53 protein-coding genes, 1 other RNA gene, 2 pseudogenes and 1 riboswitch (1 of these 57 only partly in view) are annotated in these 55,074 nt (G+C 73.5%); of the genes and pseudogenes, 27 read left to right on the forward strand and 29 right to left on the reverse strand.

The window, feature by feature from the left end; genetic code table 11:
* From AB0M92_RS25990 to AB0M92_RS26020, 7 genes and pseudogenes are all read right to left on the reverse strand, one after another.
* Window positions 1–269: pseudogene (locus AB0M92_RS25990) on the reverse strand (lytic transglycosylase domain-containing protein); the annotation flags it as partial.
* 388 nt (window positions 270–657) lie between these two features.
* A complete protein-coding gene (locus tag AB0M92_RS25995) occupies window positions 658–1,461 on the reverse strand; it encodes an ECF transporter S component (protein WP_366104699.1) in 804 nt (267 codons plus the stop codon).
* Window positions 1,458–3,353, reverse strand: coding sequence for an ATP-binding cassette domain-containing protein (locus tag AB0M92_RS26000; protein ID WP_366104700.1), 1,896 nt, complete (start codon window positions 3,351–3,353; stop codon window positions 1,458–1,460). The genes AB0M92_RS25995 and AB0M92_RS26000 overlap by 4 nt, the downstream gene beginning before the upstream one ends.
* Complete coding sequence (locus tag AB0M92_RS26005) at window positions 3,350–4,609, reverse strand: energy-coupling factor transporter transmembrane protein EcfT (protein WP_366104701.1); 1,260 nt, start codon at window positions 4,607–4,609, stop codon at window positions 3,350–3,352. Before AB0M92_RS26005 ends, AB0M92_RS26000 begins: the two co-directional genes overlap by 4 nt.
* A complete protein-coding gene (locus tag AB0M92_RS26010; protein ID WP_366104702.1) occupies window positions 4,606–5,316 on the reverse strand; it encodes an SCO2322 family protein in 711 nt (236 codons plus the stop codon). Before AB0M92_RS26010 ends, AB0M92_RS26005 begins: the two co-directional genes overlap by 4 nt.
* A complete protein-coding gene (locus AB0M92_RS26015) occupies window positions 5,316–6,566 on the reverse strand; it encodes a prenyltransferase/squalene oxidase repeat-containing protein (RefSeq protein WP_366104703.1) in 1,251 nt (416 codons plus the stop codon). The genes AB0M92_RS26010 and AB0M92_RS26015 overlap by 1 nt, the downstream gene beginning before the upstream one ends.
* Window positions 6,567–6,696: 130 nt before the next feature.
* Window positions 6,697–6,776: riboswitch (cobalamin riboswitch) on the reverse strand.
* 100 nt (window positions 6,777–6,876) lie between these two features.
* Complete coding sequence (locus AB0M92_RS26020; protein WP_366104704.1) at window positions 6,877–8,067, reverse strand: MBL fold metallo-hydrolase; 1,191 nt, start codon at window positions 8,065–8,067, stop codon at window positions 6,877–6,879.
* 219 nt (window positions 8,068–8,286) lie between these two features.
* Here AB0M92_RS26020 and AB0M92_RS26025 point away from each other — a divergent pair, with 219 nt between their 5' ends.
* Complete coding sequence (locus AB0M92_RS26025) at window positions 8,287–9,750, forward strand: aldehyde dehydrogenase (RefSeq protein WP_366104705.1); 1,464 nt, start codon at window positions 8,287–8,289, stop codon at window positions 9,748–9,750.
* Complete coding sequence (locus AB0M92_RS26030; protein ID WP_366104706.1) at window positions 9,750–9,983, forward strand: ferredoxin; 234 nt, start codon at window positions 9,750–9,752, stop codon at window positions 9,981–9,983. Before AB0M92_RS26025 ends, AB0M92_RS26030 begins: the two co-directional genes overlap by 1 nt.
* A gap of 49 nt (window positions 9,984–10,032) precedes the next feature.
* Here the strand turns inward: AB0M92_RS26030 and AB0M92_RS26035 are convergent, their stop codons facing one another.
* A complete protein-coding gene (locus AB0M92_RS26035; RefSeq protein ID WP_366104707.1) occupies window positions 10,033–10,671 on the reverse strand; it encodes a TetR family transcriptional regulator in 639 nt (212 codons plus the stop codon).
* 260 nt (window positions 10,672–10,931) lie between these two features.
* Here AB0M92_RS26035 and AB0M92_RS26040 point away from each other — a divergent pair, with 260 nt between their 5' ends.
* The 3 genes from AB0M92_RS26040 to AB0M92_RS26050 all read left to right on the forward strand — a co-directional run bounded on the left by AB0M92_RS26040 (window position 10,932) and on the right by AB0M92_RS26050 (window position 14,129).
* On the forward strand, window positions 10,932–12,245 hold the full coding sequence (locus AB0M92_RS26040; protein ID WP_366104708.1) for a glycosyltransferase family 4 protein: 1,314 nt from the start codon (window positions 10,932–10,934) through the stop codon (window positions 12,243–12,245).
* 61 nt (window positions 12,246–12,306) lie between these two features.
* On the forward strand, window positions 12,307–13,041 hold the full coding sequence (locus AB0M92_RS26045) for a class I SAM-dependent methyltransferase (RefSeq protein WP_030156375.1): 735 nt from the start codon (window positions 12,307–12,309) through the stop codon (window positions 13,039–13,041).
* The gene (locus tag AB0M92_RS26050) at window positions 13,038–14,129 is read left to right on the forward strand and encodes a prenyltransferase (RefSeq protein WP_366104709.1); all 1,092 of its coding nucleotides are present in this window, start codon (window positions 13,038–13,040) and stop codon (window positions 14,127–14,129) included. The genes AB0M92_RS26045 and AB0M92_RS26050 overlap by 4 nt, the downstream gene beginning before the upstream one ends.
* A 67-nt stretch (window positions 14,130–14,196) precedes the next feature.
* On the opposite strand, the gene AB0M92_RS26055 is transcribed toward AB0M92_RS26050, so the two are convergent.
* A complete protein-coding gene (locus AB0M92_RS26055; RefSeq protein WP_366104710.1) occupies window positions 14,197–14,499 on the reverse strand; it encodes a hypothetical protein in 303 nt (100 codons plus the stop codon).
* A gap of 311 nt (window positions 14,500–14,810) precedes the next feature.
* Between AB0M92_RS26055 and AB0M92_RS26060 the strand changes: the two genes are divergently transcribed.
* Together AB0M92_RS26060 and AB0M92_RS26065 are read left to right on the forward strand one after the other, a co-directional pair.
* Window positions 14,811–15,320, forward strand: a complete 510-nt coding sequence (locus AB0M92_RS26060) for a hypothetical protein (RefSeq protein ID WP_366104823.1) — start codon at window positions 14,811–14,813, stop codon at window positions 15,318–15,320.
* A gap of 75 nt (window positions 15,321–15,395) precedes the next feature.
* Window positions 15,396–15,767, forward strand: coding sequence for a hypothetical protein (locus tag AB0M92_RS26065; RefSeq protein ID WP_366104712.1), 372 nt, complete (start codon window positions 15,396–15,398; stop codon window positions 15,765–15,767).
* 79 nt (window positions 15,768–15,846) lie between these two features.
* Here the strand turns inward: AB0M92_RS26065 and AB0M92_RS26070 are convergent, their stop codons facing one another.
* The 5 genes from AB0M92_RS26070 to AB0M92_RS26090 all read right to left on the reverse strand — a co-directional run bounded on the left by AB0M92_RS26070 (window position 15,847) and on the right by AB0M92_RS26090 (window position 22,474).
* A complete protein-coding gene (locus AB0M92_RS26070) occupies window positions 15,847–18,603 on the reverse strand; it encodes a PKD domain-containing protein (RefSeq protein ID WP_366104713.1) in 2,757 nt (918 codons plus the stop codon).
* Between the two features lie 95 nt (window positions 18,604–18,698).
* Complete coding sequence (locus AB0M92_RS26075) at window positions 18,699–19,709, reverse strand: LLM class F420-dependent oxidoreductase (RefSeq protein ID WP_366104714.1); 1,011 nt, start codon at window positions 19,707–19,709, stop codon at window positions 18,699–18,701.
* 103 nt (window positions 19,710–19,812) lie between these two features.
* Window positions 19,813–20,643, reverse strand: coding sequence for a hypothetical protein (locus tag AB0M92_RS26080; RefSeq protein ID WP_366104715.1), 831 nt, complete (start codon window positions 20,641–20,643; stop codon window positions 19,813–19,815).
* A gap of 136 nt (window positions 20,644–20,779) precedes the next feature.
* Window positions 20,780–21,718 carry an N-acetylmuramoyl-L-alanine amidase gene (locus tag AB0M92_RS26085; RefSeq protein ID WP_366104716.1) on the reverse strand — a complete coding sequence of 313 codons (939 nt, stop codon included), beginning with the start codon at window positions 21,716–21,718 and terminating at the stop codon, window positions 20,780–20,782.
* Window positions 21,719–21,826: 108 nt separating this feature from the next.
* Window positions 21,827–22,474, reverse strand: a complete 648-nt coding sequence (locus AB0M92_RS26090; RefSeq protein WP_366104717.1) for a class I SAM-dependent methyltransferase — start codon at window positions 22,472–22,474, stop codon at window positions 21,827–21,829.
* 233 nt (window positions 22,475–22,707) lie between these two features.
* Here AB0M92_RS26090 and AB0M92_RS26095 point away from each other — a divergent pair, with 233 nt between their 5' ends.
* On the forward strand, window positions 22,708–23,763 hold the full coding sequence (locus AB0M92_RS26095) for a right-handed parallel beta-helix repeat-containing protein (RefSeq protein ID WP_366104718.1): 1,056 nt from the start codon (window positions 22,708–22,710) through the stop codon (window positions 23,761–23,763).
* 6 nt (window positions 23,764–23,769) lie between these two features.
* Here the strand turns inward: AB0M92_RS26095 and AB0M92_RS26100 are convergent, their stop codons facing one another.
* Both AB0M92_RS26100 and AB0M92_RS26105 read right to left on the reverse strand, forming a co-directional pair.
* The gene (locus tag AB0M92_RS26100; RefSeq protein ID WP_366104719.1) at window positions 23,770–24,633 is read right to left on the reverse strand and encodes a polyprenyl synthetase family protein; all 864 of its coding nucleotides are present in this window, start codon (window positions 24,631–24,633) and stop codon (window positions 23,770–23,772) included.
* A 219-nt stretch (window positions 24,634–24,852) separates the two neighbouring features.
* Window positions 24,853–25,239, reverse strand: a complete 387-nt coding sequence (locus AB0M92_RS26105; RefSeq protein ID WP_366104824.1) for an ATP-binding protein — start codon at window positions 25,237–25,239, stop codon at window positions 24,853–24,855.
* 135 nt (window positions 25,240–25,374) lie between these two features.
* Between AB0M92_RS26105 and AB0M92_RS26110 the strand changes: the two genes are divergently transcribed.
* From AB0M92_RS26110 to AB0M92_RS26130, 5 genes are all read left to right on the forward strand, one after another.
* On the forward strand, window positions 25,375–26,223 hold the full coding sequence (locus AB0M92_RS26110) for a helix-turn-helix transcriptional regulator (RefSeq protein WP_366104720.1): 849 nt from the start codon (window positions 25,375–25,377) through the stop codon (window positions 26,221–26,223).
* Entirely contained in the window at window positions 26,183–26,443 is a 261-nt protein-coding gene (locus AB0M92_RS26115; RefSeq protein ID WP_366104721.1) for a DUF397 domain-containing protein, read from the forward strand. The genes AB0M92_RS26110 and AB0M92_RS26115 overlap by 41 nt, the downstream gene beginning before the upstream one ends.
* A 113-nt stretch (window positions 26,444–26,556) precedes the next feature.
* Entirely contained in the window at window positions 26,557–28,479 is a 1,923-nt protein-coding gene (locus AB0M92_RS26120; RefSeq protein ID WP_366104722.1) for a serine/threonine-protein kinase, read from the forward strand.
* An 81-nt stretch (window positions 28,480–28,560) separates the two neighbouring features.
* Window positions 28,561–30,717, forward strand: a complete 2,157-nt coding sequence (locus tag AB0M92_RS26125; RefSeq protein ID WP_366104723.1) for an acyl-CoA dehydrogenase family protein — start codon at window positions 28,561–28,563, stop codon at window positions 30,715–30,717.
* A 12-nt stretch (window positions 30,718–30,729) separates the two neighbouring features.
* Window positions 30,730–31,920, forward strand: coding sequence for a lipid-transfer protein (locus AB0M92_RS26130; RefSeq protein WP_366104724.1), 1,191 nt, complete (start codon window positions 30,730–30,732; stop codon window positions 31,918–31,920).
* 58 nt (window positions 31,921–31,978) lie between these two features.
* Here the strand turns inward: AB0M92_RS26130 and AB0M92_RS26135 are convergent, their stop codons facing one another.
* Window positions 31,979–32,407: a hypothetical protein gene (locus tag AB0M92_RS26135; RefSeq protein WP_366104725.1), complete on the reverse strand. Its 429-nt coding sequence runs from the start codon at window positions 32,405–32,407 to the stop codon at window positions 31,979–31,981.
* A 113-nt stretch (window positions 32,408–32,520) separates the two neighbouring features.
* Window positions 32,521–32,937 carry a DNA-binding response regulator gene (locus AB0M92_RS26140; protein ID WP_366104825.1) on the reverse strand — a complete coding sequence of 139 codons (417 nt, stop codon included), beginning with the start codon at window positions 32,935–32,937 and terminating at the stop codon, window positions 32,521–32,523.
* A gap of 262 nt (window positions 32,938–33,199) precedes the next feature.
* On the opposite strand from AB0M92_RS26140, the gene AB0M92_RS26145 reads away from it, so the two are divergent.
* Genes AB0M92_RS26145 through AB0M92_RS26155 form a run of 3 tightly spaced genes read left to right on the forward strand, consistent with a single transcriptional unit; the run spans window position 33,200 to window position 36,124 of the window.
* The gene (locus AB0M92_RS26145) at window positions 33,200–34,054 is read left to right on the forward strand and encodes a MaoC/PaaZ C-terminal domain-containing protein (protein ID WP_366104726.1); all 855 of its coding nucleotides are present in this window, start codon (window positions 33,200–33,202) and stop codon (window positions 34,052–34,054) included.
* Between the two features lie 34 nt (window positions 34,055–34,088).
* The gene (locus tag AB0M92_RS26150) at window positions 34,089–35,168 is read left to right on the forward strand and encodes a Zn-dependent alcohol dehydrogenase (protein ID WP_366104727.1); all 1,080 of its coding nucleotides are present in this window, start codon (window positions 34,089–34,091) and stop codon (window positions 35,166–35,168) included.
* 14 nt (window positions 35,169–35,182) lie between these two features.
* Window positions 35,183–36,124, forward strand: coding sequence for a 3-oxoacyl-ACP reductase (locus tag AB0M92_RS26155; protein WP_366104728.1), 942 nt, complete (start codon window positions 35,183–35,185; stop codon window positions 36,122–36,124).
* Here AB0M92_RS26155 and AB0M92_RS26160 read toward each other — a convergent pair.
* The 4 genes and pseudogenes from AB0M92_RS26160 to AB0M92_RS26175 all read right to left on the reverse strand — a co-directional run bounded on the left by AB0M92_RS26160 (window position 36,121) and on the right by AB0M92_RS26175 (window position 38,624).
* Window positions 36,121–36,732 (reverse strand): hypothetical protein, encoded by a 612-nt coding sequence (locus tag AB0M92_RS26160; protein WP_366104729.1) that lies wholly within the window; start codon window positions 36,730–36,732, stop codon window positions 36,121–36,123. The two genes, AB0M92_RS26155 and AB0M92_RS26160, sit on opposite strands and share 4 nt — an antisense overlap.
* Window positions 36,729–37,010, reverse strand: coding sequence for a hypothetical protein (locus tag AB0M92_RS26165; RefSeq protein WP_366104730.1), 282 nt, complete (start codon window positions 37,008–37,010; stop codon window positions 36,729–36,731). The genes AB0M92_RS26160 and AB0M92_RS26165 overlap by 4 nt, the downstream gene beginning before the upstream one ends.
* A gap of 56 nt (window positions 37,011–37,066) precedes the next feature.
* Window positions 37,067–37,540 (reverse strand): annotated as a pseudogene (locus AB0M92_RS26170) (HAD-IA family hydrolase); the annotation flags it as partial.
* Between the two features lie 16 nt (window positions 37,541–37,556).
* A complete protein-coding gene (locus tag AB0M92_RS26175; RefSeq protein ID WP_366104731.1) occupies window positions 37,557–38,624 on the reverse strand; it encodes a hypothetical protein in 1,068 nt (355 codons plus the stop codon).
* Between the two features lie 208 nt (window positions 38,625–38,832).
* Here AB0M92_RS26175 and AB0M92_RS26180 point away from each other — a divergent pair, with 208 nt between their 5' ends.
* The 4 genes from AB0M92_RS26180 to AB0M92_RS26195 all read left to right on the forward strand — a co-directional run bounded on the left by AB0M92_RS26180 (window position 38,833) and on the right by AB0M92_RS26195 (window position 42,926).
* Window positions 38,833–39,879: an iron-siderophore ABC transporter substrate-binding protein gene (locus AB0M92_RS26180; protein WP_366104732.1), complete on the forward strand. Its 1,047-nt coding sequence runs from the start codon at window positions 38,833–38,835 to the stop codon at window positions 39,877–39,879.
* Window positions 39,880–39,985: 106 nt separating this feature from the next.
* Window positions 39,986–40,852, forward strand: a complete 867-nt coding sequence (locus AB0M92_RS26185) for a Nif3-like dinuclear metal center hexameric protein (protein WP_366104733.1) — start codon at window positions 39,986–39,988, stop codon at window positions 40,850–40,852.
* Entirely contained in the window at window positions 40,849–41,592 is a 744-nt protein-coding gene (locus AB0M92_RS26190) for a C4-type zinc ribbon domain-containing protein (protein ID WP_366104826.1), read from the forward strand. Before AB0M92_RS26185 ends, AB0M92_RS26190 begins: the two co-directional genes overlap by 4 nt.
* Window positions 41,592–42,926, forward strand: coding sequence for a bifunctional RNase H/acid phosphatase (locus AB0M92_RS26195; RefSeq protein ID WP_366104734.1), 1,335 nt, complete (start codon window positions 41,592–41,594; stop codon window positions 42,924–42,926). Before AB0M92_RS26190 ends, AB0M92_RS26195 begins: the two co-directional genes overlap by 1 nt.
* A 64-nt stretch (window positions 42,927–42,990) precedes the next feature.
* On the opposite strand, the gene rnpB is transcribed toward AB0M92_RS26195, so the two are convergent.
* Window positions 42,991–43,391: RNase P RNA component class A (gene rnpB / locus AB0M92_RS26200), an RNA gene on the reverse strand.
* Window positions 43,392–43,483: 92 nt separating this feature from the next.
* Here rnpB and AB0M92_RS26205 point away from each other — a divergent pair.
* Both AB0M92_RS26205 and AB0M92_RS26210 read left to right on the forward strand, forming a co-directional pair.
* Window positions 43,484–43,762, forward strand: a complete 279-nt coding sequence (locus AB0M92_RS26205) for a hypothetical protein (RefSeq protein ID WP_366104735.1) — start codon at window positions 43,484–43,486, stop codon at window positions 43,760–43,762.
* Window positions 43,759–44,388 (forward strand): hypothetical protein, encoded by a 630-nt coding sequence (locus AB0M92_RS26210; RefSeq protein WP_366104736.1) that lies wholly within the window; start codon window positions 43,759–43,761, stop codon window positions 44,386–44,388. Before AB0M92_RS26205 ends, AB0M92_RS26210 begins: the two co-directional genes overlap by 4 nt.
* Before the next feature lie 172 nt (window positions 44,389–44,560).
* On the opposite strand, the gene AB0M92_RS26215 is transcribed toward AB0M92_RS26210, so the two are convergent.
* Entirely contained in the window at window positions 44,561–45,496 is a 936-nt protein-coding gene (locus AB0M92_RS26215) for a helix-turn-helix domain-containing protein (RefSeq protein ID WP_366104737.1), read from the reverse strand.
* Between the two features lie 87 nt (window positions 45,497–45,583).
* Complete coding sequence (locus AB0M92_RS26220; protein WP_366104738.1) at window positions 45,584–47,035, reverse strand: RNB domain-containing ribonuclease; 1,452 nt, start codon at window positions 47,033–47,035, stop codon at window positions 45,584–45,586.
* Window positions 47,036–47,137: 102 nt separating this feature from the next.
* Between AB0M92_RS26220 and yaaA the strand changes: the two genes are divergently transcribed.
* Window positions 47,138–47,938 (forward strand): peroxide stress protein YaaA, encoded by an 801-nt coding sequence (gene yaaA, locus AB0M92_RS26225; RefSeq protein ID WP_366104739.1) that lies wholly within the window; start codon window positions 47,138–47,140, stop codon window positions 47,936–47,938.
* A gap of 48 nt (window positions 47,939–47,986) precedes the next feature.
* Here yaaA and AB0M92_RS26230 read toward each other — a convergent pair whose 3' ends face one another.
* Window positions 47,987–48,733 (reverse strand): bifunctional DNA primase/polymerase, encoded by a 747-nt coding sequence (locus tag AB0M92_RS26230; RefSeq protein ID WP_366104741.1) that lies wholly within the window; start codon window positions 48,731–48,733, stop codon window positions 47,987–47,989.
* A 185-nt stretch (window positions 48,734–48,918) separates the two neighbouring features.
* Window positions 48,919–49,563, reverse strand: coding sequence for a TetR/AcrR family transcriptional regulator (locus AB0M92_RS26235; protein WP_366104742.1), 645 nt, complete (start codon window positions 49,561–49,563; stop codon window positions 48,919–48,921).
* Between the two features lie 111 nt (window positions 49,564–49,674).
* On the opposite strand from AB0M92_RS26235, the gene ddaH reads away from it, so the two are divergent.
* Window positions 49,675–50,505: a dimethylargininase gene (gene ddaH, locus AB0M92_RS26240; RefSeq protein WP_366104743.1), complete on the forward strand. Its 831-nt coding sequence runs from the start codon at window positions 49,675–49,677 to the stop codon at window positions 50,503–50,505.
* Between the two features lie 14 nt (window positions 50,506–50,519).
* Here the strand turns inward: ddaH and AB0M92_RS26245 are convergent, their stop codons facing one another.
* Window positions 50,520–51,545: a small ribosomal subunit Rsm22 family protein gene (locus AB0M92_RS26245; RefSeq protein WP_366104744.1), complete on the reverse strand. Its 1,026-nt coding sequence runs from the start codon at window positions 51,543–51,545 to the stop codon at window positions 50,520–50,522.
* A 60-nt stretch (window positions 51,546–51,605) separates the two neighbouring features.
* Complete coding sequence (locus AB0M92_RS26250; protein WP_366104745.1) at window positions 51,606–52,946, reverse strand: Bcr/CflA family multidrug efflux MFS transporter; 1,341 nt, start codon at window positions 52,944–52,946, stop codon at window positions 51,606–51,608.
* Between the two features lie 108 nt (window positions 52,947–53,054).
* Here AB0M92_RS26250 and AB0M92_RS26255 point away from each other — a divergent pair, with 108 nt between their 5' ends.
* The 3 genes from AB0M92_RS26255 to AB0M92_RS26265 all read left to right on the forward strand — a co-directional run.
* Window positions 53,055–53,816: an SDR family oxidoreductase gene (locus AB0M92_RS26255; protein WP_366104746.1), complete on the forward strand. Its 762-nt coding sequence runs from the start codon at window positions 53,055–53,057 to the stop codon at window positions 53,814–53,816.
* 69 nt (window positions 53,817–53,885) lie between these two features.
* Window positions 53,886–54,749 (forward strand): PhzF family phenazine biosynthesis protein, encoded by an 864-nt coding sequence (locus AB0M92_RS26260; RefSeq protein ID WP_366104747.1) that lies wholly within the window; start codon window positions 53,886–53,888, stop codon window positions 54,747–54,749.
* A 28-nt stretch (window positions 54,750–54,777) separates the two neighbouring features.
* Window positions 54,778–55,074, forward strand: partial view of a GNAT family N-acetyltransferase gene (locus AB0M92_RS26265; RefSeq protein WP_366104748.1) — the 5' portion only. The gene runs 264 nt beyond the window's last position; 297 of the gene's 561 nt are visible here — the first part of the coding sequence; its start codon is at window positions 54,778–54,780; the stop codon falls past the right edge of the window.

Consider the following 55,074-nt stretch of genomic DNA (forward strand, 5'->3'; position numbering starts at 1 on the left):
GAGGCCGGCAGGGCCTGGACCAGGCCGTAGGCGCCCGAGGAGGCGTTCGTGGCGGTGTGGTTCCAGCCGCTCTCGCGGGAAACGATGTTGTTGAAGGCCGCGAACTGCGCCGGGTCCTTGATCATCTGCTGGGCGATCGCCTTGGCGCTCGTGGGAGCCGCCTGGGCGGGAACCGTGGCGAGCATCGAACCGGCGACGCCCAGGGCGACGATCGAGCCGGCGAGGGTCTTCTTGGAAGCGGCGATACGGCGGATGACGGACTTCGACACGGAGGAAACCTTCCGACGGGGACAAGGGCGGTCGCCGCATACCCGGGGGCATGCGTGAGCCACTCACGCGGTGGAGAGGGGTTCGTCGGGCGGGGGGCGAAGGCCCCGCCGCCGTGGCGACATCACCAGTTAGCCAGGCCGGCGGGGCGCTGGCAACGGCCCCCGGTACTAGCCGTCCTCGCAGCGGAGGGCCATCGGGCCCCGGCTGCTTACGTCGGTGTTGGTGCAGGTCGGTGCGGGTTTTGTGGGCGCGGCCTGGGGGTGGTGGGGCCTACTACCGCGGGCCGTATGTGACGTGGGTCCTGTGGGGCGGGTCACCGGGCGGCGGCCTGAATGTCACGTTCTGTCGTGATCCGCTACACGAAATGGTGTGTGCGCCGGGCCACTTTCAACGCGAACCGAAGGAAACGGGTGCCTCGAACGCCGCTTTCCGCACCGCCCGCCGCAACGCCTTCAGCAGCGTGCCGCCGATCGTGAGGGTCAGTACGACGGTCAGCACGGCCCGGCCCAGGTCCCAGCCCAGCGAGGTCGCCGCGCAGTACGCGGCGAAGCGCGCCAGGTTGGCGGGGACCGGATCGCCGGGGTGGAACGAGATGCCCTGGCCCATGCCCTGCAAGAGCACCCAGCCCTGGAGGTTCATGATCGTGCCGTACGCGAACGAGCCGGCGAACCCGTACGCCGCCAGCATCAGCAGCTCCGCCCGGCCCCGGAGCCGCTGGGCGCCGGGCAGCAGGCCGGCGCCCAGCGAGAACCAGCCCATCGCCAGCATCTGGAACGGCATCCACGGGCCGACCCCGCCCGTGAGCAGCGCGGACGCGAACATCGTGACCGAGCCGAGGACGAAGCCGAAGCCCGGGCCGAGGACGCGGCCGCTGAGCACCATCAGGAAGAACATCGGCTCCAGGCCGGCCGTGCCGGCGCCCAGGGGGCGCAGGGCCGCCCCGACCGCGGCGAGCACGCCGAGCATCGCCACGGCCTTGGCGTCCATGCCCTGGTCGGCGATGGTCGCGACGACGACGGCGACGAGGAGGGGGAGCAGCCCCGCGAAGAGCCAGGGGGCGTCCTGGGAGTGGGCGAGGCCGGACTGGCGGTCGGCGAGGAGGGGCCAGCCGAAGGCCGCGATGCCGATGAGGGTGACGAGGAGCAGCGCGGCGGCGGCACGAGGACCGATGCGCAGGGGGCGGGCGCTCATCCGGCGTCCTCGGCCCGGGGGTCGGGGGTGGGAGCCGGTGCCGGTGCCGACGCCGGTTCGGGCTCGGGCCTCTGTTCGGGTGCCGGTTCGGTCAGGGCCTTGGCGACCTGGGTCACCGTGAGCCAGTGGGCCGGGGCCAGGATCTTGGCCACCTGCGGTGCGAAGGCGGGGGACGAGACGACGACCTCGGCGGTCGGGCCGTCCGCGACGATCTCGCCGCCCGCCAGGATCACGACCCGGTGGGCCAGCTCGGCGGCGAGCTCCACGTCGTGGGTGGCGAGGACGATGGCGTGCCCGTCGGCGGCGAGGCGGCGCAGGACCTCGATCAGGCGGGCCTTGGCCGCGTAGTCCAGACCGCGGGTCGGTTCGTCGAGGAGGAGCAGGGCGGGCCGGCCGGTGAGTACGAGCGCCAGGGCCAGGGCCAGGCGCTGGCCCTCGGAGAGGTCCCGGGGATGGGTGTCGTCGGGGACGCCGGGGAGCAGGGAGGAGACGAGTGCCCGGCAGGTGCCGGGGGCCGCGCCGGCGTCGGAGTCGGCGGCAGCGCACTCGGCGGCCACGGTGTCGGCGTAGAGGAGGTCGCGCGGTTCCTGCGGCACGAGGCCCACGCGGCGGACCATCTCCTGCGGGGCGGTGCGGTGGGGGGTGCGGCCGCGGACGGTGACGGTGCCGGTGGTGGGGGCCAGCGTGCCGACGAGGGTGGCGAGGAAGGTGGATTTGCCGGCGCCGTTGCGGCCCATGAGGGCGATGGTCTCGCCGGGGGCGACGCGGAGGTCGATGCCGTGGAGGACCTCGGCGCGGCCGCGGCGCAGGGAGAGGCCGGTGACCTGGGCCACGTGCTCCGCCGGGGTGGTCGGGGGTGCGGTCCGGCCGTCGGCGCCGGCCGCGCCGCGCGCCGGGCCGGTGGTGGGCCCGCTCCGGCGGAGCAGGCGGGCCAGGAGGCCGGGGCGGGCTGCGGGGCCGCTGTGCGGGGCTTCGTCCCCACCCCGCCCTTTCCCGGAACCGAGGGCTCCGCCCCCGGCCCCCGGTGCCGGTGCCAGTGCCGGTACCAGTGCCGGTTCCGATGTCGATGCCGGTGCCGTCGGCAGGCGGGTCAGGAAGGAAGCGGCATGGCGGCGGGCATCGCGGATCGAGAGGGGGAGGGGGGACCAGCCCGCCAGCCGGCCCAGGGCCACCACCGGGGGGTGGACCGGGGAGACCGCCATGATCGAGGAGGGGCTGCCGAGGACCGGCGGCGCGCCCGGGGACGGGAGGAGGAGGACCTGGTCGGCGTACTGGACCACCCGCTCCAGGCGGTGTTCCGCCAGCAGGACCGTCGTGCCCAGGTCGTGCACCAGGCGCTGGAGCACCGCGAGCACCTCTTCGGCAGCCGCCGGGTCCAGCGCCGAGGTGGGCTCGTCCAGGACCAGGACCTTCGGGTGCGGGGTCAGGACCGAGCCGATCGCGACCCGCTGCTGCTGGCCGCCGGAGAGGGTGGCGAGGGGCCGGTCGCGCAGTTCGTTCAGGCCGAGCAGGTCGAGCGTCTCCTCGACCCGGCGGCGCATGACGGCCGGAGCCAGGCCCAGCGACTCCATCCCGTACGCGAGCTCGTCCTCGACCACGTCCGTCACGAAGTGCGCGAGCGGGTCCTGGCCGACCGTGCCCACGAGGTCGGCGAGCTCGCGCGGCTTGTGGGTGCGGGTGTCGCGGCCCGCGACCGTGACGCGGCCGCGCAGCGTGCCCCCGGTGAAGTGCGGGACCAGGCCGGACACGGCGCCGAGGAGGGTGGACTTGCCGACGCCGGACGGGCCGACCAGGAGCGTGAGCTCGCCCTCCGGGATCACCAGATCCACATCACGGAGGGTGGGGCGTGCGGCGCCGTCGTACGTGACCGACACCTGCTCGAAGCGGATCACTGCGATGCCTCCTTCGGAGGTACGGGGGCCGCGAACGCCGGGACCAGGCCGATCAGGATCGCCGCCGCCGGCCACAGCGGGAGCGTCGGCGCGACCAGCGGGACGACGCCGGGCTGGAGGGCGGCCGGATCGAGCGTCCCGGCGCGGATCAGGACGGCGGCGACCGCCGCACCCGAACCGGCGACCACCCACGCGCGCCACCCCCACCGGTCGGGCCGGTAACGGGTCCGGATGCTGCGCCGCCCGCCCAGGCGCAGGCCCGCGAGCGCCAGGCCGAGGCCGATCACGAGGACCGGCAGCCCGTACGCGGCACCCTCGGCGGCGAGCAGCCCGTACGTGCCGGCGCACATGCCGAGCAGGCCGCCGAGCGTGAGGACGTTGGTGGTGTGCCGGACGGCGGGCGGGACCTGCGCGCTGCGCCCGTAGCCGCGCGCGTCCATCGAGGCGGCGACGGCGACGGAACGCTCCAGCGCCCCCTCAAGGACGGGCAGGCCGATCTGGAGGACGGCCTTGACGCCGCCGGTGGGGCGTCCGCGCAGCCGGCGGGCGGTCCGCAGCCGGGCCACGTCGGCGACCATGTTCGGCGCGAAGGTCATCGCGACGACCACGGCGACCCCCGCCTCGTACAGGGCGGCCGGGAGGGACTTCAGCAGCCGCGCCGGATTGGCGAGGGCGTTGGCGGCGCCGACGCAGACGAGGAGGGTGGCCAGCTTGGCGCCGTCGTAGAAGGCGAAGACGAGCTGCTCGGCGGTGACGCGTCCGCCGATGCGGATCCCCTGGGCCGCCCAGTCGGGCAGCGGCGCTTCGGGGAGGGTGAAGAGGAGGTGCGCACCGGGGATCGGGGAGCCGAGGAGCACGGAGAAGAGGAGCCGGAGCCCGATGACGAACAGGCCCAGCTTGAGGAAGGCACTGTAGGAGCGGGCCCAGGGGGCGGCGGTGCGGCGGGCCGCGACGACGTAGCCGGCCACGCCGGTGATCAGGCCGAGGAGCAGCGGATTGGTGGTGCGCGAGGCGGCGGTGGCGAGCCCGAGGGCCCACAGCCACCACGCCCCCGCGTGCAGGGCGTTGCCGCGCCGGGCCCGCGGGGCCGAGATCTTTTCGTACGAAGCGCGGAACCCGGGACCACCCGCCCCGGCCCGCCCGGGCCCGGCCGGGGTCAGGTCGCCGGGTGCGGGACGGCGGGTCCGGGCCGTACCCGCACCTGCCGTGCGGGTGGCCCGGAGTGCCGGGCCGTCCGGGGTGGTCGGCGGTGTCATCGGCGGCGGCGGGACTGCCAGACCGCGGCCGCGGCCAGGGCGGCCACCGCCACCAGGCCGACCAGCAGGGAGGTCGACGGGCCGCCGTCCTCGGCCTCCGGCTCCGCCGACGGCTTCGGATTCGCGCTCGTTTCCGTGCTCGGGTCCGTGCTCCGCTTCGCGCTCGGATCCGCGCTCGGCTCTTGCGCCGTGTCCGCGATCGGTTCGCCGCAGCCCTGCTTCGGGTAGCCCGACACCGCGCACAGCAGCGCCGCGCTGTTGTAGCGCAGCGGCTTGGCGGCCTGGGCCAGGGCCTCGGCCGCCGTGGCGTCCGGGGCGACCTGGGCGCAGGCCGTGCGCGGGGCGTCCTGCGGCGGGGCGTCGCCGGCCGGGGCGTCCGCCGGGACGCCGAAGTCGACGACCAGCGCGATCCGCTTGCGGCCCTCCACCGCCGGAGTGCCCGCGCAGACCGCCGCGAAATCGGCCGCCGCACGCGGCTTCGCCGCCTCGGCCGCCGCGTCCTTGCTCACCGAGAAGCGGAAGCCCAGGACCGAGCCGTCGGCCGGACGGGCCGTCGAGGGGCCCTGCGTGGCGTACTGCCACTGGCCGCCGGTTCCCTCCCAGAACGACCAGTAGCGGTAGCCCGCCGCCAGCGCCGGGGCGGACGCCAGGAGGGTGAGCAGGACGCCGAACGCGAGGACCAGCGGGGTCAGGCCGCGGCGGCGCATCAGAGCTGGTTCTTCTTCCGGCGGCCGCTCAGCAGGACGCCGATGCCCATGCCGGCGGCCAGGCCCGCGCCCACGATCCACCAGACGTTCGAGACCGGCTTCTCCGACTTCTCCGACCGCTTCGACTCGTCAGCCTTGGCTTCCGCCGCCTTCGACGCCGGGCCCGTCGCGTTCAGGGCCGACACCAGGTCCGTGCCGCCGAACGCCTTCGGGTCCGTGCCGGTCGCGTGCGCGGCCAGGACCAGCGTGCCGAGGGCCGCCGGGCTGTCCTTGGCCCACTCCGCCGAGTTCGTCTTCAGCCACTCCAGCGCGCCCGCCGCCGACTGCTCGTGCCCGGCCGCGGCCAGGGCGATCACCGCGTCGGCGGTGTTGCCGATGTCCGCGGTCGGCTGGTCCGCGCCCGGGGTGACGGCCATGAGGTGGCCGTCCTTCTTCAGCGTCTCGGCCAGGTTGCCGGCCGCACCCTGGGCCGCGGCCGCCGGGTCGGCTGCGTCCGTCGCCGGGCAGGTCAGTGCGGCCGCGGGGGTGTCCGCGGCGGCGGGGGACACGACCGCGCCCTGCCCGAGGCCGGCCAGGACCGCGGCGGCCGTGGCGTCGGCGTTGGCCGGCAGCTTGCCGTCCGGCCCCGGCTGGTACCCGAAGGCGCCGCGGTCGGCGGCCGGCTCGGCGGCGCAGCCCAGCTGGAAGGCCAGCAGGCCCTCGTACGCGGACTTGCCCGCCTTCGACTTCACGTCGGCCGGCTTCTCGCCCGCCACCGCCAGCGCACTGATCACGATGGAGGTGGAGTTGCCCTCGCTCGGGGTGCCGGGGACGAAGGCCCAGCCGCCGTCCTCGTTCTGGACGGACTTCAGCCAGTCCACGCCCTTCTTCACCGCCGCGTCCTGCCCGCCCAGCGCCTTCAGCGCCTGCACGGCCATCGCGGTGGCGTTGGTGTCGAACATCGTCTTGTCGTCGCAGGCAGCGGCGGAGTCCGCGCGGAAGGAGGCGAAGCCGCCGCCCGCGCACTGCTGGCCGACCAGCCAGTCGACGGCCTCCTTGGCCGGCTTCACGCCGACCGTGTGCTGGGCCAGCAGCGCGAAGGACTGCCGCCACACGCCGTCGTACGTCGGGTCCTTCTTGCCGAACAGCCCGGACGGGATCACCGGGGCCGGCGGGGCGGACGGGGAGGGCGCTGCGAGGGCTGCGGGGGCGGCGCCCACGCAGAGCACGGCGGAGGCGGCGAGCGCGGCTGCGCTGCGGCGGACGTTCATGGGGGGCGGGTGCCTCTCGTACCGGGGAGCAGGAGGCAGGCCCGTACAGGGCACCGGGCTCCGGCTCCGTTTACCTCGACGGTGCCGGCCGCCGGGGCTCCGGCGGCGCGAGCCGCGCACCTCGCGTACGGGGCAGTCCGGCTCCCCGCCCGGCAAGGGCCTGGGCGGGTCACGGTTGCGGGTCAGCGCCGGAATCGCACCGGCTTCCCCCCGTACGGAAGGGTGGACGACGGGTCAACTGTACCGGCCCGTAACAGCCCGGAAGGGTGGCGTCCCGGCGTAGCACCCCTTACCCCGGTGCCCGCCGCCGTCACAGTGCGCGGTACGTGAGCGGGTCGCTGCCCGGGACCGCCTCCGCCCGCCCCTGCTTCACCAGCCGCCGCAGATGGGCTTCCGCTTCCGAGACGGCGATGTTGCGGGAGCCGTACGGGATCTGCTCCCAGGGCCGGTTCCACTCCATGCGCTCCGCCAGCCCCCACGGGGTCAGCGGCTCGGCGAGCAGCTCCCACAGGCCGGTCAGCCGCTCCTCGTGGTGGTCCAGCAGCTCGCGCACCCGGGCCGGGGCGTCGGTGAAGGCGTGCTGGTGGGCCGGGAGCACCTCGGCCGGGTGGAGGCGCCCGATGCGTTCGAGGGAGTCGAGGTAGTCGCCGAGGGGGTCGGTGACCCGGGTGTCCTCCGGGGCCTCGTAGAGGCCGATGTGCGGGGAGATCCCGGGCAGCAGGTGGTCCCCGGAGAAGAGGCGGCCGTTGCCGGGGAGGTTCGCCGGGTGCCGTTCCTCCAGGTGCAGGCAGACGTGGCCGGGGGTGTGCCCGGGGGTCCAGATGGCGCGCAGCCTGCGCCCGGCGAGGGGGAGCAGCTCGCCGGGGACGATCTCCCGGTCGGGGACGGCGGCCCGCAGCCCGGGCAGCGTGCGCAGGCGGCCGCTCTCGCGGGCGGCCCGCAGCGGGGCGATGTGCTCCTCGGGGGCTCCGGCGACGGCCAGCTTCTCGCTCATGTAGTCGAACCAGGTGCCGGGCTCGGCGGAGCGGGTCCGTACGACGATCTCGGTGTCGGCGGCGTGCATGGCGATCCAGGCCCCGGAGGCCTCCCGGACCCGGCCGGACAGGCCGTGGTGGTCGGGGTGGTGGTGGGTGATGACCACGCCGTGGACGTCGGCGACGGCGATGCCGAGGGCGCCGAGGCCGGCGGTGAGGGTGTCCCAGGATTCCGGGTCGTCCCAGCCGGTGTCGATGAGGACGGGGCCGCGGTCGGTGTCGAGGACGTGGACGAGGGTGTGGCCGAGCGGGTTGTCGGGGATCGGGACCTTGATGCCGAGGACGCCGCCGCCGTGGTCGGTGACGTGCGGGGCGGCGTGCGGGGCGGCGGGCGGGGTGGCGGCGGGGGCGGCGGGCCCGGCCCCGGGCGCGGTCGGCGGTACTGCCCGCGGTGCGGCCTGCGGCGGTGTGCCGGGTGACGGCGTGTCCTGCGACGGCGTGTCCTGTGACGGCGTGTCCTGCGGCATGAGGGCTCCCTGTCTGCGCTGCGCCCGGCCGCGTCTGCGCCGCCCGGCTCACTCTCACGAGAACGTGTTTCAGTAGTCGCCCAAGTCGACCATCTGCGGCCGGTTCTGACTAGTCGCAACCCCCGTCTGGATCTTCCCGCCCGTTCCGTCCTGGCCGTGGACTCCTGGAACTAGAACTGGTATCAGTTCGGGAACGCCAAGCCGCAGGAGGCATCAGCCATGACCGAGCTCGTGGAACACGGACACCTGTTCATCGGCGGTGAGTGGACGGATCCGCTGGGCACCGACACGATCGAGATCGTCTCCCCCCACACCGAGCAGGTCATCGGCAGCGTCCCGCACGCCTCCCGCGCGGACGTGGACCGCGCCGTCGCGGTCGCGCGCAAGGCCTTCGACGAGGGGCCCTGGCCCCGGATGTCCCTGGACGAGCGGATCGCCGTCGTCACCCGGATCAAGGACGCGATCGCCGTCCGGCACGAGGAAATCGCCCGCTCGATCAGCTCGCAGAACGGATCCCCGTACTCCTGGAGCGTCCTCGCGCAGGCGCTCGGCCCGATGATGGTCTACGACGCCGCGATCCAGGTCGCGCGCGCCTATCCGTACGAGGAGCACCGCCAGGGCGCGCTCGGGCCGATCCTGGTGCGCCGGGAGCCGGTGGGCGTGGTCGCGGCCGTCATCCCCTGGAACGTGCCGCAGTTCGTGGCCGCCGCGAAGCTGGCGCCCGCGCTGCTCACGGGGTCGACGGTGATCCTCAAGCCGTCCCCCGAGTCGCCGCTCGACTCGTACATCCTCGCCGACATCACCCGCGAGGCAGGGCTGCCGGAGGGCGTGCTGTCGATCCTGCCCGCGGACCGGGAGGTCAGCGAGTACCTGGTCGGCCACCCCGGCGTGGACAAGGTGGCCTTCACCGGCTCGGTGGCGGCAGGCCGGCGCGTGATGGAGGTCGCCGCCCGCAACCTGACGCGGGTCACGCTCGAACTCGGCGGCAAGTCCGCCGCCGTGATCCTGCCGGACGCCGATCTCGACTCCACCATCGCCGGGATCGTCCCGGCGGCCTGGATGAACAACGGGCAGGCGTGCGTGGCCCAGACCCGCGTGCTCGCGCCGCGCAGCCGGTACGAGGAGGTCGCCGAGGCCCTCGCGGCCGCGGCCGGCGCGCTGGTGGTCGGCGACCCGCTGGACCCGGCGACGCAGCTCGGACCGCTGGTGGCCAGGCGCCAGCAGCAGCGGTCGCTGGACTACATCCGGATCGGGCAGGAGGAGGGCGCGAAGGTCCTGGCGGGCGGCGGCCGCCCGGCCGGGCTGGAGCAGGGCTGGTACGTGGAGCCGACGCTCTTCGGAGACGTCGACAACTCGATGCGGATCGCCCGCGAGGAGATCTTCGGACCGGTCGTGTGCCTGATCCCGTACGGGGACGAGGCGGAGGCGGTACGGGTCGCCAACGACTCGGAGTTCGGCCTGAGCGGCAGCGTCTGGACGGGGGACGTGGAGCACGGCGTCGACTTCGCCCGGCAGGTGCGCACGGGCACCTTCAACGTGAACACCTTCAGCCTGGACATGCTGGGGCCGTTCGGCGGCTACAAGAACAGCGGTGTGGGCCGGGAGTTCGGGCCCGAGGGGCTGAGCGAGTACCTGGAGCACAAGATGATCCACCTGCCGGCGGGCTACGCGGCGGGTGCCTGATGGGCGACCGCTGGGTGGTGGAGGTGGACCGGGGGGTCTGCATCGGCTCGGGGATGTGCGTGAACCACGCGCCGGAGGGCTTCGCCCTGGACTCGGCGCGCCAGTCGCATCCCCGGGACCCGGAGACGGACGCGAACGAGCCGGTCCTGACGGCGGCGGAGGGCTGCCCGGTGGAGGCGATCCTGATCACGCTGGCGGGAACCGGCGAGGCGGTGTTCCCCCCGGAGGAGTAGGGGCACGGCGGGGGCCCGGCCCGGGTCCCCGCCGGTCCGCCCGGTGCCTTCAGGCCGAATCCGGGGATCCCGCGCCCGCCCCCGTCAGTGTGATCAGGCGGCAGACCGTTTCGATGTCGATCTTGACCTGGGCGATCGAGGCGCGGCCCGAGAGCCAGGTGATCAGCGCCGAGTGCCAGGTGTGCTCGATGACCCGGACCGCCGAGAGCTGCTCCGCCGTCGGCGGGGCGTCCAGACCCATCGCGTCCAGGATGATCGCCGTGGTCAGCCGGGACACCGTGTCCACCTCGGGGCTCACGCTGCGGTCCGCGAACGTCAGGGCGCGGACCATCGCGTCCGCGAGGTGCGGTTCCCGCTGGAGGGCGCGGAACGCGCGCATCAGCGTCTCCGCGACCCGGGCCGCCGGATCGTCACCCGCCGGGGGGCGTTTGCGGAGCGTCGTGTGCATGTGCTGGAGCTGGTCCTGCATCGTGGCCACCAGCAGGTGCACCTTCGACGGGAAGTACCGGTACAGAGTGCCCAGAGCGACCCCGGCCGCCTCGGCGACCTCCCGCATCTGGACGGCGTCGAAGCCGCCCCGGCTGGCCAGCTGCGCGCTGGCGTGCAGGATCCGGCGGCGGCGCGCCTCCTGGCGCTCCGTCAGGGGAGGGGACGCCGTCGTGGCGACGGCTTTCGCGTCCGCTGTCATCTGTCCCGTTCCATGGCGTTCCGTGTCGTTGCGGTGCTGTCTTCCGGGCTGTGCGCGTCCTGTTCGGCCGGTGGCCGACCGGTGATCGGCAGCCAGCATCGCAGGCGTCCGGGCCGTGGCGCGAATCACCTGCTCCGCCTCTTACGGTGTGGTTTCCGGCCGGTAGATTCAATGGTCTTCGACGGATCAAGTCTGAAACTTGTTCTACATTATGCGAGCGGTTACGCTCCGGCGAAAGTGCAGGGAGAAGGGGGCCGAGAGTGACCGCTGAGGCCATGGTGGAGAGCCCTTTCGCGGGTTCCGCCACCGACGGCGACCGCCCGTTGCGCATCGCACTCCTCACCTATAAGGGGAACCCGTTCTGCGGCGGCCAGGGCGTCTACGTGCGGCACCTCTCGCGGGAGCTCGTGAAGCTCGGCCACAGCGTCGAAGTCATCGGCGCGCAGCCGTACCCGGTCCTCGACACCGGTGCCACGCTCACCGAGCTGCCGAGCCTCGACCTCTACCGGTCCCCCGACCCGTTCCGTACGCCGAAGCGCGACGAGTACCGGGACTGGATCGACGCCGTCGAGGTCGCCACCATGTGGACCGGCGGATTCCCCGAGCCGCTGACCTTCTCGCTGCGGGCCCGGCGCCACCTCGCCGCCCGCGCGGGCGAGTTCGACGTCATCCACGACAACCAGACGCTCGGCTACGGCCTCCTCGCCGACCTCGGAGCGCCGCTCGTCACCACCATCCACCACCCCATCACCGTCGACCGCGCGCTCGACCTGGCCGCCGCCAAGAGCCGCCGCAAGCGGGCCTCCGTGCGGCGCTGGTACGGCTTCACGCGCATGCAGGGGCGCGTCGCCCGCCGGCTGCCCTCCGTGCTGACCGTCTCCGGCTCCTCCCGGCAGGAGATCGCCGAGCACCTGGGCGTGCGCGACGAGCGCATCCACGTCGTCCACATCGGCGCCGACACGGACCTGTGGTCGCCCGACGCGTCCGTCGCCGAGGTACCGGGGCGGATCGTCACCACCTCCAGCGCCGACGTCCCGCTCAAGGGCCTCGTCCACCTCGTCGAGGCGCTCGCGAAGCTGCGCACCGAGCAGCCCGAGGCGCACCTCGTCGTCGTCGGCAAGCGTGCCGAGCAGGGCCCGGTCGCCCGCGCGATCGAAACGTACGGACTCCAGGACGCGGTCCGCTTCGTCAAGGGCATCACCGACGCCGAGCTCGTCGACCTGGTGCGCAGCGCGCAGATCTCCTGCGTGCCCTCGCTGTACGAGGGCTTCTCGCTGCCCGCCGCCGAGGCGATGGCCACCGGTACCCCGCTGGTCGCCACCACCGGCGGTGCGATCCCCGAGGTCACGGGCCCGGACGGCGAGACCTGCCTCGCGGTGCCGCCCGGTGACGCGGGCGCGCTGGCCTCCGCGCTGGGCCGGCTGCTGGGCGACGCGCAGCTGCGGACCCGCCTCGGCGCCGCCGGGCGCGAGCGGGTGCTGGCCCGGTTCACGTGGGCCAGAGCCGCCGAGGGGACCGCCGCGCACTACCGCGCCGCCATCGAGCAGGCGGCCCGCAGCCGCCGCGCGCGGTGACCTTCCGCCCTTTCCACACCACCACCCCCGTACACCCCCGCGACCGCGAAGGCAGGACCCCGTGCTGACCGTCGATTTCTCCCGGTTCCCGCTCGCCGCAGGCGACCGCGTGCTCGATCTGGGCTGCGGCGCCGGCCGGCACGCCTTCGAGTGCTACCGGCGCGGCGCCCAGGTGGTCGCAGTCGACCGCAACGGCGAGGAGATCCGCGAGGTCGCCAAGTGGTTCGCCGCCATGAAGGAGGCCGGTGAGGCCCCGGCTGGCGCCACCGCCACCGCCATGGAGGGCGACGCGCTGGCCCTGCCGTTCCCCGACGAGTCCTTCGACGTCGTCATCATCTCCGAGGTGATGGAGCACATCCCCGACGACAAGGGCGTGCTCGCCGAGATGGTCCGCGTCCTCAAGCCCGGCGGCCGCATCGCCATCACCGTCCCGCGCTACGGCCCGGAGAAGATCTGCTGGGCGCTGAGCGACGCGTACCACGAGGTCGAGGGCGGCCACATCCGCATCTACAAGGCCGACGAGCTGCTCGGGAAGATGGAGGCCGCCGGCCTCAAGCCGTACGGCACCCACCACGCCCACGGGCTGCACTCCCCGTACTGGTGGCTCAAGTGCGCGTTCGGCGTCGACAACGACAAGGCGCTGCCGGTGAAGGCGTACCACAAGCTGCTGGTCTGGGACATCATGAAGAAGCCGCTGGCCACGCGCCTCGCGGAGCAGGCGCTCAACCCGGTCATCGGCAAGAGCTTCGTGGCCTACGCGACGAAGCCGCACCTTCCCGTCGGCGCGGCGAAGTGAGCTCGCCCGGGCGCACCGAACGTCTCGCCCTGGACGGGGTGCTGACCGCCGAGGAGGCCGCCGCGACGGTGGCCGGGATCCTCGCCGCGCAGCGCTCCGACGGGGCCATCCCCTGGTTCCGGGGCCACCACCTGGACCCGTGGGACCACACCGAGGCCGCGATGGCCCTCGACGTCGCCGGCGAACACGAGGCCGCGGAGCGGGCGTACGACTGGCTGGCCCGGCACCAGAACGCCGACGGCTCCTGGTACGCGGCGTACGCCGACCGGCCCGACGGGGTGGACACCGCCGAGCCGCAGGACGCGAGCCTGGAATCCAACTTCGTCGCGTACATAGCCGTCGGGGTCTGGCACCACTACCTGGCCACCGGCGACGACCCGTTCCTGGACCGCATGTGGCCGGTGGTCTGCGCGGCGACCGGGTTCGTCCTCGCGCTCCAGCAGCCGGGCGGGGAGATCGGCTGGAAGCGGGAGGCCGACGGCGCCGCCGTCACGGACGCGCTGCTCACCGGCTCCTCCTCGATCCACCAGGCGCTGCGCTGCGCGCTGGCGATCGCCGAGCACCGCGAGGAGCCGCAGCCCGACTGGGAGCTGGCGGCGGGGGCCCTCGGGCACGCGATCCGGCTCCACCCGGAGCGGTTCCTGGACAAGTCCCGTTACTCGATGGACTGGTACTACCCGGTGCTGGGCGGCGCGCTCGCAGGCGCCGAGGCGAAGGCGCGGATCGAGGAGCGCTGGGACGAGTTCGTGGTGCCCGGGCTCGGAGTGCGCTGTGTCCTGCCGAACCCGTGGGTGACGGGCGGGGAGTCCTGCGAACTCGCGCTGGCCCTGTGGGCGATGGGCGAGTCGGACCGGGCGCTGGAGATCCTGCGCTCGATCACGCACCTGCGCGCGGACAACGGCATGTACTGGACGGGCTACGTCTTCGAGGACAAGGCCGTGTGGCCGGTCGAACAGACGACCTGGACGGCCGGGTCGCTGCTGCTCGCCGTGGCGGCGCTGGGCGGGGACGAGGCCACCGGCGCGGTGTTCGGGGGGCTGGAGCTGCCGTCCGGACTGGAGCCCGACTGCTGCCGCCAGTGCCGCTAGCCGGCGCTGCGGGCAGGGAGGGGGCAGGCCGCCGCGGACGGGGGCCTGCCCGTACCCGAACGCGCGGTCAGCGGCGGTAGAGCCGGCCCGCGATGAGGTGGCCGATGACGAGGTAGGCCACGGCCGCCACGCCGTAGCCGACCACGACCTGGACCCACTCCCGGTCGAAGGTGAACAGGTCGTAGGACCATCCGGCCAGCCAGGTGGCGGCGTCGTGGATGAACTCCACCAGGCCGTTGCCCCGGTTGGCGTCGAGGAAGTAGAGAAGGACCCACAAGCCGATCGTGAAGGCCATCACGTCCGCCACCGCGGCGACGACCCGGCCGGCTTGAACGCCTCCTCGGGCGTGTACTCCGGTGTGTGTGCGCATGCAGCGCGTCTTGCCCCGTCCGGGTGAACCAAACCCGAACGGGTCATCCAAGTGGCGCAGCACCGGGGCCCGGGTGACGCTGCGGGAGACACCTCACTCCCCGGAGGTCCACCGTGTCGAAACCCAGCGAGTCCATATCCACCAGCACCCGGTTCCGCCGCGCCGTCACGGCCCTGCTCGTGTCCGGCGCGCTGCTCGCGGGCGCCACCGCCTGCGGCAGCGGCTCCGCCAGTGGATCCGGCGGCGGTGAGCCCGCGCGCGCGGGCATCGCGCTGTCCGTGGCCGCGCAGCAGGAGGCGACCGACGAGGCGCTGGCGGTGCAGGCGCTGACCGCGCAGGCGGCCGCCTGGCAGGAGACGGCCGACGAGGCGGCGGCCGCAGCCTCGCCCACGCCCAGCACCCCTGTGGAAAAGCAGAAGTTCGCGAAGACGCGCTTCGTCGCCAACGCGGGGCTCGCGGCCGGTGCCACCTACCAGTGGATCATCAAGCCGTACCGCGAGGGCAAGTTCAAGAAGGGCGCCAAGGGCCGTACCTTCGCCCTCGTGAAGGCGGGCCTGGCGGGCGCCTTCGCGTACAACCGGCTGAAGGCCGCGGCGGACAACGCCAAGGGCGACCCGCTGCTGTCGAAGGCGGTGGCCCCGCTGACGGCGAGCATCGAGTCCCTCAAGGGGCTGGGCTCCAAGCTGCGCAAGGGCAACGCGAGCGACGCCGACGTGACCTCCCTCCAGAACGTCATCAACGGAGTCAAGGGCGCGGGTGCGGGCGCCGGTGCCACGGTGACCGACAAGGTCCCGAGCCTGTCCCAGCTGAGCGGCGGATAGCCGCCGCCCCCTCGTACGCCGCGGGACGGCCGGGCAGCGTCGCCCGGCCGTCCCGCGGCCTGTTTCAATGGACGGATGATCGATTTTCTCCGGCGCAAGCGGCGCGAGCGGCTCGACGCCCCGACTCCGGACGGGATCCCCTGCATGGCCCGGCACCCGGCCGGCGCCGGCCGCTGGCGGATGGGCCGGGTGCGCACCGGCCCCGGCGGGGCGCGCTGGGTGCCCCGGCGCGGTGAGCCCGTACCGCTGCCCGGCGGGCGCGCGACCGGCGTACGGGTGCCCTCCGTGAAGGAGGGCATCTCCATCAACCCGGGCTCGCGCATCGTGGCCTGTACGTACGGGACCGGCACGGCGGGCGAAACCATCGAGATCGCCGTCATGCCGCTGGACCTGAGGGAACTGCTGGAAGCCGTCCCCCAGGCCGGGTCGGACACGGACACGCCCTGACACGCCCTGACACGCCGGGAGCCCCGGTCACCGCGCGCACGACGCGGTGACCGGGGCTCCCGGTGTGCTGCGGGCGGGGTCAGCCCTGGGTGAAGTAGCCGAACAGGTCGGTGATCGCGTGGGTGCTGCCGCCCCAGCTGTTGGCGACGGTGACGCGGCCGCCGTCGCCCACCGGGGTGGTGACGTGGTTGGGGACGGTGTCACCGGGACGGGTGTTGAGGCTGCTGGCGTCCGGGCGGGCGGTGCCGAACCCGTGGACGGTGAGGAAGCCGGGGCCGGTGGAGTCGGTCGCGGTGACGTTAAGCGCCGCGCCGATCGCGTTCACCGGGATCCCGGAGACGGTGGTCGTCGCGCCGGGGGCCAGCTTCCCGGTGCTGCGGGTGTCGGCGAGGCGCTGGGGGACGACGGGGGTGAACAGGCCCTTGCCGTCCTTCGCGTAGTAGCCGACGGCGTCCAGGACCAGGTGGGTGGAGCCGGTGTTGGTGTAGAGGGTGATGGTGCCGTTCGGGCCGACGGGGACGATGGCCTGGTTGGACTTGTCCTTGCCCCGTTCCAGGTTGAGGTTCGAGGTGGCCGGGCGCGTGTCCGCCTCCGCGTAGGCGATGACGTGGGCGTTCTCCGTCGCGCCGGTGCCGGTGAGGTTGAGGGTGACGGCCGTGGCGTCGGCGGGGATGCCGTTCACGCCGGCGACCTTCACCGTACGGGTCTGGCCGCCGCCCAGGGCGCCGCCCGCGGTACGGGTGTCGAGGACGCGGGCCGGGGCGAGCGGGGTGAACCGCTGCCCGGCGTTCGGCTGGTAGTGGCCGACGTAGTCCACGATGATCGCGGCCTTGCCGGAGTTGAGCTGCGCGGAGACCTTGCCGTCGGCGCCGACGGGCACGGTGACGGTGTTGGAGGAGGTGCCGCCCGCCTTGACGTTGACGTTCGAGGTGACCGGGCGGGACTGGCCCGAGGGCCAGACGCCGAGGTGGGTGTCCTCGGTGGCGCCGGTGACGGTCACGTTCAGGACCACGGCGGAGGCGCCGGCCGTGTGGTGCGGGCCGGAGCTGTAGTAGTGGACGGGAACGTCGATCGGGGTGGCGCTGCCGCCCTCGACGGGGGAGCCGGTCGTCCGGGTGTCCAGGATGCGGGTCGGGCGGACGGCGGTGTAGCCGGCCGGGGTGTAGGCGACCTGCACGGTCCGCTCGGCGCTGGAGGTGGCCCCCTTGACGTCCGTGAGGGTCACGGTGACCTTGTACGCGCCGGGCTGCTTGTAGGCGTGCTGGGCCGGGCCGAACGGGATGCCGGTCTCCTTCGCCCCGTCGCCGTAGTCCACGTCCATCCGTGCGATCGGCCACGGGGCGGTGTCGCTCTGCGGGTCGACCTGGACGGACAGCGGCTTCACGAGCCGGTTCGGGTCGCTCGCGCTCGGCAGGTACGGCTGCGCGGTGAAGGCCGTGGCCAGCGGGGTGGCCGCGGTCACCTTGATCTGCTGCTGGTGCTCGGTCTTCATGTCGGCGGCGTTGACCGCCACCACCTTGACGGTGCATGCGCACGGCGTCTGGTAGACGTGTTCGGCGGCGGGTGTCGTGCTGACGACCGGAGCCGTCCCGTCACCGAAGTCGAAGCGGTAGGTGAGGGCGCTGAGCCGCCAAGAATGGTCCGCGGTGGCCTTCGCCTGGACGGTGGTTCCGACCGGAGCCCAGTTCTGGGCGACCTCCAGTCGGACGGTGCGCAGCTCGTCCTGGGTCTCGCGCGCGCCGCGGTCGATGAAGCCGCCGTCCTTGCCCGTGTTGGGCACGCGCGGGTCGTCCGTCACCGGGTACCCGTTGTAGTCGGTGGGCAGGGCGCCCGGAGCCGTCGGGTCGCCGGAGTCGATGGTGGGGGAGTCGTCCGTCGGGCCGACGCCGAAGGGGGTCGGAGCCAGGAGGTCGTGCGCGCCCTGGCCGGTCGCGGCCGCGAGCGCCGACGGGGTGGCGTAACCGGTCTCGGCCCACGTGTAGGCGGTCAGCCGGTCCGCCGGGAAGCCGGCCAGCATGTTGTAGTCGACGCGGGTGCCGGCCGCCGCGCCCTGCCCGACCAGGATGCCGCTGCGGGGAGCGGCGGGGTCGGTGCACTCGCGGGTGGTGGCGGTGAGGATCAGGTTGTTGAACGCCCCGGAGCCGGTGGAGGCGCCGCGGAAGGAGACGGCCGCTTCACAGTTGAGGCGGAGCGTGTTGTTGGTGACGACGGTGCCGGGCGCGTCGGTCGCGTCGACGGAGGCGGCGATGCGGCCGTCGATCTCGTTGCGGCTCAGCACGGTCCCCCGGGAGCCGCCCTCGATCCGGACGGGGGCGACGAGCCGGCTCCTGGTCACGCGGACGTCGGCGCTGCCCTGGTCGACGACGAGAGCGGCGGAGGCGGCCACGGCGCTGTTGATCCGGTCCAGCTCGACGTCGGTGGAACCGCTCACCTGGACCCCGCCGGCGCGCATCGCGCGCACCACCACGTGGGAGGCCCCGGACACCTTCAGGGCCTTGCCGGGGGTCAGCTGTACGAGGCTGGCGGCCGTCGGCCCGTCGGCGACGAAGGTGATGGGCTTGCCCGGCTCGCCGGAGCGGTCGATGGTGACGGCTTCGGCGTACGGGGTGGCCGCCTTGATGCGGACGGTCTGACCCGGCTGCACCACCTTGGCGGCCGCCGAGATGGTGCAGAACGGGAGGTCTTTCGAACCGGGGCCGTCATCGGAGCAGTCGATCACGTTGCGGTTGTTGTCCACGTACAGAGTGGACGGGGTGTCCGCCGCGAAGGCGGTCGGTACCCCGAGAAGGGTGACCAGGCCCGCGGTCAGCAGGACGGTCGCACGAGTGGGACGCACCAGGGAGTTCTTTCCGGCAGAAGACGAATGGCGACGATCATCATCTACTTTCGGACAGTGGCTGTCACATGTGATTAGTTGCCGAGCTCGTGTGCTCAGTCGTTGAGCTCCGCGAGCACGCGCAGGGTGTGGGGGTCCGGCGCCGTCAGGAGGAGGTCGGTGACCGGGCCCTTGCGCCACAGGTCGAGGCGTTCGGCGATCCGCTCGCGCGGGCCGACCAGCGAGATCTCGTCGGCGAACGCGTCCGGGACGGCGAGCACCGCCTCTTCCCTTCGCCCCGCCAGGAACAGTTCCTGGATGCGTCGGGCCTCCTCCTCGTAGCCCATCCGCGCCATCAGGTCCGCGTGGAAGTTGCGGGCCGCGTGGCCCATCCCGCCGATGTAGAAGCCGAGCATCGCCTTGACCGGGAGCAGGCCCTCGGCGACGTCGTCGCAGACCTTCGCCCGGGCCATCGGGGCGATCATGAACCCTTCGGGGAGCTCGGCCAGCGAGGCCTGGTAGACGTCGGTGCGGGTCGGCGACCAGTAGAGGGGGAGCCAGCCGTCCGCGATGCGCGTGGTCTGGGCGATGTTCTTCGGACCCTCCGCGCCCAGCAGGAGCGGCAGGTCCGCGCGCAGCGGGTGGGTGATGGGTTTCAGCGGTTTGCCGATGCCGGTGCCGTCCTCCCCGCGGTACGGGTGCTGGTGGAAGCGGCCGTCGAGCGCGACGGGCCCCTCGCGGCGCAGCACCTGGCGGATGACGTCGACGTACTCGCGGGTGGCGGTCAGCGGGCTCGCGGGGAAGGGGCGCCCGTACCAGCCCTCGACCACCTGGGGGCCGGACAGGCCCAGGCCCAGCATCATCCGGCCGCCGGAGAGGTGGTCCAGGGTGAGGGCGTGCATGGCGGTGGCGGTGGGGGTGCGGGCGGCCATCTGGGCGATGGCGGTGCCGAGGCGGATCCGCGAGGTGTGCGCGGCGATCCAGGTGAGCGGGGTGAAGGCGTCCGAGCCCCAGGCCTCGGCGGTCCACACCGAGTCGTAGCCGAGGTTCTCGGCCTCGGCGGCGAGGTCGAGGTGGGTCCGGTCGGGGCCGCGGCCCCAGTAGCCGAGTGCGAGTCCGAGGCGCATGGTCGTCCCCTCCAGCCGTATCTGACGATGCGTCAGGCGACTGTAGGGCAACGGCCCCCCACCCGGAAGGGCGGGGGCCGTCGGCCGTACGGACGGGTCGGGCTCAGCCGCGCTGGATGCCCGAGGTGTCGTTGAGGACGCCGCGGCGGCCGTCCTGGGTCTGGGCGATCAGCGTGGCCGGGCCGCGCTGGTCCACGGCCAGGTACCAGGTGCCCGGCGCGAGCTCGGCGATCGGGGTGGGGGAGCCGTCCTCCGGGAAGAGGGGGCGGGCCACCGGGACCGCGAACCAGAACGGGGTGAAGTCCGCCGCCGGGGCGGCCGCCGCGTCCTGGGGACCCGGGCCCGGCGCCGGGTTCGGGTTCGGGTTCGGGGTGCCGCCGTACGGAGGGACCGGCTGGGGGGTGGACCCGTACGGCTGCTGGCCCTGCGGGGCGCCGGCGCCCGGGTAGCCGTACCCGGTGCCGGGCTGGGGCTGGGCCCCGTACGGCGCGGGGGCGACGGGCTTCGGCTCGGGCACCAGGCCGCCGGCCAGCGCGGGGATCTTCGCGCCGGCGACGGCCACGCCGGCCAGCGCGAGGGTGGCGAGGAAGGCGATGATGCAGCCCGCGCCGAGGTCCGCCCGGCTCGGGCTGGTGATCAGGGACCAGAGGGCGGACCAGGCGGCCGCGACCGCGAGTACCGTCCCCCACGCGGCCAGCGGGAGGCCCGCCGGCTTGAAGGTCTCGGGCTGGAAGCGGGCCGCGATGAGGAGGCCGGCCGCGATGAAGCCGAGCAGGAAGATCGTGGGCAGCACCAGGCCGTACACGTCGGTGTCCCACGCGCTCGGCATGTCGAGGCCGGTGGCGGAATAGAAGTCGAGGAACGAGGCGATGAACAGCAGCGCCGCTGCTCCGATCACCACGCCGTCGCCTCGAGTGAGGGAGCGGATGTTCACGTGTTAGGTGTCCTTCTCGGTCTCGGTCGTCTCGTGGTGCCGCGGTCGCGCACGTGCAGGAGCGGGGCGGGCGGGACCATGGTACGGAGGTTCCCGGCAACCGAGAGGATCGGGGCGGCAGGCTGTCCCGGGGGGATTACCCGCCCAAGAAGCCGACGATGCCGTCCGCGATGCCCTGGGCAGCCTTCTGCCGCCACTCCGGACTCGTCAGCAGCGCCGCGTCCTTGGCGTCACGCATGTTGCCGCATTCGATGAACACCTTGGGCCGGGTCGAGAGATTGAGTCCGCCCAGATCGTCGCGGACGACCAAGCCGGTGCCGCTGCCGAGGTAGTTGGCGGGGGCGGAGCCGGTGGTCCGGGCGAAGTTCGAGCCGATCCGCTCGCCGAGGTCCCGCGAGGGGCCGACGATCTTGGCGGTGTCCGCGGCACCGCTCTTGACCGTTGCCGGAAGGATGATGTGGTAGCCGCGGTTGCCCGAGGACACCCCGTCCGCGTGGACCGAGACCACGGCGTCGGCGGCGGCCTCGTTGCCGATGCGGGCGCGCTCGTTGATGCAGGGGCCCCAGGGGCGGGCGGTGCCGGCCTCGTGGGTGAGGACCACCTTGAGGCCCTTGGCCTCCAGTACGGTGCGCAGCCTGCGCGACACGTCGAGGGTGAACTCGGCCTCCATGTAGCCGGAGTTCGTGGTGGTGCCGGTGGTATCGCATTCCTTGCGGTTGGTCCCGATATCGACCTTCTGGTCGATCTCGGAGGTGTGCTTGAAGTTGCCGGTGTTGTGGCCGGGGTCGATGACCACCGTCTTGCCGGCGAGCGGGCCCTTGGCCTGTGGGGCGGCCGCGGAGGGGGAGGAGGCCGGGGTGGGCGAGGAGGCGGCGGCCGGCATCACGATCCGGGGCGGGCGGGCGTCGTCCGCCCCCGCTCCGGTGGTCAGCTGGACCAGGACCCACCCCGCCATGAGGGTCGGGGCGAGTACGGCGGCCCCGACGGCCAGACCGGAGCGGCGCGTGAACCACCGCCGGTCCGGGCTGACCGAGGAGGCGGACTCGGGGGAGGGGGGACTGTCGTCGTAGCGCACGTTCGCGATGCTAGACCGGCGGCCCGATGTCGGCGCGGACCGTGGGCCATCCGGGGGCGTGGTGCGCTTATCCGGTTATACGTGCGCCGTCGGGCGTGTGCCCGCGCGTCAGATGCCCGGGGCCGTGCGGCGCAGGATACGGAGGGAGTCGGTCACCGAGACCTCCTCGAAGGCGCCGGAGGCCAGGGCGCGCAGGTAGATCCGGTACGGGGCCTGCCCGCCGTCGGCCGGGTCGGGGAACACGTCGTGGATGGCGAGCGTGCCGCCCTCGGCCACGTGCGGGGCCCAGCCCTCGTAGTCGCCGGCGGCGTGCTCGTCGGTGTGGCCGCCGTCGATGAAGACGAAGCCGAGCTTGCCGCCCCAGGCCGCCGCCACCTGCGGGGAGCGGCCCACGATCGCGATGACGTGGTCTTCCAGGCCCGCCTTGTGGAGGGTGCGGCGGAAGGTCGGCAGGGTGTCCATCAGCCCGACCTCCGGGTCCACGACGCTCGGGTCGTGGTACTCCCAGCCCGGCTGCTGCTCCTCGCTGCCCCGGTGGTGGTCGACGGTGATCGCGGCCACCCCGGCCTCGCGGGCGGCGTCGGCCAGCAGGATGGTGGAGCGCCCGCAGTACGTGCCGACCTCCAGGAGCGGCAGCCCCAGCGCCGCCGCGGTGGCGGCCGCCTCGTACAGGGCGAGCCCCTCGCGTACGGGCATGAACCCCTTGGCGGCCTCGAAGGCGGCCAGGATCTCCGGCTTGGGGGTGGCGGGCGCCATGGGGTTCCTCCGGCTGTGCTGTGGTCTGGCTTCGGGTGGCTGGGCGCCCATGGTGCCTTACCGGCCGGTAGCGCACCATGGCGGGGCCGTACGGGTCGGCGCGGCCGTACGGACCGGCCGGGCCGTGCCCCGCCCGAGTGGCGGGTGGGGGCTCCCTCCTCAGGGGGACCGGCCGCGGCGCGTCCCCCTTCCGCGTCGCAGTCCGCCTATCCGATATGCGTACTTTGGCGGTCATGTTCCGACTCGGAGTCTTCGCCGCCGCGGCGGCCGCCCTCGCGACCGCGGTCGCCCTGCCCGCCGCCGAGGCCCGTGCCCAGCAGTTCGTGCCGTGCACCGCCGCCGCCCTGAAGAGCGCCATCACCACGGCCAACAACGTCGCCGGGCCCGCGCACCTCTTCCTCTCGCCCGGCTGCACGTACACGCTGACGGCCCCCGACAACCCGGGCAACGGTCTCCCGCAGGTGAACAGCGACATCACCCTCGTGGGCAGTGGCAGCACGATCCGCCGCCAGTCGGCGACCGGGTTCCGGATCTTCGAGGTCACCGCCCCCGCCGGCAGGCTCACCCTGAACAACCTGACGATCCGGGGCGGCCGGTCGGAGAGCGGCGGCACGGGCGGCGGCGGGATCGCCAACCAGGGCGAGCTCACCCTCGACTCCGTCACGGTGACCGGGAACGTCTCGGCGATCTCCGGAGCCGGCGGCGGCATCGTCAGCTCCGGCAAGCTCAACCTCCGCAACAGCACCGTGAGCCACAACGTCTCCACGAACAACGGCGGCGGCGTCTACAGCTCCGGCACCGCGAACATCGCGAACACCACCATCGCCGGCAACACCGCCAAGGACACCGGCGGCGGGCTGGACGCGCGCGGCAGCCTGACCCTCGCCGGCAGCCGGGTGACCGACAACGCGGCCCGGCTCGACGGCGGCGGCATCGCCGCCTTCATGCTGACGGGGACCGTCACGGACACCCTCGTCCAGGGCAACGACACGGCCTCGGACAACGACGGCGGCGGCGGGATCCTCAACCGGCAGTCGACCCTGACCCTGGAGCGGACCACGGTCACCGCCAACCGGGTCATCGAGACCGGAGCCACGGGCGGCGGCATCTCCAACATCTCCGGCGCCTCCCTCGTCCTGCGGAACAGCGCGGTGACGAACAACTACGCCGGCGGGGCCCCGGGCGGGATCTTCAACCACGCGAGCACCGTCTCGCTGACCGCCACCACCGTGGCGGACAACTACCCGACCAACTGCGCCCCCGGTGTGTTCGCCGGCTGCGCCGACTGACGCCTCCTACACGGCGGCCGCGGCCGGGACGGGGCGTGCCCGCAGGAGCATCCGCGCCGAGTGGTCCACGAGGTGCCGCATGACCGGCAGGTGGCGCTCGTCGCCGCCGAGTACGGAAAGCAGGCGGTGGGCCTCGCCGCGGAAGGCGTCGAGGTCCGCGGCGTACCGGTCGAGCACGTCCGGCGCGAGGAGGACGCGGCCGAGCTCCGCGCGGGCCTGCGCGCAGCGGCGGGCCGCGGTGCTCCGGCCCAGAATGTCCTCCCGGGCCTCCGGTGTGGTGGTGTCGTCGAGGGCGCAGGTGAGCAGATAGGTGACCGTCCCGTTGTGGAGGTCTTCATTGCGCCCGGTCAGGATGTCTTCCTGATCGTTGAACAACTGCCACAGAATGCCGAATATGTAACCGAACTCCCGCCACAGTTCTACTCTTTCGTCACTCGCGCCCGCGAGTAATGCCGCCATCGCCGTGATCATCGAGTAGGGCCCGCCGGATTTCCCGCGATAGGTCTCGATCACCGAGTTTCTGGTGGCGTGCGCGGCGTCGGCTTCGAGATCGATCAGCTGCCCCTCGGCGCCCACGGCCCAGCCGGTGGCGATCTCGGCCGTGAGCGCGACCTGGAGCGCGGCCGGCACCGGGAGCGAGCGGACGATCCGGATCGGCAGCACCGTGCCGCTGAGCACCGAGGCGAGCATGGCCTCGTCCTGGCTGAAGCTGTCGGACGAGGTCGTTCCGTGTCCGTCGGTGAGATCGTCGAGGTAGCAGGCGGAGGTCCACCAGAGCAGGTGCACGGCGGCCAGCGGGGCGGCCGGTCCGGGATCCCCCGTCTCGATGGCGTGCACCATCATCGGGAGCACGGAGAGGGGATGCCGCATTTTTTGATGCCTGAGGAGTCTGCTCACGGCGTTACCGGCGGCACCCGCCCCGGAGGCTGGAGTGAGGGTCGAGACGGCTGCCTCCAATTCCGCCTGGATGTCCTGGGCTACGTGCCGGTGGAGATCCACATACGTGATGCAATTCACGGTCATTTCCTTCCTGAAATGAATTGGGCTCCGCGTCAACGCCCCAGATTCGGTCATTTGGCGCGGAGGGATCTAGAGCGATTTCAGGACATGACCGGTTCGGGTCCCGTGGCACTCGAACCACACCGTCTTGCCGGTGGCCGTCGGCTCCACGCCCCAGCGGTCGGTCACGGCCTCGACCAGCAGCAGCCCCCGCCCGCCGTCGGAGAGCTCCCCGCCGCGCGCCGGGCGGACCGGCCCCGGGCAGCCGTCCGACACCTCGACCCGCAGCCCGTCCGGCCCGCACAGGATGAGCACCGAACAGCCCCGCCCGGGCACGTGCCGCACCACGTTGGAGACCAGCTCGGTCAGCGCCAGCTCGGCTGAGTGGGACAGCCCGGTCAGGCCCCAACTGGCCAGGTAGATCCGCAGGACGCGCCGCATGTGCCGGGCCGAATGCTCACTGACGGTGAAGGCCATGCGGTAGCTCTCGCCGAGTTCGGCCGCTGAAGGCTCAGTTACGTGATTCACGGCACCAGGCTGCGGTGGCGTGGTTACGCTCGGCTACAGACCGAAACGAACGCCGCAGGGCGTGTACTTGGGGGTGACCGCCTCATGGTCAACATCCGCGACCTCGACCCCAGCGCCTCCCCGCTGGACTACTACGGCTCGGAGCTCCGTCGGCTGCGGGAGGAAGCCAAGCTGAAACAGGGGGACCTCGGGAACATCGTGTACTGCACGGCCTCACTGATCGGCCAGATCGAAACGGCGAGGAAGGTCCCGACGCGGGAGTTCTCGGAGCGGGTGGACGCGGCGCTGGGGACGGACGGGGCGTTCTCGCGGCTGGTGGGGCTGGTGTTGCGGAGTCAGCTGCCGACGTGGTTCCAGCCGTATGCGGAGATGGAGGCGAAGGCGGAGTACATCTCGACCTTCCAGTCGCAGGTGGTCTACGGCCTGTTGCAGACGGAAGAGTATGCGCGGGCCCTACTGAGGGGCGGCTATCCGGATGGTGAGGATGAGCAACTGGCGGCCCGGATGGAACGGCAACGCATTCTGGCGCGTGCGCAGCCCCCAGTGCTGTGTGTGGTGCTGGATGAGGCGCTCCTCCACCGGCAGGTCGGCAGCCGAGAGATCATGCGGAACCAACTGACTCACCTGTTGGGCTTCGGGTACCAGCCATGGGTCCAGGTCCAGATCCTGCCCTTCTCGGCGGGCGAGCACACGGGGATGATGGGGTCGTTCACCCTTCTCCGCTTCGATGACGATCCTGATCTCTTCTATGCGGAGAGGTATGACTCGGGCCATATGACGGCCAATCCGCAAGTGATCAGGGAGCGTTCGGTCGGATACGCTCGCTTGCAGGCCACGGCCTTGTCCCCTAAGGACTCGGCGGCGCTGATTGCTCGCGTAATGGAGGAACGTTATGGGGACCAGCCTGCAGCTGGCGGACGTGCAGTGGCGTAAGTCGTCCTACAGCGGCACCAACGGCGGCGAGTGCGTCGAGTGCGCCCCCCTCGGCGCCGTTGCCTGGCGCAGGGCTTCGTACAGCGGTGGCACAGGCGGCGACTGCGTCGAGGTCGCCGCCCAGCCCTGCCGGATCGCCGTCCGGGACTCCAAGAACCCCGACGGCCCCGTCTTCACCGTCGGCCCCGCCGCCTTCTCCGCCTTCGTGCGCGGTCTCTGACCCCTCCCCCCTTGCCTTCGTCCTGCATCCAAATCCCCCTACCCTGTCCTGAGTTCGAACGGCCGGACGGCCATCCGGGCTTGCCGTAGGGGACCAACGGGGGACGGGGCGATATGAGCAGTGCGTTGGACGACGACGACAACGTCGACGGGGGGATCAAGCCGCTCGCGGCCCAGGATCCGGCCCGGATCGGGCCGTACCTGCTGCTCGGGCGGCTCGGGGCCGGGGGCATGGGGCGGGTGTTCCTGGCCCGGTCCGAGAGCGGGCGCACCGTCGCGGTGAAGGTGGTGCACGAGGAGCACGTGTCGGACTCGCAGTTCCGGGCCCGGTTCCGGCGCGAGATCGACGCCGCCCGCCGGGTCGGTGAGCGGTACACCGCGCCCGTCCTCGAAGCGGATCCCGATGCCGACCGGCCCTGGGTGGCCACGGGGTACGTGCCCGGGCTCTCGCTGGAGCAGATCGTGCGGCGCCACGGTCCGCTGCCCGTGGACTCCGTGCACGCCCTCGCCGAGGGGCTGCTGCGCGCCCTCCAGGACATCCACACGGCCGGGATCGTGCACCGCGACCTCAAGCCGTCGAACGTGATGCTGACCGTCGAGGGCGTCCGCGTCATCGACTTCGGCATCTCGCGCGCCCTGGAGACCTCCGTCGAGTCGCTCATCACCAGCACCGGCATGGCCGTCGGTTCGCCCGGGTTCATGTCGCCCGAGCAGGTGCGCGGGCAGCGCGTCGGGGCGAAGAGTGACGTGTTCACGCTCGGCTGCGTCCTGATGTACGCGGCCACGGGCGAGCTGCCGTTCGGGCAGGGCGCCGGCAACCAGCACGCCGTGATGTTCCAGATCGTCGAGGGCGAGCCCGCGCTGGAGAAGGTCGAGGACGAGGCGATGCGCGCGTTCATCGGCCGCTGCCTGACCAAGGGCGTCGACGAGCGGCCCGGTGTGGACGAGCTGCTGGCGGATCCCAAGCGGGTCCGTCCGGCGAAGCGGGCCGGGGCCTGGCTGCCGCCCAAGGTGGTGGCGCGCCTCGCCCAGCAGGCGGCGCGGCTGCTCGACGCGGAGGCGCTGCCGCAGCGGGAGAGTGCGCCGGAGGGGGACTCCGGGGCCGTCGACCGGGCGACGCTCGATCTGCGGAAGGGGACCGGGGCGTCCGGCGAACCGGGGGCCGGGCCGCTCGTGGGTCCGGTGGTCGGCGGGACGACTTCCGGAGGCGGGCGGCGCGAGCGGCGGTGGCGGATCGGGGTGCCGGTGGTCCTCGTGTTCGCGGTCGGCGGCGGGACGGTGGCGCTGATCGAGCCGTTCGGCAACGGTGCCGGTGATGACGCGAAGGCGGCGCCCCCGGCCGCGAGCGGGCCCGTGACCCCCGGCGCCGGGACCCCGTCCGGGGCGGCAGGCGCTTCCGCGTCCCCGGGGGCGCCGGGTTCCCCGAGCCCGTCGGTCCCGGGCGAGCAGCCCGGCCAGGTCGGCGGGGCCGTACCGGGTGGCGCGGCCGCGGGCGGAGCGGCCCCGGGCGGCGCGGGCTCCCCCGGGGGAGGGCAGGGCGGGGGCGGCAATCCCGGCGGGGCCGGGGGTACGGGGACGGACCCGGCCAAGGGGTCGGGTGCTGCGGCCGGGGGAGGGGCAGCCGCCGGGGGAGCCCAGGGCGGCGGCTCGGGCTCGACTCCCGGCGGATCGGGTACGCCGGGCGGCGGGGGTTCCAGCGGGGGTGACGCGGTCCCCTCGTACTTCGTCGGCTCCTGGAACTACGCGGCCCAGTTCAACATCGACCAGCCGGTCACGGTGACCATCGCGCGGTCCGGGGCGGTCCGGCTGATCAGCGATTCCAACATGGGCCATTGCGAGAACATCGCCAAGGTGGTCTCGGTGGCCTCCGGAGGCAGCCGGATCAACATCGGTTCGGCGGCCGTGGACAAGAGCAAGTCGAACAGCCAGTTCTGCGGGGTGCTCGACGCGTCGTTCTTCACGAAGAGCGAGCCGAGCGGAGTCCAGCACAACGTGGGGCCCGCGCACGGCGACGGCTACTACTACCAGCGGTCCTGATCACGCGCCGCCGGTAGCCGGGCGAAGGAACACATTCACCTGACCTTCCGTCAGATTGGAACGTGTTCTAGTCTGCCGCGCATGGGCATCGGAATCACGCAAGTGCAGCGGGAGTTGGCCGGGGCCGTGCGCGGCTGGGTGGCGCGCGCCGTGCCGCCCGAGGAGGTGCGCAAGCTGCTCGACACCCCGCCGCAGACCGGGGTGCGGCCCGCCTACTGGGACGCGATGGCCGCGCAGGGGCTGCTGGAGCCGCACTTGGAGGGCGGCACCCTGCTCGACCTGGCCGTGGTCGTCGAGGAGGCCGCCCGGGCCGCGCTGCCCGGGGCGTTCCTGCCGAGCGCGCTGGCCTCCGTACTGCTGGACCGGGCCGGGGCCGAGCCCCTCGCGGGACGGGTCGGCGCCGTCGCCCTCGGCCCCGGCAGCCTGACCGCCGTCGCCGTCGAGGGCGGCGGGCACCTCCTCGACGGGCTCGCGCCCCCGGTGCTCGGCGCCGGCGAGGCCGACCTGGTCCTCCTCGCCGCCGAAGCCGCGCACGGCACCTGCTGGTTCGCCGTGGACGCGGCCGCGCTGGACATCCGTACGCACGAGAGCGCCGACCCGACCCGGCCCACCGCCGAGGTGCGCGCCCGCGGGGTCACCGTCACCGCCGACCGGGCCCTCGACCTCGACGCGGCCCTCGTCCGGGACCTGGCCTGCGCGCTGTTCGCCGCCGATGCCTGCGGCACCGCCGACCGGGCGCTGCACACCGCCGCCGAGTACGCCAAGGTCCGCGAGCAGTTCGGCCGCCCCATCGGGCGGTTCCAGGGCGTCAAGCACCTGTGCGCCGACATGCTCGTACGCCTCGAACAGGCCCGGGCCCTGGCCTGGGACGCCGCCCGGGCGGCCGACGGACCGGCCGGCGAACCGGCCCACGAACCGGCCGACGTGCGCTCGCTCGTCGCCGCGCTCGCCGCCGGGACCGCCCTCGACGCCGCCTACTCCTGCGCCAAGGACTGCATCCAGATCCTCGGCGGGATCGGCTTCACCTGGGAGCACGACGCCCACATCCACCTGCGGCGCGCGATCGTCGCCCGCCAGCTGCTCGGCGCCGGGGACGGGCACCGCGTACGGGCGGTGCGGCTCGCGGCCGGCGGCGCGCGGCGGGAGCTGCGCCTCGAACTCCCCGCACAGGCCGAGAAGTACCGGGAGCGGGCGAAGGCCGTCATCGAGGACGCGCGCGGCCTCGATCCGGCCGCCGCCCGCCGGATCCTGGCGCCCACGGGCTACGCGGCCCCCTACCTGCCACCCCCGTACGGGATCGGCGCCGGACCGATCGAACAGCTCGTCGTCCAGCAGGAGCTGGCGGCGGCCGGGGTCTTGGTCGCCGACCTCGGGATCGCCACCTGGGTCGTGCCCTCGCTGCTCGCCTTCGGGACCGAGGCGCAGCGGGAGGCGTACGTCCTGCCCACGCTGCGCGGGGACGTCACCTGGTGCCAGCTCTTCTCCGAACCGGGGGCGGGCTCGGACCTGGCCTCGCTGCGGACCAGGGCGGAGCGGACGGCGGACGGGTCCTGGAAGGTCAACGGACAGAAGGTGTGGACGAGTTCCGCGCACAGCGCCGACTTCGGGATCCTGCTGGCCCGGACCGACCCGGCGGCCCCCAAGCACAAGGGGCTCGGCTACTTCGTGGTCGACATGCGGCGCACCCCCGGCATCGACGTGCGCCCGCTCAAGGAGATCACCGGCGAGGCCCTGTTCAACGAGGTCTGGTTCGACGACGCCGAACTACCCGCGGACGCCCTCGTCGGGGCGGCCGACGGCGGATGGAAGGTCGCCCGCAACACCCTCGGCAACGAGCGGGTCCACATGGCCGACCAGATGACCTTCGACACGGGGCTGGAGGCGCTGATCGCCCGCTCGGCCGAGCTCGACGGGGCATACCGGGCGCGGATCGGGGCGCTCGCCGCCGAGGCGCACGCCCTGGCCTGCATCGGGCTGCGCACCACGCTCCAGCAGGTGTCGGGGCTGGAGCCGGGCGCCGGTGCCTCCGTACGCAAGCTCGTCCAGACCCCGCACCAGCAGCGGACCGCCGAGCTCGCACTCGAACTGCTGGGCCCTGCGGGCTCGGTGCGGGAGGGGGCGGGGGAGCGGGCGGTGCACGGGATGCTCATGTCCCGCTGCCTGACCATCGCCGGGGGCACCACGCAGGTCCAGCTCAACGTCGTCGCCGAGCGGATCCTCGGCCTTCCCAGGGACTGAAGGGCAGCAGTGATGAAGTCGTACATCGTGGGCGTCGGCATGACCAAGTTCGAGAAGCCGCAGTCGCGGGACTGGCAGTACTGGGACATGGCCAAGGAGGCCGGGACGGCGGCGCTGGCGGACGCGGGGATCGCGTACGACCAGGTGGAACAGGTCCCGGTGGGGTACTGCTTCCAGGCCTCCACGGCCGGCCAGCGGGCCGCGTACGAGCTGGGGCTGAGCGGGGTCCCGGTCTACAACGTGAACAACAACTGCGCGACGGGCTCGACCGCGCTGATGATGGCGCGGCAGTTCGTCGAGGGCGGGATCAGCGACTGCGTACTGGCGCTGGGCTTCGAGAAGATGAAGAGGGGCGCGCTGGGCGGCGGAGCCGACGGGGGAGACTTCAAGACCTCGCCGGTGGCCCGGCACTACGGGATCATGGCCGCCGGGCACGGCTTCGAGATGTCCCCGCCCACCGCGCAGATCTTCGGGAACGCGGCCCGCGAGCACATGGAGCGGTACGGGACCACGGCGGCGCAGCTGGCGATGGTGGGGGCGAAGAACCACCGGCACTCCGCGAACAACCCGAACGCGCAGTTCCAGGACGTGTACACGGTGGACGAGATCCTGGCCGCGAAGCCGATCCACACGCCGCTGACGAAGCTCCAGTGCTCGCCGACCTCGGACGGGGCGGCGGCCGCGGTCGTGGTCTCGGAGCGGTTCGTGGTGCGGCACGGGCTGCACGACAAGGCGGTGGAGATCGTCGCGCAGGCGATGACGACGGACACGGAGGCCTCGTTCGCCTCCGGCTCCTGCATCGACGTGGTCGGCAAGCCGATGACGGAGGCGGCGGGGCGGCAGGTCTTCGAGTCCTCCGGGCTGGGGATCGAGGACGTGGACGTGATCGAGCTGCACGACTGCTTCTCGATCAACGAGCTGCTGACGTACGAGGCGCTGGGCATGTGCGCGGAGGGCGCCGCCGGGAAGCTGGTGGAGTCGGGCGCGACCACGTACGGCGGGCGGTGGGTGGTGAACCCCTCCGGGGGGCTGATCTCCAAGGGCCACCCGCTGGGCGCGACGGGCCTGGCGCAGGCGGCGGAACTGGTCTGGCAGCTGCGCGGCGCAGCGGGCCCGCGCCAGGTCGCCGACGCCCGCGTCGGCCTGGCCCACAACATAGGCCTGGGCGGCGCGGCGGTGGTGACGCTGCTGCGCCGGGGCTGACGCGCTCGGCCGCGTGCGGGCCGGCGGTGGGCGGGCACCCACCGCCGGCCCGCCCGGGTCAGAGCTTCTCGATGTCCTTGTGCACGATGTCGCCGAGGTGGTCGCCGGCCAGACGCACCTTGAGGGGGTGGCCGGCCGGTGCCTTGATGATCTCGTTGTGCGACTCGAACAGGCCGGTGCCGTTGCAGGAGGGCTCGCTGGTCAGGTTGGACCAGCCGTTCACGTTGTGCGGGTCGTTCCACGACACCCAGGCGCAGTCGCGCTCGCCGCTGACGATCTCCACCGAGATGATCCTGACCGAGTTCACCGCGCCGTCGACGCGCTCGTAGGTCACCCTCGCGGTGTTGTGGTGGAGGGTGGCGGTGCCGGCCTCCAGGTCGAGCGTGAGGACCGGGCCGGCCGGGGCGTCGGCAGCGGCCGGAGCCGCTCCTCCGGCGAGCGCGGCGGCCACCAGTGCGAGGGTGGCGGGCAGGACGGACACGCGCATGTTTCCTCCACGAAGCCGGGATGCGGGAGCCTCATCCTGGCGCGGCGCGCGCCGGGGGCGCTGCGGCGGAATCCGTCAATCGGTGGCCGGGAACGGAGGTCCCACCCGGCCCGTCACGGCTCGAACGTCGGGTCCGTGACGGCTTCTCCCGCCACGGCGCGGCGGACGGCGTCGGCCAGCGCTCCGGGAGGGCCGTCCCGCACCACCACCCCCGCAGCCCCCGCCGCGAGCGCTCCCTCGACGAGGCCGGGCCTGGCCGACCCGGCCAGCAGCAGCACCCGGCACTCCGGGGCCTCGCGGCACACCGCCGTCACCTCCGCGAACACGTCCGGCCGGTCGGCGTCCACCAGCGCCACTGCCGGACAGGCCGTCAGCGCCGCCGCTCCCACATCCGCGCCGGGTGCGACCCGGGCGACCACGTCGAGGTCCGGCTCCAGCCCGAGCAGGACCGCCAGCGCTCCGGCCGAGGTCCCCGGCCCCTCGGCCAGCAGGACCCGCAGAGACCTCGCCGTACGGTAATTCCGGGGCATCTCGTCCACCCGGCCAGCCTAGGGCGGCCGCGCCTCGCCCACTCGGCAACACGCCTCGGCCAAGCTCATTCTGACGTGGAGTCAGGAGTCTTCCCAACTGCTGGGGCGTGCGTTATACATTCCTCACCGCTCGATCCTAGAACGCGTTCTAGAACCGAACCGGTCCCGCAAACGACCTCGGTGCGGCCGACGGTGCGGACGGCCGCACCGAGGTCTTCCACGCAATGGGAACCGAAGAACCGAACAAGGAGCAGCATCCTCAATGCCGATCGATGCCGCCAGGGCCCTCGCCGCAGAACCCCGCCGGGGGACCATCGCCTGGGACCACAAGGACATCCAGCTCTACCACCTCGGCCTCGGGGCCGGCCGCCCCGCCACCGACCCCGACGAACTGCGCTACACCCTGGAGTCCAAACTCCACGTACTGCCCAGCTTCGCGACCGTCGCCGGCGCCGGCATGGCCATGATGGGCGGCCTCGCCGCCCCCGGCATCGAGGTCAACCTGGCCAACGTCCTGCACGGCGGCCAGACCATCGAGCTGCACCGGCCCATCCCGGTCAAGGGCAGCGCCACCTCCTCCGCCAAGGTCGCCGCCCTCTACGACAAGGGCAAGGCCGCCGTCATCGTGCTGCGCACGGAGGTCGCCGACGCCGACGGGCCGCTGTGGACCAGCGACGCGCAGATCTTCGTCCGCGGCGAGGGCGGCTTCGGCGGCGACCGCGGCCCCTCCGTCGGCTCCGAGCTGCCCGAGCGGGCGCCCGACCGGGTCGAGGAGCGGCACATCCGCGAGGAGCAGGCGCTCCTGTACCGGCTGTCCGGCGACTGGAACCCCCTGCACGCCGACCCCGAGTTCGCCAAGATGGCCGGCTTCGACCGGCCGATCCTGCACGGCCTGTGCTCGTACGGGATGACCCTCAAGGCCGTCGTCGACACGGCGCTCGGCGGGGACGTCTCGCGGGTGCGCGCCTACCGCACGCGCTTCGCCGGGATCGTCTTCCCGGGCGAGACCCTGCGGATCCGGATGTGGGAGGAGCCCGGACGGGTCCGGGTCGCGGTGAGCGCCATCGAACGGGACGACGCGCCGGTCCTCGCCGACACCGTCGTCGAACACGCGTAACGCCCGACCTTCGCGACACACAAGGAGCCGCACCGTGCGCGCAGCACTGCAGAGCGAGATAGGCCAGGACAAGCTCGAAGTCGTCGACGACATGGAGACCGCGGGTTTCGGTCCCGGCAAGGTCAGGATCCGCATCAGGGCCACCGGCCTGTGCCACTCGGACCTCTCCGCGATGAGCGGCGTGCTGCCGCAGCCCGCCCCCTTCATACCCGGCCACGAGGGCTCGGGCGAGATCGTCGACGTCGGCGACGGGGTCACCACGCACGCCATCGGCGACCGGGTCCTCGTCTGCTGGCTGCCGCCGTGCGGACACTGCCCCGCCTGCAAGCGCGGCCAGGGCCACCTGTGCCTGGAGTCCTTCGCGAACGTGGCCACGCCCAACTTCCGCCGCACCGGCGGCGGGGACGTCTTCGGCTTCGCCGGCACCGGCACCTTCTCCGAGGAGATGGTGGTGCCCGCCGCGTGCGCCGTGCCGATCCCCGACGACCTGCCGTACGACATCGCCGCGCTGATCGGCTGCGGGGTGACCACCGGACTCGGAGCCGCCATCAACACCGCCAAGGTGGAGGCCGGGTCCTCGGTGGCCGTCATCGGCTGCGGCGGGGTGGGCATCTCCGTCATCCAGGGCGCCAAGGTGCAGGGCGCGGCGCAGATCATCGCCGTGGACCCGGTGGCCTCCCGGCGCGAGGCGGCGCTGCGCTTCGGCGCCACCGAGGCGGTCGCGCCGGAGGCCTTCGCCGACGCCAGGAACCGGATCACGGCCGGCGAGGGCTTCGACTACGTCTTCGAGGTCGTCGGCAAGTCCGCCACCACGCAGACCGCGTACGAGATGACCCGGCGCGGCGGCTCCGTCGTCGTGGTCGGCGCGGGCGCGCTCGACGACAACTACTCGGTCAACATGTTCTCGCTGTTCTTCGACGAGAAGAAGATCCTGCCGTCGATGTACGGGGGCGGGGACGTGCTCCGTTCGTACGAGCGCACCATCGCGCTGTGGCGGGCGGGCCGGGTGGACCTGGCGGGCCTGATCACGCACCGGGTGCACCTCGCCGAGATCAACGACGCCCTCGACCAGATGCGCACGGGCGTGGCCCTGCGCACGTGCATCGAACTCTGAGAGGAATCCGGTAGATGTCACTCCCACTTGAGGGGCTGTCCGCCATCGTCACCGGCGCCGGCCGCGGGCTCGGACGGGCCGAGGCGGTCGAACTCGCGCGGCTCGGCGCGAGCGTGGTCGTCAACGACTTCGGGCAGCCGGGCCGGGACGGTTCCGGGGAGGCCTCGGCCGCCCCGGCGGAGGAAGTGGCCGCGGAGATCCGCGCCGCGGGCGGGCGGGCGGTGGCGCACCTCGGTGACGTGGCCGACTTCGAGCAGGCGCGGGAGCTGGTCGAGCTGGCGGTGTCCAGCTTCGGGAAGCTGGACGTCCTGGTCAACAACGCGGGCATCCTGCGCGACCGGATGGTCTTCTCCATGTCGGAGGAGGAGTGGGACTCGGTGATCCGGGTGCACCTCAAGGGTCACTTCAACACCACCCACTTCGCCTCCGTGCACTGGCGCGAGCGCTCGAAGGCGGCGGGCGGCCCGGTCTACGGCCGGATCGTCAACACCTCCTCCGAGGCCTTCCTCGGCGGCTCGGCCGGCCAGCCGAACTACGCGGCGGCCAAGGGCGGCATCGTGGGCCTGACCACCTCGACCGCCCTGGCGCTGGGCAAGTACGGGGTGACGGCCAACGCCATCTGCCCGCGCGCCCGGACCCGGATGACGGAGGACGTCTTCGCGGGCTTCCAGCTCCCGGAGGACGGCAAGCTGGACCCGCTGGCCCCCGAGCACGTCGCCCCGCTCGTCGGCTACCTGGCCTCGCCGGCGTCGGCGAAGGCCAACGGGCAGCTGTTCGTCGTGCACGGCGGGATCGTGGTCGTGATGGAACGCCCGAAGGTGGCCGCGAAGTTCGACACGGCGAAGGAGGCCTTCTCCTACGAGGAGCTGGACGGACTGCTCACCCCGCACTACGACTCCCGCCCGGCGGGAGAGACGTTCGCCGCGGCGGAGGTCCTGGGCCTCAAGCACGGCTAGGGGGACGTCCTGACGCCCTCCTGGGCGCCGGGGGTGACGGGACGCTTGTAGTACCGCCAAGGGAACCAGCCGGCGCCGACCGGGATCCAGCCTTCCGATTCCATCCGCCGGTGCCGCGCGAGGGAGGGGAGCGGCACCCGGCAGTGCTCCCACGGGTGGCCGGACGCCTCCACCTCGTGGAAGAAGGGGCCGTAGCCGACCACGTGCCAGCCGTCGCGGCCGGCCTCGTCCAGGGCGGCCATCTCGTTGAACGCGGTCAACCCGGCGAGGGTGCGGCGCTTCGGGGCGTCCGGTCCCTCGGCGGGCTGCGGTGCCGAGCCCGCGCCCTTGCTCGCGAAGCGCTGCTGGGCGGCCTGGCGGCTCACCCCCAGGACGCGGCCCACCGTGTCCCAGCTGTGGCCGGCGGCCCGGGCGCCCTGGACGGCCTCGCGCAGCAGCCGGCTCGCCTCCTCGGCGCCGACGCGCGAGGCGTCCACCAGGCGCAGGTATCCGTGCGGGTCGTGTTCGAGCGAGTCGGCGAGCCCCTCGGGGGCGCCGAGGACGGCCGCGGCGATCCCTTCCCGGATCCGGTCCATCTCCGCGGGGTGGAGCAGGGGTCCGTCGTTCATCGGCGCAGCCCCGCCGGCGGTTCGAGGGCGCCCAGGACTTCCTCGTCGCGGCGCATCCGCTCGGTTTCGAGGGCCGCCGTCCGGGCGGCCAGGCCTGCCGTGCAGGCGATGAGCACGAGGCTCACGGCGATCACGGCGACGGTGGCGAAGGTGCCGAGGCGGTCGCCGAACACCACCGTCATGGCGAGCAGGCTCATGGCGAGGGGCAGTGCGGCGGCCACGGGCGGGGCGGCGGGAAGCGCGCCCCGCTGCCGGACCTTCAGGTTCAAGATCGACATGCGTCAAGAAAACATTGACGCGGCCGAGTTGTCAAGAATTCATTGACGCGCTGGGATCAGGCGCCCAGCAGGGAGCCCAGCGGCCCGTGCAGATCGGCGGGCCGCCGGTAGTGCACGCCCGTCATCCCGAGCGCGACGGCGGCCTCGACGTTCTCCAGCCGGTCGTCCACGAACAGGCAGCGACCGGGAGCGGCACCCGCACGCTCCGCGGCGATCTCGTAGATCCGCCGGTCGGGCTCGGCCACGCCCACCCGGGCACTGCTGACCACGTGGTCCGCCAGGTCGTCGAGGCCCAGGGCCGCCAAGTCCTCCTCCAGGTCCAGGGTCGCGTTCGTGACCAGGACCAGGGGCGTCCCCGCCGCCCGCACCCGGCGCAGCAGCGACACCACCTCCTCGTCGACGGAGGCCGGGGACCCGGCGAACGCGGTGGCCAGTTCGTGCGCCCGGGGGCGCGGCAGGCGCCCGCCGGCGCAGAGCCCGTCCGCGATGGACTCCACCCACCGGCTCCGGGTGATCCGGCCGAGCACCAGGAGCCGCCGGGTCCCGCTACAGCGGAGCCTGTTGCAGGGGTACGGGTCGCGGTGCGGCCGGCGCCGGCGGCGGGTCCAGGCGGACCGGGGGCGGCGGGGCCACCGGCAGGGTCAACCCCGCGACCCCGCAAGGGGTTTCGGGGGTGGCGTACGGGAGGTGCAGGCGGCCCTGCGGGCTCCACAGCCCGGTACCGAGCCAGCCGTCGGGCGCCGCGAGCCGGAACACGTGCCGGTCGGCGGGACGCCACAGGCCGATCCCGCCCTCCTCCAGCCGGAGCGCGACCCCGCAGGTCTCCGGCATCAGGGCCTGGCCCGGCTGCACCGCGAACGGGGTCCCCGCCTCCCCGCGCAGGCACTCTGGGAAGCGCACCGGCAGCGAGCTGCCCAGCACCCCCCAGCCCAGGCGCGCTTCGCCCGGAGCGTCCGAGCGGATCAAAAGCAGCCCGCTGTCGGGGTCGGCCAGCAGCAGGCGGTCGTCGCTGCCCTCCGCGATCTGGAGCAGCGGGGAGACCTCGCCGCCGCGGCCCAGGTCCACCGCGACGGCCTTGGTGGTGCCGTCCAGCTCGCGGTCCAGCGCCAGCATCCGGCCGGTCCGGTCCAGCCAGACGCCGCCGGAGCACCGCCCCGGGATCCGGGCGACCGGCCCGAAGGGCCCCCCGGCCACCCGCCAGACCGTGGTCCCGGTGGCCGAGGCGGCCAGGGCGAAGGCCCCGTACCCGTCCGGGGACGGGGGCAGCAGACAGATCCGCATCCCGTCGTCCCCGGGCGCCACCGAGCCCAGCGGGAGCTCCCCGGTCCGGGGCCCGTCCGCGGCCCCGCCCGTCGGGTACAGCAGCGCGAAGGCGTGCCGCCGCTCGACCCGGCGGTGGATCAGCACCCGCCCGTCGGCCAGCGCCAGCACCTCGCTGTCGGCCTCCTCGGGCTGCGCCAGCGGCAGCGGCACCGCGTACGGCTCGGGCCCGGCCAGCGTCCAGCGCTCGGGGTACCGGGCCTCCCCGTCCCCGGCGAGCCGGGCCGCGTACGACCCGTCCGCGGCGATGGTGAACGGGGCCGTCGTCGTGATCTCGATGGCACAGACAGTCATCCGTGCGTCACCTCCGGGGAGGAAGCTAGTTTTCGCACTTCGGCCCGAACAACACGACCTTCCCGGCTTCACACGTACGGGTGGCCGCCCGGCGGTTCGCGCCTGCCGGCGGAGGCGATTGTGCTGTGCGATAGCGGGGCGTTTAGGGTGAGCCGGGTTGGTTAGGTTTACCTAATCTGCTCGCGCCCCCCACTCCAGGAGATCCGACATGTCCCTCCGACGCCGCGGGACCGCCGCCGTCGCCCTCGCCGCAGCCGCCGCGCTCGCCCTCACCGCCTGCGGCGGCCAGGGCGCGAAGGCCGACGAGGACGGGAAGGGCGCCGGTTCGGCCGGGGGAGGGAAGAAGGAGGTCGCGCAGGGCGGCAAGGAGTTCTCCGAGGCCGCGCGCAAGACCGCCGCCTTCGGGACCACCGCCCCGGCCGGCCTGTTCCCGCGCACGATCACCCACGCCATGGGCAGCACGGAGATCAAGGCCGCGCCCAAGCGCGTCGTGGTCCTCGACGTCGGTGAACTGGACAACGTTGTCTCACTCGGTCTCCAGCCCGTCGGCTACGCCCCCACCGAGGGCGACGACGGCATCCCGGGCTACCTGAAGAAGGACGCCGGCGAGCCCGAGTCCGTCGGCACCATCAACAACCTCAACCTCGAAGCGATCAACGCCCTCAAGCCCGACCTGATCCTCGGCAGCCAGCTGCGCTCCGCGGACAAGTACGAAGCGCTCTCGAAGATCGCCCCGACCGTGTTCTCCATCCGCCCGGGCTTCCCGTGGAAGGAGAACTACCTCCTGAACGCGGCCGCGCTCGACAAGAGCGCCGAGGCGAAGACCAAGCTGGACGCCTACCAGGCCAAGGCGAAGAAGCTCGGCGAGGACCTGGGCGAGAAGAAGCCGACCGTCACGATGCTCCGCTACATGCCGGGCAAGACCCGTCTCTACGCGGGCGCCTCCTTCATCGGCACCATCCTCAAGGACACCGGCGTCCCGCGCCCGCAGAACCAGCGGGCCGAGGACCTCGCCGTCGAGATCAGCCCGGAGCGGATGGACGAGGCAGCCGCCGACTGGATCTTCACCGGCGTCTACGGCACCAAGGACAAGACCAAGCGGGACTCCGCCGAGGCCAACCCGCTGTGGAAGAACCTGGAGGCCGTCCGGCAGGGCCGCGCCGAGGACGTCCCCGACGAGACCTGGTACCTGGGCCTCGGGGTGACCGCCGCCGACAAGGTCCTGGACGACCTGCGCACCTTCCTCGTCAAGTAGCCGCACGCGCACGGGGCGGGCGTACGGGGTCCCGGCCGCCCGGACCCCGTACGCCCGCCACCCCGCGGGGACGGACCCGCTCCCGCGCGGACGGTAGCCTTGGCCTGTGCCCCGTCTCTCCGAAGTCATCGCCGCGCTGGACGTCCTCTGGCCCCCCTCGCGGGCCGAGCAGTGGGACGCCGTCGGAACCGTCTGCGGCGATCCCGACGCCGAGGTCTCCCGCGTCCTGTTCGCCGTGGACCCCGTGCAGGACATCGTCGACGAGGCCGTGAAGCTGGGAGCCGACCTCGTCGTCACCCACCACCCCCTCTACCTGCGCGGCACCACCACCGTCGAGGCCGGCACCTTCAAGGGCCGCGTCGTGCACACGCTGATCAAGAACGACATCGCGCTGCACGTCGCCCACACCAACGCCGACACCGCCGACCCCGGCGTCTCCGACGCCCTCGCCGGCGCCCTCGACCTGCGCATCACCGGCCCGCTGGTCCCCGATCCCACCGACCCCGCGGGCCGCAGGGGCCTGGGCCGGATCTGCGAGCTGGACCACCCCGAGACGCTGCGCGCGTTCGCCGAACGCGCCGCCGCCCGACTGCCGCGGACCGCCCAGGGCATCCGCGTCGCCGGCGACCCCGAGGCGCTCGTCCGTACCGTCGCCGTCAGCGGCGGCTCCGGCGACAGCCTCTTCGACCAGGTACGGGCCGCCGGCGTGGACGTGTTCCTCACCGCAGACCTGCGCCACCACCCGGTGTCCGAGGCCCGCGAGCGGGGCCCGCTCGCCCTCGTCGACGCCGCGCACTGGGCCACCGAGTGGCCCTGGTGCGAGCAGGCGGCCGCGCAGCTCGACGCGATCTCCGAGCGCCACGGCTGGGGTCTGCGCACCCACGTCTCGCGCACGGTCACCGACCCTTGGACGGTGCACGCGCCGTCCGACCTTCCTTCATCTCCCTCTTCTATCTCAGGAGCCCCCAACTGAACGCCGAGCCCGCCGACCAGATCCGACTCCTCGACGTCCAGGCCCTGGACGTCCGGCTGTCTCAGCTCGCCCACAAGCGCAAGTCCCTGCCGGAGCACACCGAGGTCGAGTCCCTGGCCAAGGACCTGACGCAGCAGCGCGACCTGCTCGTGGCGGCCCAGACGCAGGCGAGCGACGCCGCCCGCGAGCAGACCAAGGCGGAGCAGGACGTCGACCAGGTGCGCCAGCGCGCGGCCCGCGACCAGCAGCGGCTCGACTCCGGCGTGGGCATCTCCGCCCGCGACCTGGCGAACCTGCAGAGCGAGGTCGTCTCCCTCGCCAAGCGCCAGGCCGACCTGGAGGACGTGGTCCTGGAGGTCATGGAGCGCCTTGAGGGCGCGCAGGAGCGGGTCACCGGGCTCACCGAGCGGGTCTCCGCCCTCGAAGCCAAGCTGACGGACGCCACGGCCCGCCGCGACGCGGCCACCGGCGAACTCGACGCCGAGGCCGCGAAGGTCACCAAGGACCGCGAGGTCATCGTCGCGTCGATGCCGGCCGACCTGATGGCCCTGTACGAGAAGATCCGCGTCAAGCAGGGCGGCGTCGGCGCCGCCCGTCTGTACCAGCGCCGCTGCGAGGGCTGCCGCCTGGAGCTCGACATGGCCGAGGTCAACGAGATCAAGGCCGCGGCCCGCGACCAGGTCGTGCGCCACGAGAACTGCGGCCGCATCCTGGTCCGTACGGCCGACTCGGGCATCTGATGCACACGCCTCTCCGGTTCGTCGTGGAGGCGGACGGCGGTTCCCGGGGCAACCCGGGGCCCGCCGGCTACGGCGCGGTCGTCCTCGACCCGGCGACGGGCGAGACGCTGGCCGAGCGCGCCGAGTTCATCGGCGTCGCGACGAACAACGTGGCCGAGTACAAGGGCCTGATCGCCGGTCTCAAGGCGGCCCGCGAGCTGTCCCCGGACGCCGCGGTGCAGGTCCGCATGGACTCCAAGCTGGTCGTCGAGCAGATGTCGGGCCGCTGGAAGATCAAGCACCCGGACATGAAGCCGCTGGCGGCGGAGGCGGCGAAGATCCTGCCGCGCGCGCAGGTCACGTACGAGTGGATCCCGCGCGAGCGCAACAAGCACGCGGACCGGCTCGCCAACGAGGCGATGGACGCGGGCAAGCGCGGCCGGCAGTGGGAGCCGTCGGCCTCCTCGGCGGCCCTGGACGCCTCCGCGGCCCGCGCCCTGGCCACCCCGCCCGTGGCGGGCCCTCCCGGTGACGCCGCGAAGGGCGCCGCGGCCGTACGGGCCGCCCTCGCCACCGCCTCCGGTACGTCGGCCACCGCGCCGGCGCGCGAGGAGGCAGGGGCCGCCACCCTGTTCGCGGAGCAGGACGCCACCGCATCGGGCCGCATCCCCGCCCCGGCACCGGGCCCGGCCCAAGCCCCGTCCGCGACGCCGGGCTGGGGCCCCGACATGGGGACCCCGGCGACCTTCGTGCTGCTGCGCCACGGGGAGACGGCCCTCACCCCGCAGAAGCGCTTCTCCGGCAGCGGCGGCACCGACCCGGAGCTGTCCGAGGCCGGCCGCCGCCAGGCATCGGCGGTGGCCGAGGCCCTGGCCGCGCGCGGCACGGTCCAGACGATCGTCAGCTCCCCGCTGCGCCGCTGCCGGGAGACCGCGCAGGCCGTGGCGGACCGCCTCGGCCTCACGGTCACCGTCGAGGAGGGGCTGCGCGAGGTGGACTTCGGTGCCTGGGAGGGCCTGACGTTCGCCGAGGTGCGCGAGCGCTTCCCGGACGACCTCCAGGCCTGGCTGGACTCCTCGAAGGCCGCGCCGACGGGCGGCGGCGAGAGCTTCACGGCCGCCACCCGCCGGATCTCGGCGACCCGGGACCGGCTGCTGGCCGCGCACGCGGGCCGCACGGTGCTGCTGGTCACGCACGTGACCCCGGTCAAGATCCTGGTCCGCCTGGCCCTGGGGGCCCCGCCGGAGGCGCTGTTCAAGATGGAGCTCTCCGCGGCCTCCCTCTCGGCGGTGGCCTACTACGCCGACGGCAACGCCTCGGTCCGCCTCCTGAACGACACCTCGCACCTGCGCTAGCCGGTCGAAACGACGCAAGGGCCCGCCCCCTGACGGGGACGGGCCCTTGCGCTGCGTCGAGTGCAGAACAACCGGAGCTGTACGCCGGGTTCTGTCGCCCGGTGACCTCGCGGTCGCCGGGGAGACGGCCATCCATCTAGGACCGGCGTTGCCGCCGGCCTCCTGCGGTCTACCCGCGAACTCGGGCGGGCAGCCCTCGAACGTTCGCGCAGAGCCGTCCGAAAACGGCCCCTCTTGACCTTGCTCCGGGTGGGGTTTACCTAGCCGCCTGGGTCACCCCAGGCGCTGGTGGTCTCTTACACCACCGTTTCACCCTTACCGAGGGCCGAAGCCCCGGCGGTCTGTTTTCTGTGGCACTGTCCCGCGGGTCACCCCGGGTGGCCGTTAGCCACCACCCTGCCCTGTGGAGCCCGGACGTTCCTCGGCGGGATCCGGAGATCCCGACGCGGCCGCCCGCTCCGGTTGTTCTGCGAGGGACCATGCTACCCGCGCCCGGCGCCGCGCTTGACCTTGACGCAGCGGCAGGGTCTCTACGCGACGCCGTCCTGCTGGCGCGGGTGCGCCGGCTCACCGAGCTCGGGCTGGGCCTCGACGAGGTCCGGGACGTCCTCGCGGACGACGCGGGGCGCGAGCTGGCCGACGTACTCGAAGAGCTCGACGCCGACCTGGCGCGGCAGGAGGCCGCGATCCGCGAGCGCAGGCGGCGGCTCGCCGCGCTGCGCGCCGCGCCGCCCGGGGAGGGGTTCAAGGAGACGTTGCTCGCGGAGTTCACCCCGGCGCAGGCGGAGGTCGTCCGCCGGGTCATGGAGGCGTTCACGGAGGGGGGCAGGGGATGAGGGCGCTCCGCGGGGTGCGGGGCCGCGTGCCCCTGCCCGTACGCAGGCTGCTGGTCCACGAGCTGCGCGCGGGCGCCTCGCTGGGGCGGTGGGCGCTGCGCCGGCCGCCGCACGGGGTGGCCGGGGGCGAGCTCGCCCCCGGGTACACCGGGCCGCAGACGGCCATGATGTACGGGCCGGCGTGCGTGGCACCGGTCGAGACGGTCGCCCTGTCCGTCCTGATCCCCTGGCCGGCCGTGCACCGGGTGGTGCTCGTCCTCGACGTGTACGGGGTGCTGCCGGTGCTCGCGATGCACGCCGACTGCGTGACCCGGCCGCACGTGGTCCGCCGGGACGGCTCCCTGCGGATCCGGTACGGAGCCCTGTTCGACCTCGTCGTCCCGGCGGAGGCGGTGGCCTCGGTCCGGGTGGACCGGCGCTACCCGCAGGGCCGGCTCGTCACGCTCTCCGGGGACGGGGTGCTCGACCTGATCGTCGGCAGCCGGACCACGGTGACCCTGGAGCTGACCCGGCCGCTCGCCTTCACCCGGCCCCTCGGTTCCCGGGCCGAGGCCCGTACCATCCGCTTCCACGCCGACGACCCGCGCACGCTGGTGGCCGCACTGCGGCAACCCGCACCCCCGTGACGGGCTGCCGCACTGCGTCGGGACTCTCCGGGGGGATGAGGAGTCGTGCGCCGAGCGTGACAAGGAACGGGCGTCCGTGTCTTGTCAAAAACGGCACGCACAGGCAGTTCCCGGCCAACGTTCCCGGCCGCCGCTCACGGCGCCGCTCACGGCCGCGGCTCGGAGTCTGCGTTCACGGCCGCTGCCCGCCGGCGCCCTCGTCCGGGAGCAGCAGGCTGGTGATCCGGCCCGGTACCCGGTCCAGGGCGGAGCCCGGCGGCAGCCCGCCGCGCAGGGCCGCGAGCCGGGCGGGCGGCAGACCGGTCAGGGCCTTCACGTCCCGGCCGAAGTGGGCCTGGTCGTGGTAGCCGCAGGCCGCAGCGACCCGGGCCGGGGCCACCCCGGCCGCCAGCAGCCGCAGGGCGTGCTGGAGCCGGAACACCCGGGCGACGCCCTTGGGGGACAGTCCGACCTGCTCGCGGAAACGGGCGCGCAGCGTACGGGCGCTCCAGCCGGTCCCGGCCGCGGCCAGGGCCAGCGAGCCGCTGTCGGCCCACAGCAGGGCCAGCGCCCCGCGCACTTCGGGTGCGGCGACCGGACCGCGCTCCAGGCGGGCGGTGAACACCGCGTCGAGCAGGTCGAAGCGCTCGGACCAGGAGCCGAGCGCCCGAAGCCGCTCGGCCAGGAACCGGCCGCCGGGCCCGAGCACCTCGGCGGGGTCCACCCGGGCCTCCCCGAGATGCGTCACGGGCATGCCGAAGAGCCGGTAGGCGCCGAGCGGGCTCATGTTGACCTCCAGCCCGTGCACGGCGCCCGCGTGCACCCCGATCGCCCAGCCGGTGCGCGGGCCGCTGATCAGGGCCTCGGAGGCGGGCCGCAGCGGAGCGGAGGGTTCCTGCCCGCCCCGGGAGACCCACAACCCCTCGCTGAAGGGGAAGACGAGCGTCACGTACCCGGCGGGAAGCTCCAGCCTGCGCCGGGGCGCCGTGAACTGCGTACGGAACCCGGTGTAGTTGACGATGTGCGGGCGCAACGCGGCGGCCGGTCCGCGGCGGCGCGTGTCCGAAGGCCCGGCCGGCGGTGCTGCGGCCGGTGCGCCCGGCCGTACGGACATGTCGACGGCACCCATCCCCCGGCCTCCCCCCCCTGCTGCGCAGATGATGACAGGCGGCGGGCGCCCGGGCCATGGCCGGCCGGGCCATCGAGGCCCGTACCCTCAGGCGGGCGCGAACAGCACCTTCGCCCGGCCGGGGTCGGCCTGCGTCAGCCGGACCCGGATGCGGTCGCCCAACGGCAGCCGCCCGGAAGGGGATTCGACCCGGCCGACGACGGCCGGCTCCTCCAGATGGACGGTTCCCACCTGCGGCTCGCGCTCCTTGACGTCGATCACGGTCGCCTCGAAGGTCTCGCCGACGTGGTCCTTCAGCAAGGCCGCCTCGACGAGGTCCACGCACTCCCGCTCGGCCGTGTTGGCCAGCCTGCTCCCCTCCGCCATCCGCTGCGGCAGCGCGTCGAGGGCGGCCGTGGCCCACTGCGGGGGCGCGGCCCCCGCCACCGCCGCCACGCACAGTTCGCCCGCGTACCGGTCGACGAGCCGGCGCAGCGGGGCCGTGCAGTGCGCGTACGGGGCCGCCACCGCGGCGTGCAGGAGGGGGTCGGGGGCGCTGCCGCCGGTGAACACCGTGTAGCCCGCGCCGCGCAGCAGGGCCGTGCACTCCTGGAGGAAGGCGGCGTGGGCGGGGAGGTGCGGATCGAGGGTGCGGACCAGTTCGGCGTACGGCACGTGGTGCGGCCAGTCGATCCGCAGGGCGGCGGCGGTGCGCCGGAGCCGGCCGACGGCGCCGTCGGGGGCGCTGGGGAGGGTGCGCAGGATGCCGGAGCCGGCGGAGAGCATCAGCTCGGCGGCGGCCATGCCGGTCATGAGGGAGATCTGGGCGTTCCAGCCGTCGGCGGGGAGCGGGGCCCGGTAGGCGAGGGTGTACGAGCCGTCCCGGGCGACGATCTCCTGCTCGGGCACGTTCAGCGAGACCCCGCCGCGCTCCTGCTCCAGGGTCTCGCGGAGCCGGCCGATCTCCCGCAGGAGGGCGACGGGCTCCTCGGCGGTGCCGGAGTCGATGGCCTGCTGGACTCCGTCGTAGTCGAGCCCGGCCCGGCTGCGGACCAGCGCGCGGCGGACGTCGGTGGTCTCGACGCGGCCTGCGGAGTCCAGGTCGAAGCGCCACAGCAGCGCCGGGCAGGCCTGGCCGGGCAGCAGGCTGGCCGCGCCCTCGGAGAGGACGGGGGGATGGAGGGGGACCTTGCCGTCGGGGAAGTAGAGGGTGGTGACGCGGCGGTGGGCCTCGGCGTCGAGGGCGCCGCCGGGGGTGACGAAGGCGGCGACGTCGGCGATGGCGTAGTGCACGCGGTAGCCGCCCCCGCTGTCGCTCGGGCGCTTCGCCAGGTGCATGGCCTGGTCCAGGTCGCGGGAGGTGGGCGGATCGATGGTGAACAGGGGGAGGTCGGTGGCGTCGAGGTCCGGCAGCCGCGGGGCGCGGGCCGCCTGCTCGGCCTCGGCGAGCACCGGAGCCGGGAACTCCCCGGGCACGCCCAGCTCCGTCCTCAGGTCACGCAGCGCGGCCCGCAGGGCAGCCCCGTCTGCGCCGGTCATGTGCATATGACGGCGTGGCATGGGTCGAGCGTAGGACGGGAGGGCGCTCGGGGCGCGCCGAGCCGTCTACCCTGGCCCGGGGGCCGCACCCCCTGCGCCGTGTCGTACTGAAGGAGAACCACCGTGCTCGTGCTGCTGCCGCCGTCCGAGGGAAAGGCCGCCGGCGGTTCCGGCGCGCCCCTGGAGCCGGAGACGCTGTCACTGCCGGGACTGGCCGGGGCGCGGGCGGCCGTGCTGGGGGAGCTGGTCGAGTTGTGCGCGGGCGACGAGCTGAAGGCCCGCGAGGTGCTCGGCCTGAGCGAGGGGCTGCGCGGCGAGGTGGCGAAGAACGCAGGGCTGCTCTCCGCGGTGGCCCGGCCCGCGGGGGAGATCTACACCGGCGTCCTGTACGACGCGCTGGGCCTGGCCGGGCTGCCGGCGGCGGCCCGGACGGCGGCGGAGCGGTCGCTGATGGTGTTCTCGGGCCTGTGGGGCGCGGTCCGGGTGACGGACCGGATCCCTTCGTACCGCTGCTCGATGGGCGTGAAGCTGCCGGGGCTGGGCGCGCTGGGGGCGTACTGGCGGGAGCCGATGGCGGCGGTGATGCCGGAGGCGGCCGGGGACGGGCTGGTGCTCGACCTGCGGTCCTCGGCCTACGCGTCGGCGTGGAAGCCGAAGGGCGAGGTGGCGGGGCGCACGGCCACGGTGCGGGTGCTGCACTCGCAGATCGTGGACGGGGTGGAGAAGCGGTCGGTGGTGAGCCACTTCAACAAGGCGACGAAGGGGCGGCTGGTGCGGGACCTGCTCGTCGCCGGGGCCGTCCCCGAGTCCCCGGCCGAGCTGGTCACGGCGCTGCGCGACCTCGGCTACGCCGTCGAGGCCGACGCCCCCGCCAAGCCGGCCAAGGCCTGGTCCCTCGACGTGGTCGTCACCCAGATCCACTGACCGGCGGCGGGGCCGCAATCAGCCCCGCCGTGGTCCGGGGGACACGGCCTACCGGCTCAGTGGCCAGGCCGCCGAGGGCGACTGGTCGGCCGCGACCGCGTACGCGGCGCAGGCGTCCGTCAGGGTTTCCAGGAGGGTGAGGGGGTCCGGGAGGGGGTGCTCCATGCCGCGGATCCAGGCCACCGCGAGGTCACCGGGGAGGGCGGCCGGGGGGACCAGGACGTAGCTGCCGCGGCAGTGCCACCGCAGGCCCGGGTGCTCGTCCATCGTCTCGGGGTGGCAGTCCAGCTCGCACGGCCACCACTCGTCCTCGTCCTCGGGGGTACCGCGCGTCGCCGTGAAGAAGAGCATCCGGGCCTGGTCGCCCGTACCGCCCGATTCCGCGACCGGGCCGACCTCCACGCCCGCTGCCAGCAGGCGGCTCAGCGCGCTCGCCCCGGCTTCGAGGGGGACGTCCAGTACGTCGTGGACCATGCCGGTCGCGGTGATGAAGTTCGCCTGCGGCTGGTCGCGCGCCCAGCGTTCGATCTGCGCGCGGTCGGTCGTCGACTGCGTCTGCCAGGCGAAGGAGAGGGGGTGGCGCGCGGGGGTGGGACAGCCGATCCGGTCGCACGAACACCGGTAGCCGGCGGGATGGGCGGCGGGGGCGAGCGGCAGGCCCGCGGCGGCCGCGGACAGCAGAAGGGCCTCGCGTGCGCGCTCGGGATCTTCGGGGGAGGGTTTGGGCCGCCGGCGCAGCCACTGGGAAATCCTGCTCTGCTCGCCGCGTTTGACGCGGCCGGACTCAGACCCCATCTATCCCCTCACCTCACCGTTTCCCCGGCAGACCCTCACATGGTCCCACCATCCTGCGGTCCGGGTGACCGCACTCCCCCACCGGGGGGTGGGGGACAGGTGCACGGAGGGCGCACACCGGCAGGCTGAATACCGTCACATACCGGTTTAATCAGGCCAATTGTTCCCGGCCGGACGGCGGCCCGTCAGGCCTCGGTGACCTTCGACACCCCGGCGACCCCGCCCAGCACCCGGTCCACCAGCTCGTCCGCGAACGCGTGCGTCAGCGGCCCCGTCCCCATCAGCCAGCGGTACGTCAGCGGTCCCACCAGCATCTCCACCGTCAGGCCCAGGTCCACGTCCGGAGCGAGCCCGCCGGTGTCCCGGGCCGCCCGCAACCGCTCCTCGTACAGGGCCAGCTGCGGCTTCAGCAGCTGCTCGGTGAAGCGGGCGCTCAGGTCGGGGTCCGTCGCTCCGGCGGCGGTCAGGGCGCGCATGGGCGCCTCGTACTTCCCGTCGTTGAACTGGTCCACCGTCGCGCGCAGCACCAGCTTGAGGTCCGCCGCGAGGTCCCCGGTGTCCGGGAAGCCGGTCCAGCCGCCCTCCACCTCCTCCTTCGCGTCATCGGCGAGCGCGAGCGAGGCGTCCAGCAGCACCGCCGCCTTCGACGGCCACCAGCGGTAGATGGTCTGCTTGCCGACGCCCGCGCGGGCGGCGATGGCCTCGATCGTCAGCTTGTTGTAGCCGACCTCGCAGACCAGTGCGAGCGCCGCGTCGAGGATGGCCCGCCGGGAGCGGTCGCTGCGGCGGGCGGGGTCGGGGGCCTTCGCGTCAGGTGATCTGCTGCTCATTCGGACAAATTATCAACGCGGGACGTCTCGTCTTTGTGTCATTCCGTAAACCACCCAATCAGTTCACTGCGCGGTTTCCCTTGAGGAGAGACGATTCTCTCGACATCTCTCGTGAGCCGTGAGGAGCCTTCTTTGCGCAGAGTCGCCACACCCCGGCGCTACTTGATGTGCCCACCCGCACATTTCAAGGTCACGTACTCCATCAACCCGTGGATGGACCCCACGAAACCGGTGGACCTGCCCCTCGCACACGCCCAGTGGGAAGACCTCCGGGACCGCTACCGCTCGCTCGGCCACACCGTCGAGACGCTCGTACCGGACCCGGAGCTCCCCGACATGGTCTTCGCCGCGAACGGCGCCCTCGTCGTCGACGGCCGGGTGCTCGGCGCCCGGTTCGCCTACCCCGAGCGCGCCGCCGAGGCGGAGATCCACCTCGACTGGTTCCGGTCCCACGGCTTCGAGCACGTCCACGAGCCGTCCCACGTCAACGAGGGCGAGGGCGATTTCGCCGTCACCGCCACCTACATCCTGGCCGGCCGGGGCTTCCGCTCCAGCCCGCTCTCGCACGACGAGGCCCAGGAGTTCTTCGGCCGCCCGGTCATCGGCCTCGACCTGGTGGACCCGCGCTACTACCACCTGGACACGGCGCTGTGCGTGCTCGACGGCGACGAGGTCATGTACTACCCGCCCGCGTTCTCGCCCGGCAGCCGCGCCGTGCTGGAACGGCTCTTCCCGGACGCGCTGATCGCCGGCGACGAGGACGCGGCGGCCCTCGGGCTGAACGCGGTCTCGGACGGCCTGAACGTGCTGCTCCCGCAGGCGGCGACCGGTCTGTTCGAACCCCTGCGCGAGCGGGGCTTCGAGCCGGTGCCGATGGACCTGGGCGAGCTGCTCAAGGGCGGCGGCAGCGTGAAGTGCTGCACCCAGGAGCTGCGGATGTAGCGCCGCGGGTCGGGTTACGAGGTGGCCGCCGGCGGCCACTCCTGGCCCCAGTCGGCGTCCCGCGCCGCCTTGTACAGGTCACCGTGGCGCTTGGTCACGTTGACCCGGGTCAGGCCCGATGAGTCACCGTCCTGCGGACCGCACAGTTCCAGCAGGACGAGCCCCTTCCGGATCTGCGGCCTCCGCGTGATCCGGGAGGGGGCCGGCTCCACCGGGAAGCGGGTCGCGGCCACGTAGCTGAACTTCTCGTCCTCGTACGGCAGGGACCCGCCCTTGACCTGCCGGTGCAGGGAGGACCGGCTGACCCGCGCCGAGAAGTGGCACCAGTCCTGTCCGACCTCGATCGGGCAGGTGCCGTCGTGCGGGCACGGGGCGGCGACCTTCAGCCCCGCCTCGATCAGCTGGTCGCGGGCCTCGCGGACGCGCAGGTAGCCCTCGGGCGTGCCCGGCTCGATCAGGACCACGGCCTGCCCGGCGCGCGCCGCCTCGGCGACGACGGCCCGGCGGGCCTCCGGCGTCAGTTCGCCGAGTACGTACGAGACCGTCACGAGGTCCGCCCCGGGCAGGGCCAGCCCCGACCCGATGACGGCCCGCCGCCACTCGGCCGCGCGCAGCGCCTGCGAGCCGGAAGCCGCCGCGAGCTCCTTGCCGAGGGCCAGCGCCGGCTCCGCCCAGTCCAGTACCGCGGTCTCGCGCGGGCCCTCCCAGATGGCGTCGACCGCCCAGGTCGCCGCGCCCGTACCGCCGCCCACGTCCACGTGGGAGGCCGGGGACCAGCCCGGGGCGGCCTCGGCGAGGGCGTCCAGGGCGGACCGTACGGCCTCGAAGGTGGCCGGCATCCGGTAGGCCGCGTACGCCGCCACGTCGGAGCGGTCGCGCAGGACGGGCGCGTCGGTCGGGGTCCGGCCGCGGTAGTTGGCGATCAGCCGGTCGACGGCGGCCGTGGCCTGCTTCGGCGGGAGCCCGCCGAGCAGCCCGCCCAGCGCGGTGCGCAGGGTTTCGGCGGTGGTGGGCACGGAGGCGGAAGCGGAGGCGTTCACCAGCGAAGTTTACGGCGCCCGCGGGGTCCGGGACGCCGCGAAGGCGCCCCGGACGCCCGCTCAGACGGCGGAGTCCCGGTTCTGCCAGGGCCGGCACATGGCGGTGAAGCAGGCCACCGCCAGCAGCGAGCAGACCAGCTGGACCAGCGCCATCGGCACCGCCGTGTCCTCGCCCGCGATCCCGACCAGCGGCGAGGCGATCGCCCCGACCAGGAAGGAGGAGGTGCCCAGCAGGGCCGAGGCCGAGCCGGCGGCGTGCGGGGTGCGCATCAGGGCCAGCGCGTTGGTGTTCGGCAGGACCAGGCCCATCGCCGACATCAGCACGAACAGCGCGGACGCGATCGGGACCAGCCCGACCTTCCCGAACACCCCGGTGGACATCACGAGCAGCGAGAGGGAAGCCGCCGTGATGACGGCGAGCCCGAAGCCCAGCACCTTGTCGAGCCGGACCCGGCCGACCAGCAGTTTGCCGTTGATCTGGCCGGCGGCGATCAGGCCGACGGAGTTGAGGCCGAACAGCAGGCTGAAGGCCTGCGGCGAAGCCCCGTAGATCTCCTGCACCACGAACGGCGAGGCGGAGATGTACGAGAACAGCGTGGCGAAGGCGAAGCCGCCGGCCAGCGTGTACCCGGCGAACACGCGGTCGGCGAGCAGGGCGCGCATGGTCCGCAGCGCGGAGCCCACGCCGCCGGTCTGCCGCTGCTCGGGCGGCAGGGTCTCGCCGAGGCTGCGCCACACGACGAGGGTGAGCACGGCGCCGACGCCGGTGAGGACGACGAACACCCCCCGCCAGTCCGCGAAGCGCAGGATCTGGCCGCCGATGAGCGGGGCGATGATCGGGGCGACGCCGGAGATGAGCATCAGCGTGGAGAAGAACCGGGCCATCTCGACCCCGTCGTACAGGTCGCGCACGACGGCCCGCGCGATGACGATCGCGGCCGATCCGGCCAGGCCCTGGAGCAGCCGGAAGCCGATCAGCAGCTCGGCGCTCGGCGCGAGGGCGCAGATCGCGGTGGCGAGGACGTAGACGACCATGCCGATCAGCAGGGGCCCCCGGCGCCCCCACTTGTCGCTCATCGGGCCGATGACGAGCTGGCCCAGCGCCATGCCGGCGAGGCAGGCGGTGAGGGTGAGCTGGATCGTGGCGGCCGGGCTGTGCAGGGCGCCGGTGACCTGCGGCAGGGCCGGCAGGTACATGTCCATGGACAGCGGGGGGAGGGCACTGAGCCCTCCGAGTATGAAAGTGACGAGCAGTCCGGTACGGCGGGCGGCCGTGAGCGGGGCGGAAGGGGTCTGCGCCGGTATGGCGACGGTCTTCGGCGTGGCAGCGGTCTGCGGTGCGGAGGGCTCTTCGGGCGGCGGCTCGTGTGAGGGGGCCGTCGCGGGGCCTCTCTCCGACATGCGGAACTCCAGTCTTTTCGTCGTCTTTTCACACCCCCGACCGACCCATGCTCTCAGCTATCGGAACGTCCGTGGACCGATGCGACATGTGACGTAGCCTGCGGCCCCATGAGCGCAAGTGGGAAGAAGATCGCCGTCGTGACCGGCGCGGGCTCGGGCATCGGCCGCTCCGTGGCCCTCACCCTGGCCGCCGCCGGCTGGTCGGTGGCCGTGGCCGGCCGCCGGACCGAACCGCTGGAGGAGACGGCGAAGGCGGCCGGAGCCGGGGCGGACGTGCTGTGCGTACGGGCGGACGTGAGCGATCCGGACGACGTGGCCGCACTGTTCGCGGCCGTACGGGAGCGGTACGGGCGCCTCGACCTCCTGTTCAACAACGCCGGGACCTTCGGCCCGGGCGGGGTCGCGCTGGAGGACATCTCGTACGAGGCCTGGCGCCAGGTGGTGGACGTCAACCTCACCGGGGCCTTCCTGTGCGCGCAGGCCGCCTTCCGCCAGATGAAGGCGCAGGACCCGCGGGGCGGCCGGATCATCAACAACGGCTCGATCTCCGCGCACGTGCCCCGGCCGAACTCGATCGCCTACACCGCGACCAAGCACGCGATGACGGGCCTGACGAAGTCCCTCTCGCTGGACGGGCGGCCGCACCGGATCGCCTGCGGGCAGATCGACATCGGCAACGCGGCCACCGAGATGACCGAGCGGATGCAGACCGGGATCCTCCAGGCGAACGGGCAGCTGGCGGTGGAGCCGGTGATGGACGCGGCGGACGTCGCGCGCACCGTGCTGCACATGGCCGAGCTCCCGCTGGAGGCGAACGTGCAGTTCGCGACGGTGATGGCGACGGCCATGCCGTACATCGGGCGCGGCTGACCCCCCCCGGGTCGCGGTCGGTCGGTGCCGGTCGGGAATGCGGGTGCCGGGCCGCGGGTTGGGGCGATCATGACCGAGGTACTGCGTTACACCGCCTTCTCCGCCGACCCGGCCGGGGGCAACCCCGCCGGGGTCGTGCTCGACGCGACCGGGCTGGACGAGGCCGACATGCTCCGGATCGCCGCCGACCTGGGCTACAGCGAGACGGCTTTCCTGACCGCGCCGCCCGAGGGCCTGCACGGCGACGTCGCGGAAGGACGGGCGTTCACCGTCCGGTACTTCAGCCCGAAGACGGAGGTCCCGTTCTGCGGGCACGCCACCGTGGCCACCGCCGTGGCGCTGGCGGAGCGGATCGGGCCCGGCGAGCTGGTGTTCGCGACCCCGGCCGGTACGGTGCCCGTCTCGGTCACCGCGTCCGGGGAGGGCCTGCGGGCGGTGCTGACCAGCGTCGAGCCGTACGTGGAGGAGGCCGACCCGGCCGACCTCGCCGAGGCGCTGGCCGCGCTGGACTGGCCGGCGGCCGACCTGGACCCGGGCATCGCGCCGCGGATCGCCTACGCCGGAGCCCGCCACCTGGTGCTCGGCGCGGCCACCCGGGCCCGCCTCGCGGACCTCGCGTACGACTTCCCCCGGCTGGAGGCGCTGATGCGGCGCCTGGACCTGACCACGGTCCAGCTGGTGCACCGCGCGGGCCCGGCGGTGTTCGACGTACGGGACCCCTTCCCGGTCGGCGGCGTCGTCGAGGACGCGGCGACCGGAGCCGCCGCGGCCGCCTTCGGCGCGTACGCGCGCGAGCTCGGCCTGGTCCCGGCGGCCGCCGTCCTCACCCTCCGCCAGGGCGAGGACATGGGCCGCCCGGGGGTCCTGACGGTGGAACTGCGCGCGGGGGACCCCCGGGTGCGGGTCGGCGGCAGCGCGGTCCGCATCGCATGAGCCGCCGGCGGGACGGGGAGGTCCGCGCGTGACGACGGTGGTGACGTACGCGCAAGCGGAGCTGCCGGCGCGGCTCGCGGCGCAGGTCGCCGCCCTGGAGGCACAGGCCTGGCCCGGGGCCGGTGCCGGTCACGACCCGGCGCTCGCCCCCGAGGTGATGCTGCTGCTGGACGACGAAGGGACGGTCCTCGTCTCCCTGGCACTGCTCCACAAGAAGATCCGGCACGACGGGCGGACGTACCGGGCAGCCGGGCTCAGCTCGGTGGTGACCCGGGACACCGCGCGGGGACAGGGGTACGGCGGGCACCTGGTGGCGGCGGCCCGG

The organism is Streptomyces sp. NPDC051582 (assembly GCF_040681715.1).
Taxonomy (GTDB): Bacteria; Actinomycetota; Actinomycetes; order Streptomycetales; family Streptomycetaceae; genus Streptomyces.

Coding starts and splice junctions, on each gene's coding strand:
- AB0M92_RS26175 (WP_366104731.1), bottom strand. CDS start 38,624: ATGACTGTCTGTGCCATCGAGATCACGACGACGGCCCCGTTCACCATC.
- AB0M92_RS26230 (WP_366104741.1), bottom strand. CDS start 48,733: ATGGGGTCTGAGTCCGGCCGCGTCAAACGCGGCGAGCAGAGCAGGATT.
- AB0M92_RS26210 (WP_366104736.1), top strand. CDS start 43,759: ATGAGGGCGCTCCGCGGGGTGCGGGGCCGCGTGCCCCTGCCCGTACGC.
- AB0M92_RS26030 (WP_366104706.1), top strand. CDS start 9,750: ATGGGCGACCGCTGGGTGGTGGAGGTGGACCGGGGGGTCTGCATCGGC.
- AB0M92_RS26115 (WP_366104721.1), top strand. CDS start 26,183: ATGGGGACCAGCCTGCAGCTGGCGGACGTGCAGTGGCGTAAGTCGTCC.
- AB0M92_RS26145 (WP_366104726.1), top strand. CDS start 33,200: ATGCCGATCGATGCCGCCAGGGCCCTCGCCGCAGAACCCCGCCGGGGG.
- AB0M92_RS26160 (WP_366104729.1), bottom strand. CDS start 36,732: ATGAACGACGGACCCCTGCTCCACCCCGCGGAGATGGACCGGATCCGG.
- AB0M92_RS26215 (WP_366104737.1), bottom strand. CDS start 45,496: ATGGGTGCCGTCGACATGTCCGTACGGCCGGGCGCACCGGCCGCAGCA.
- AB0M92_RS26065 (WP_366104712.1), top strand. CDS start 15,396: ATGATCGATTTTCTCCGGCGCAAGCGGCGCGAGCGGCTCGACGCCCCG.
- AB0M92_RS26195 (WP_366104734.1), top strand. CDS start 41,592: ATGCACACGCCTCTCCGGTTCGTCGTGGAGGCGGACGGCGGTTCCCGG.
- AB0M92_RS26260 (WP_366104747.1), top strand. CDS start 53,886: ATGACCGAGGTACTGCGTTACACCGCCTTCTCCGCCGACCCGGCCGGG.
- AB0M92_RS26250 (WP_366104745.1), bottom strand. CDS start 52,946: ATGTCGGAGAGAGGCCCCGCGACGGCCCCCTCACACGAGCCGCCGCCC.
- AB0M92_RS26095 (WP_366104718.1), top strand. CDS start 22,708: ATGTTCCGACTCGGAGTCTTCGCCGCCGCGGCGGCCGCCCTCGCGACC.
- AB0M92_RS26130 (WP_366104724.1), top strand. CDS start 30,730: ATGAAGTCGTACATCGTGGGCGTCGGCATGACCAAGTTCGAGAAGCCG.
- AB0M92_RS26220 (WP_366104738.1), bottom strand. CDS start 47,035: ATGCCACGCCGTCATATGCACATGACCGGCGCAGACGGGGCTGCCCTG.
- AB0M92_RS26010 (WP_366104702.1), bottom strand. CDS start 5,316: ATGCGCCGCCGCGGCCTGACCCCGCTGGTCCTCGCGTTCGGCGTCCTG.
- AB0M92_RS26255 (WP_366104746.1), top strand. CDS start 53,055: ATGAGCGCAAGTGGGAAGAAGATCGCCGTCGTGACCGGCGCGGGCTCG.
- AB0M92_RS26100 (WP_366104719.1), bottom strand. CDS start 24,633: ATGCGGCATCCCCTCTCCGTGCTCCCGATGATGGTGCACGCCATCGAG.
- AB0M92_RS26235 (WP_366104742.1), bottom strand. CDS start 49,563: ATGAGCAGCAGATCACCTGACGCGAAGGCCCCCGACCCCGCCCGCCGC.
- AB0M92_RS26165 (WP_366104730.1), bottom strand. CDS start 37,010: ATGTCGATCTTGAACCTGAAGGTCCGGCAGCGGGGCGCGCTTCCCGCC.
- AB0M92_RS26155 (WP_366104728.1), top strand. CDS start 35,183: ATGTCACTCCCACTTGAGGGGCTGTCCGCCATCGTCACCGGCGCCGGC.
- AB0M92_RS26015 (WP_366104703.1), bottom strand. CDS start 6,566: ATGAACGTCCGCCGCAGCGCAGCCGCGCTCGCCGCCTCCGCCGTGCTC.
- AB0M92_RS26180 (WP_366104732.1), top strand. CDS start 38,833: ATGTCCCTCCGACGCCGCGGGACCGCCGCCGTCGCCCTCGCCGCAGCC.
- AB0M92_RS26110 (WP_366104720.1), top strand. CDS start 25,375: ATGGTCAACATCCGCGACCTCGACCCCAGCGCCTCCCCGCTGGACTAC.
- AB0M92_RS26005 (WP_366104701.1), bottom strand. CDS start 4,609: ATGACACCGCCGACCACCCCGGACGGCCCGGCACTCCGGGCCACCCGC.
- AB0M92_RS26020 (WP_366104704.1), bottom strand. CDS start 8,067: ATGCCGCAGGACACGCCGTCACAGGACACGCCGTCGCAGGACACGCCG.
- AB0M92_RS26025 (WP_366104705.1), top strand. CDS start 8,287: ATGACCGAGCTCGTGGAACACGGACACCTGTTCATCGGCGGTGAGTGG.
- AB0M92_RS26075 (WP_366104714.1), bottom strand. CDS start 19,709: ATGCGCCTCGGACTCGCACTCGGCTACTGGGGCCGCGGCCCCGACCGG.
- AB0M92_RS26105 (WP_366104824.1), bottom strand. CDS start 25,239: ATGGCCTTCACCGTCAGTGAGCATTCGGCCCGGCACATGCGGCGCGTC.
- AB0M92_RS26135 (WP_366104725.1), bottom strand. CDS start 32,407: ATGCGCGTGTCCGTCCTGCCCGCCACCCTCGCACTGGTGGCCGCCGCG.
- AB0M92_RS26140 (WP_366104825.1), bottom strand. CDS start 32,937: ATGCCCCGGAATTACCGTACGGCGAGGTCTCTGCGGGTCCTGCTGGCC.
- AB0M92_RS26120 (WP_366104722.1), top strand. CDS start 26,557: ATGAGCAGTGCGTTGGACGACGACGACAACGTCGACGGGGGGATCAAG.
- AB0M92_RS26090 (WP_366104717.1), bottom strand. CDS start 22,474: ATGGCGCCCGCCACCCCCAAGCCGGAGATCCTGGCCGCCTTCGAGGCC.
- AB0M92_RS26055 (WP_366104710.1), bottom strand. CDS start 14,499: ATGCGCACACACACCGGAGTACACGCCCGAGGAGGCGTTCAAGCCGGC.
- AB0M92_RS26125 (WP_366104723.1), top strand. CDS start 28,561: ATGGGCATCGGAATCACGCAAGTGCAGCGGGAGTTGGCCGGGGCCGTG.
- AB0M92_RS26035 (WP_366104707.1), bottom strand. CDS start 10,671: ATGACAGCGGACGCGAAAGCCGTCGCCACGACGGCGTCCCCTCCCCTG.
- AB0M92_RS25995 (WP_366104699.1), bottom strand. CDS start 1,461: ATGAGCGCCCGCCCCCTGCGCATCGGTCCTCGTGCCGCCGCCGCGCTG.